This is a genomic window from Gammaproteobacteria bacterium (assembly GCA_030680605.1).
Lineage (GTDB): Bacteria > Pseudomonadota > Gammaproteobacteria > SURF-13 > SURF-13 > JAQBXX01.
In genome coordinates, this window is sequence record JAUXUQ010000022.1 from 1 (window position 1) to 53,578 (window position 53,578).

At 60.2% G+C, this 53,578-nt stretch carries 65 protein-coding genes and 1 pseudogene; 25 read left to right on the forward strand and 41 right to left on the reverse strand.

What is annotated here, in order from left to right:
• The first annotated feature begins 137 nt into the window (after positions 1-137).
• Positions 138-500, forward strand: coding sequence for a VOC family protein (locus Q8L89_08615; GenBank protein ID MDP1709106.1), 363 nt, complete (start codon positions 138-140; stop codon positions 498-500).
• Positions 501-538: 38 nt separating this feature from the next.
• On the opposite strand, the gene Q8L89_08620 is transcribed toward Q8L89_08615, so the two are convergent.
• Together Q8L89_08620 and Q8L89_08625 are read right to left on the reverse strand one after the other, a co-directional pair.
• A complete protein-coding gene (locus Q8L89_08620; protein MDP1709107.1) occupies positions 539-1,600 on the reverse strand; it encodes a sensor domain-containing diguanylate cyclase in 1,062 nt (353 codons plus the stop codon).
• Between the two features lie 56 nt (positions 1,601-1,656).
• Entirely contained in the window at positions 1,657-1,818 is a 162-nt protein-coding gene (locus Q8L89_08625) for a hypothetical protein (GenBank protein ID MDP1709108.1), read from the reverse strand.
• Between the two features lie 130 nt (positions 1,819-1,948).
• Here Q8L89_08625 and Q8L89_08630 point away from each other — a divergent pair, with 130 nt between their 5' ends.
• The 3 genes from Q8L89_08630 (at position 1,949) to Q8L89_08640 (ending at position 3,964) form a co-directional block, all read left to right on the forward strand.
• Positions 1,949-2,503 carry a chorismate lyase gene (locus tag Q8L89_08630; protein ID MDP1709109.1) on the forward strand — a complete coding sequence of 185 codons (555 nt, stop codon included), beginning with the start codon at positions 1,949-1,951 and terminating at the stop codon, positions 2,501-2,503.
• Positions 2,500-3,360 (forward strand): 4-hydroxybenzoate octaprenyltransferase, encoded by an 861-nt coding sequence (gene ubiA, locus Q8L89_08635; protein ID MDP1709110.1) that lies wholly within the window; start codon positions 2,500-2,502, stop codon positions 3,358-3,360. Before Q8L89_08630 ends, ubiA begins: the two co-directional genes overlap by 4 nt.
• Positions 3,361-3,502: 142 nt before the next feature.
• Positions 3,503-3,964: an RT0821/Lpp0805 family surface protein gene (locus Q8L89_08640; GenBank protein MDP1709111.1), complete on the forward strand. Its 462-nt coding sequence runs from the start codon at positions 3,503-3,505 to the stop codon at positions 3,962-3,964.
• Between the two features lie 23 nt (positions 3,965-3,987).
• Here Q8L89_08640 and Q8L89_08645 read toward each other — a convergent pair whose 3' ends face one another.
• A complete protein-coding gene (locus Q8L89_08645) occupies positions 3,988-4,671 on the reverse strand; it encodes an alpha/beta hydrolase-fold protein (protein ID MDP1709112.1) in 684 nt (227 codons plus the stop codon).
• A 12-nt stretch (positions 4,672-4,683) separates the two neighbouring features.
• Between Q8L89_08645 and Q8L89_08650 the strand changes: the two genes are divergently transcribed.
• Positions 4,684-4,947 (forward strand): GIY-YIG nuclease family protein, encoded by a 264-nt coding sequence (locus Q8L89_08650; GenBank protein ID MDP1709113.1) that lies wholly within the window; start codon positions 4,684-4,686, stop codon positions 4,945-4,947.
• On the forward strand, positions 4,944-5,363 hold the full coding sequence (locus Q8L89_08655) for an HIT family protein (protein ID MDP1709114.1): 420 nt from the start codon (positions 4,944-4,946) through the stop codon (positions 5,361-5,363). The genes Q8L89_08650 and Q8L89_08655 overlap by 4 nt, the downstream gene beginning before the upstream one ends.
• Here Q8L89_08655 and purT read toward each other — a convergent pair.
• The 4 genes from purT to rpiA are packed head-to-tail and all read right to left on the reverse strand — an operon-like array spanning position 5,332 to position 7,766.
• On the reverse strand, positions 5,332-6,543 hold the full coding sequence (purT, locus tag Q8L89_08660) for a formate-dependent phosphoribosylglycinamide formyltransferase (GenBank protein MDP1709115.1): 1,212 nt from the start codon (positions 6,541-6,543) through the stop codon (positions 5,332-5,334). The two genes, Q8L89_08655 and purT, sit on opposite strands and share 32 nt — an antisense overlap.
• Positions 6,544-6,549: 6 nt before the next feature.
• A complete protein-coding gene (locus tag Q8L89_08665) occupies positions 6,550-6,897 on the reverse strand; it encodes a pentapeptide repeat-containing protein (protein MDP1709116.1) in 348 nt (115 codons plus the stop codon).
• Positions 6,898-6,905: 8 nt separating this feature from the next.
• Positions 6,906-7,106 (reverse strand): DUF2905 domain-containing protein, encoded by a 201-nt coding sequence (locus tag Q8L89_08670; protein MDP1709117.1) that lies wholly within the window; start codon positions 7,104-7,106, stop codon positions 6,906-6,908.
• Positions 7,107-7,109: 3 nt separating this feature from the next.
• Positions 7,110-7,766, reverse strand: coding sequence for a ribose-5-phosphate isomerase RpiA (gene rpiA, locus Q8L89_08675; protein ID MDP1709118.1), 657 nt, complete (start codon positions 7,764-7,766; stop codon positions 7,110-7,112).
• Positions 7,767-7,868: 102 nt separating this feature from the next.
• Between rpiA and ilvA the strand changes: the two genes are divergently transcribed.
• Positions 7,869-9,386, forward strand: a complete 1,518-nt coding sequence (gene ilvA / locus Q8L89_08680; protein MDP1709119.1) for a threonine ammonia-lyase, biosynthetic — start codon at positions 7,869-7,871, stop codon at positions 9,384-9,386.
• 136 nt (positions 9,387-9,522) lie between these two features.
• On the opposite strand, the gene Q8L89_08685 is transcribed toward ilvA, so the two are convergent.
• On the reverse strand, positions 9,523-9,921 hold the full coding sequence (locus Q8L89_08685) for a hypothetical protein (GenBank protein ID MDP1709120.1): 399 nt from the start codon (positions 9,919-9,921) through the stop codon (positions 9,523-9,525).
• Positions 9,922-9,991: 70 nt separating this feature from the next.
• Between Q8L89_08685 and Q8L89_08690 the strand changes: the two genes are divergently transcribed.
• The 4 genes from Q8L89_08690 (at position 9,992) to Q8L89_08705 (ending at position 14,844) form a co-directional block, all read left to right on the forward strand.
• Positions 9,992-12,067 (forward strand): AsmA family protein, encoded by a 2,076-nt coding sequence (locus Q8L89_08690; GenBank protein MDP1709121.1) that lies wholly within the window; start codon positions 9,992-9,994, stop codon positions 12,065-12,067.
• Entirely contained in the window at positions 12,067-13,251 is a 1,185-nt protein-coding gene (gene mutY, locus Q8L89_08695; GenBank protein ID MDP1709122.1) for an A/G-specific adenine glycosylase, read from the forward strand. Before Q8L89_08690 ends, mutY begins: the two co-directional genes overlap by 1 nt.
• Positions 13,178-13,453, forward strand: a complete 276-nt coding sequence (locus Q8L89_08700) for an oxidative damage protection protein (protein MDP1709123.1) — start codon at positions 13,178-13,180, stop codon at positions 13,451-13,453. The genes mutY and Q8L89_08700 overlap by 74 nt, the downstream gene beginning before the upstream one ends.
• Before the next feature lie 140 nt (positions 13,454-13,593).
• Positions 13,594-14,844, forward strand: a complete 1,251-nt coding sequence (locus Q8L89_08705) for a cyclopropane-fatty-acyl-phospholipid synthase family protein (protein ID MDP1709124.1) — start codon at positions 13,594-13,596, stop codon at positions 14,842-14,844.
• Positions 14,845-14,852: 8 nt separating this feature from the next.
• On the opposite strand, the gene Q8L89_08710 is transcribed toward Q8L89_08705, so the two are convergent.
• The gene (locus tag Q8L89_08710) at positions 14,853-15,788 is read right to left on the reverse strand and encodes a GGDEF domain-containing protein (protein ID MDP1709125.1); all 936 of its coding nucleotides are present in this window, start codon (positions 15,786-15,788) and stop codon (positions 14,853-14,855) included.
• Positions 15,789-15,891: 103 nt separating this feature from the next.
• Here Q8L89_08710 and Q8L89_08715 point away from each other — a divergent pair, with 103 nt between their 5' ends.
• From Q8L89_08715 to thpR, 4 genes are all read left to right on the forward strand, one after another.
• On the forward strand, positions 15,892-16,092 hold the full coding sequence (locus tag Q8L89_08715) for a hypothetical protein (GenBank protein MDP1709126.1): 201 nt from the start codon (positions 15,892-15,894) through the stop codon (positions 16,090-16,092).
• Between the two features lie 97 nt (positions 16,093-16,189).
• Positions 16,190-16,384: a hypothetical protein gene (locus tag Q8L89_08720; GenBank protein ID MDP1709127.1), complete on the forward strand. Its 195-nt coding sequence runs from the start codon at positions 16,190-16,192 to the stop codon at positions 16,382-16,384.
• Positions 16,385-16,509: 125 nt separating this feature from the next.
• Entirely contained in the window at positions 16,510-17,016 is a 507-nt protein-coding gene (locus tag Q8L89_08725; GenBank protein ID MDP1709128.1) for a CinA family protein, read from the forward strand.
• Entirely contained in the window at positions 17,006-17,599 is a 594-nt protein-coding gene (gene thpR, locus Q8L89_08730) for an RNA 2',3'-cyclic phosphodiesterase (protein MDP1709129.1), read from the forward strand. Before Q8L89_08725 ends, thpR begins: the two co-directional genes overlap by 11 nt.
• A 6-nt stretch (positions 17,600-17,605) precedes the next feature.
• On the opposite strand, the gene Q8L89_08735 is transcribed toward thpR, so the two are convergent.
• On the reverse strand, positions 17,606-18,418 hold the full coding sequence (locus tag Q8L89_08735) for a sulfurtransferase (GenBank protein MDP1709130.1): 813 nt from the start codon (positions 18,416-18,418) through the stop codon (positions 17,606-17,608).
• A gap of 133 nt (positions 18,419-18,551) precedes the next feature.
• Here Q8L89_08735 and htpG point away from each other — a divergent pair, with 133 nt between their 5' ends.
• Positions 18,552-20,438, forward strand: a complete 1,887-nt coding sequence (htpG, locus tag Q8L89_08740) for a molecular chaperone HtpG (GenBank protein MDP1709131.1) — start codon at positions 18,552-18,554, stop codon at positions 20,436-20,438.
• 27 nt (positions 20,439-20,465) lie between these two features.
• A complete protein-coding gene (locus Q8L89_08745; GenBank protein MDP1709132.1) occupies positions 20,466-21,326 on the forward strand; it encodes a hypothetical protein in 861 nt (286 codons plus the stop codon).
• Between the two features lie 74 nt (positions 21,327-21,400).
• On the opposite strand, the gene Q8L89_08750 is transcribed toward Q8L89_08745, so the two are convergent.
• Together Q8L89_08750 and Q8L89_08755 are read right to left on the reverse strand one after the other, a co-directional pair.
• Positions 21,401-21,991: a DUF4202 domain-containing protein gene (locus Q8L89_08750; protein MDP1709133.1), complete on the reverse strand. Its 591-nt coding sequence runs from the start codon at positions 21,989-21,991 to the stop codon at positions 21,401-21,403.
• A gap of 21 nt (positions 21,992-22,012) precedes the next feature.
• Positions 22,013-22,396, reverse strand: coding sequence for a DoxX family protein (locus Q8L89_08755; GenBank protein MDP1709134.1), 384 nt, complete (start codon positions 22,394-22,396; stop codon positions 22,013-22,015).
• 191 nt (positions 22,397-22,587) lie between these two features.
• On the opposite strand from Q8L89_08755, the gene Q8L89_08760 reads away from it, so the two are divergent.
• Positions 22,588-23,037 (forward strand): Hsp20/alpha crystallin family protein, encoded by a 450-nt coding sequence (locus Q8L89_08760; protein ID MDP1709135.1) that lies wholly within the window; start codon positions 22,588-22,590, stop codon positions 23,035-23,037.
• Between the two features lie 110 nt (positions 23,038-23,147).
• Positions 23,148-24,539, forward strand: a complete 1,392-nt coding sequence (locus Q8L89_08765; GenBank protein MDP1709136.1) for a DegQ family serine endoprotease — start codon at positions 23,148-23,150, stop codon at positions 24,537-24,539.
• A gap of 77 nt (positions 24,540-24,616) precedes the next feature.
• On the opposite strand, the gene Q8L89_08770 is transcribed toward Q8L89_08765, so the two are convergent.
• The 3 genes from Q8L89_08770 to Q8L89_08780 all read right to left on the reverse strand — a co-directional run bounded on the left by Q8L89_08770 (position 24,617) and on the right by Q8L89_08780 (position 27,836).
• Positions 24,617-25,009 (reverse strand): hypothetical protein, encoded by a 393-nt coding sequence (locus Q8L89_08770; GenBank protein ID MDP1709137.1) that lies wholly within the window; start codon positions 25,007-25,009, stop codon positions 24,617-24,619.
• Positions 25,010-25,149: 140 nt separating this feature from the next.
• Positions 25,150-25,605 (reverse strand): ferritin-like domain-containing protein, encoded by a 456-nt coding sequence (locus Q8L89_08775; GenBank protein MDP1709138.1) that lies wholly within the window; start codon positions 25,603-25,605, stop codon positions 25,150-25,152.
• Between the two features lie 95 nt (positions 25,606-25,700).
• Positions 25,701-27,836, reverse strand: coding sequence for a TonB-dependent receptor (locus Q8L89_08780; GenBank protein ID MDP1709139.1), 2,136 nt, complete (start codon positions 27,834-27,836; stop codon positions 25,701-25,703).
• Between the two features lie 199 nt (positions 27,837-28,035).
• On the opposite strand from Q8L89_08780, the gene Q8L89_08785 reads away from it, so the two are divergent.
• Entirely contained in the window at positions 28,036-28,341 is a 306-nt protein-coding gene (locus tag Q8L89_08785; GenBank protein MDP1709140.1) for a hypothetical protein, read from the forward strand.
• A 38-nt stretch (positions 28,342-28,379) separates the two neighbouring features.
• On the opposite strand, the gene Q8L89_08790 is transcribed toward Q8L89_08785, so the two are convergent.
• The 8 genes from Q8L89_08790 to dnaA all read right to left on the reverse strand — a co-directional run bounded on the left by Q8L89_08790 (position 28,380) and on the right by dnaA (position 36,122).
• Entirely contained in the window at positions 28,380-29,105 is a 726-nt protein-coding gene (locus Q8L89_08790) for an energy transducer TonB (protein ID MDP1709141.1), read from the reverse strand.
• On the reverse strand, positions 29,102-29,476 hold the full coding sequence (locus Q8L89_08795) for a biopolymer transporter ExbD (GenBank protein ID MDP1709142.1): 375 nt from the start codon (positions 29,474-29,476) through the stop codon (positions 29,102-29,104). The genes Q8L89_08790 and Q8L89_08795 overlap by 4 nt, the downstream gene beginning before the upstream one ends.
• Complete coding sequence (gene exbB, locus Q8L89_08800) at positions 29,466-29,897, reverse strand: TonB-system energizer ExbB (GenBank protein MDP1709143.1); 432 nt, start codon at positions 29,895-29,897, stop codon at positions 29,466-29,468. Before exbB ends, Q8L89_08795 begins: the two co-directional genes overlap by 11 nt.
• Positions 29,898-30,050: 153 nt before the next feature.
• Positions 30,051-30,473: a protoporphyrinogen oxidase HemJ gene (gene hemJ, locus Q8L89_08805; GenBank protein ID MDP1709144.1), complete on the reverse strand. Its 423-nt coding sequence runs from the start codon at positions 30,471-30,473 to the stop codon at positions 30,051-30,053.
• 28 nt (positions 30,474-30,501) lie between these two features.
• Complete coding sequence (locus Q8L89_08810) at positions 30,502-31,029, reverse strand: TlpA disulfide reductase family protein (GenBank protein MDP1709145.1); 528 nt, start codon at positions 31,027-31,029, stop codon at positions 30,502-30,504.
• Complete coding sequence (gyrB, locus tag Q8L89_08815) at positions 31,026-33,443, reverse strand: DNA topoisomerase (ATP-hydrolyzing) subunit B (protein ID MDP1709146.1); 2,418 nt, start codon at positions 33,441-33,443, stop codon at positions 31,026-31,028. Before gyrB ends, Q8L89_08810 begins: the two co-directional genes overlap by 4 nt.
• A 57-nt stretch (positions 33,444-33,500) precedes the next feature.
• On the reverse strand, positions 33,501-34,604 hold the full coding sequence (gene dnaN, locus Q8L89_08820) for a DNA polymerase III subunit beta (protein MDP1709147.1): 1,104 nt from the start codon (positions 34,602-34,604) through the stop codon (positions 33,501-33,503).
• A 186-nt stretch (positions 34,605-34,790) separates the two neighbouring features.
• Positions 34,791-36,122: a chromosomal replication initiator protein DnaA gene (gene dnaA / locus Q8L89_08825; protein MDP1709148.1), complete on the reverse strand. Its 1,332-nt coding sequence runs from the start codon at positions 36,120-36,122 to the stop codon at positions 34,791-34,793.
• A 175-nt stretch (positions 36,123-36,297) separates the two neighbouring features.
• Here dnaA and rpmH point away from each other — a divergent pair, with 175 nt between their 5' ends.
• From rpmH to mnmE, 5 genes are read left to right on the forward strand one after another with little or no spacing between them, the layout of a single operon-like run.
• A complete protein-coding gene (gene rpmH / locus Q8L89_08830) occupies positions 36,298-36,432 on the forward strand; it encodes a 50S ribosomal protein L34 (protein ID MDP1709149.1) in 135 nt (44 codons plus the stop codon).
• A 9-nt stretch (positions 36,433-36,441) separates the two neighbouring features.
• Positions 36,442-36,807 carry a ribonuclease P protein component gene (gene rnpA, locus Q8L89_08835; GenBank protein MDP1709150.1) on the forward strand — a complete coding sequence of 122 codons (366 nt, stop codon included), beginning with the start codon at positions 36,442-36,444 and terminating at the stop codon, positions 36,805-36,807.
• The gene (gene yidD / locus Q8L89_08840; protein MDP1709151.1) at positions 36,792-37,022 is read left to right on the forward strand and encodes a membrane protein insertion efficiency factor YidD; all 231 of its coding nucleotides are present in this window, start codon (positions 36,792-36,794) and stop codon (positions 37,020-37,022) included. Before rnpA ends, yidD begins: the two co-directional genes overlap by 16 nt.
• On the forward strand, positions 37,019-38,692 hold the full coding sequence (gene yidC / locus Q8L89_08845) for a membrane protein insertase YidC (protein ID MDP1709152.1): 1,674 nt from the start codon (positions 37,019-37,021) through the stop codon (positions 38,690-38,692). The genes yidD and yidC overlap by 4 nt, the downstream gene beginning before the upstream one ends.
• A 23-nt stretch (positions 38,693-38,715) precedes the next feature.
• Positions 38,716-40,101, forward strand: a complete 1,386-nt coding sequence (mnmE, locus tag Q8L89_08850; GenBank protein ID MDP1709153.1) for a tRNA uridine-5-carboxymethylaminomethyl(34) synthesis GTPase MnmE — start codon at positions 38,716-38,718, stop codon at positions 40,099-40,101.
• A gap of 2 nt (positions 40,102-40,103) precedes the next feature.
• Here the strand turns inward: mnmE and Q8L89_08855 are convergent, their stop codons facing one another.
• From Q8L89_08855 to Q8L89_08940, 18 genes and pseudogenes are all read right to left on the reverse strand, one after another.
• Complete coding sequence (locus Q8L89_08855) at positions 40,104-40,457, reverse strand: peptide chain release factor-like protein (GenBank protein MDP1709154.1); 354 nt, start codon at positions 40,455-40,457, stop codon at positions 40,104-40,106.
• A 93-nt stretch (positions 40,458-40,550) separates the two neighbouring features.
• Positions 40,551-40,706 (reverse strand): hypothetical protein, encoded by a 156-nt coding sequence (locus tag Q8L89_08860; protein ID MDP1709155.1) that lies wholly within the window; start codon positions 40,704-40,706, stop codon positions 40,551-40,553.
• Positions 40,707-40,760: 54 nt separating this feature from the next.
• Complete coding sequence (locus Q8L89_08865; protein ID MDP1709156.1) at positions 40,761-42,731, reverse strand: DUF3488 and transglutaminase-like domain-containing protein; 1,971 nt, start codon at positions 42,729-42,731, stop codon at positions 40,761-40,763.
• Positions 42,728-43,684 (reverse strand): DUF58 domain-containing protein, encoded by a 957-nt coding sequence (locus Q8L89_08870; GenBank protein MDP1709157.1) that lies wholly within the window; start codon positions 43,682-43,684, stop codon positions 42,728-42,730. The genes Q8L89_08865 and Q8L89_08870 overlap by 4 nt, the downstream gene beginning before the upstream one ends.
• Before the next feature lie 17 nt (positions 43,685-43,701).
• On the reverse strand, positions 43,702-44,616 hold the full coding sequence (locus tag Q8L89_08875) for a MoxR family ATPase (protein ID MDP1709158.1): 915 nt from the start codon (positions 44,614-44,616) through the stop codon (positions 43,702-43,704).
• Positions 44,617-44,701: 85 nt separating this feature from the next.
• On the reverse strand, positions 44,702-45,442 hold the full coding sequence (locus Q8L89_08880) for a copper resistance protein B (protein MDP1709159.1): 741 nt from the start codon (positions 45,440-45,442) through the stop codon (positions 44,702-44,704).
• Complete coding sequence (locus Q8L89_08885; GenBank protein MDP1709160.1) at positions 45,439-47,277, reverse strand: copper resistance system multicopper oxidase; 1,839 nt, start codon at positions 47,275-47,277, stop codon at positions 45,439-45,441. Before Q8L89_08885 ends, Q8L89_08880 begins: the two co-directional genes overlap by 4 nt.
• A gap of 167 nt (positions 47,278-47,444) precedes the next feature.
• The gene (locus Q8L89_08890; protein ID MDP1709161.1) at positions 47,445-47,885 is read right to left on the reverse strand and encodes a hypothetical protein; all 441 of its coding nucleotides are present in this window, start codon (positions 47,883-47,885) and stop codon (positions 47,445-47,447) included.
• Positions 47,845-48,108, reverse strand: coding sequence for a thioredoxin family protein (locus tag Q8L89_08895; GenBank protein ID MDP1709162.1), 264 nt, complete (start codon positions 48,106-48,108; stop codon positions 47,845-47,847). The genes Q8L89_08890 and Q8L89_08895 overlap by 41 nt, the downstream gene beginning before the upstream one ends.
• Positions 48,109-48,118: 10 nt before the next feature.
• Positions 48,119-48,856, reverse strand: coding sequence for a hypothetical protein (locus Q8L89_08900; GenBank protein MDP1709163.1), 738 nt, complete (start codon positions 48,854-48,856; stop codon positions 48,119-48,121).
• Entirely contained in the window at positions 48,853-49,257 is a 405-nt protein-coding gene (locus Q8L89_08905) for a heavy metal-responsive transcriptional regulator (protein ID MDP1709164.1), read from the reverse strand. The genes Q8L89_08900 and Q8L89_08905 overlap by 4 nt, the downstream gene beginning before the upstream one ends.
• 112 nt (positions 49,258-49,369) lie before the next feature.
• The gene (locus Q8L89_08910) at positions 49,370-49,540 is read right to left on the reverse strand and encodes a DUF4197 family protein (protein ID MDP1709165.1); all 171 of its coding nucleotides are present in this window, start codon (positions 49,538-49,540) and stop codon (positions 49,370-49,372) included.
• Positions 49,541-49,568: 28 nt separating this feature from the next.
• Positions 49,569-50,111, reverse strand: a complete 543-nt coding sequence (locus Q8L89_08915; protein ID MDP1709166.1) for a DUF4197 domain-containing protein — start codon at positions 50,109-50,111, stop codon at positions 49,569-49,571.
• Between the two features lie 68 nt (positions 50,112-50,179).
• Positions 50,180-50,407: pseudogene (locus Q8L89_08920) on the reverse strand (VOC family protein).
• A 335-nt stretch (positions 50,408-50,742) separates the two neighbouring features.
• Positions 50,743-51,267 carry a nuclear transport factor 2 family protein gene (locus Q8L89_08925; protein MDP1709167.1) on the reverse strand — a complete coding sequence of 175 codons (525 nt, stop codon included), beginning with the start codon at positions 51,265-51,267 and terminating at the stop codon, positions 50,743-50,745.
• Positions 51,268-51,351: 84 nt separating this feature from the next.
• Positions 51,352-52,158, reverse strand: coding sequence for a methyltransferase domain-containing protein (locus tag Q8L89_08930; protein MDP1709168.1), 807 nt, complete (start codon positions 52,156-52,158; stop codon positions 51,352-51,354).
• Positions 52,159-52,240: 82 nt separating this feature from the next.
• Positions 52,241-52,603, reverse strand: coding sequence for a group 1 truncated hemoglobin (locus Q8L89_08935; GenBank protein ID MDP1709169.1), 363 nt, complete (start codon positions 52,601-52,603; stop codon positions 52,241-52,243).
• Positions 52,604-52,763: 160 nt separating this feature from the next.
• Entirely contained in the window at positions 52,764-53,489 is a 726-nt protein-coding gene (locus tag Q8L89_08940; GenBank protein MDP1709170.1) for an MBL fold metallo-hydrolase, read from the reverse strand.
• Between the last annotated feature and the right edge of the window lie 89 nt (positions 53,490-53,578).

Consider the following 53,578-nt stretch of genomic DNA (forward strand, 5'->3'; position numbering starts at 1 on the left):
CCAGCTGCCCTCATCCCAGCCTTCTCCTGGAGGGAGTAAGGAGCCATCGGGGGGGGGGGGGGGGGGGGGGCGAGTGCTGCTTACTCCCTCCAGGAGAAGGCTGGGATGAGGGCAGCTGGCGGTTTACCATACGCACCATGAATATCTCGAAACTGTTGCACGCCGCGCTGCTGGTAAATGATCTCCCGCGCGCCAGGGAATTTTACGAAGGCGTGCTGGGGCTGAAGGAGAAACCGCGCCAGACGCTAGATTTTGACGGCGTGTGGTATGGCCTCGGCGCGAACGAATTGCATCTGATGGTGGTGCCCGATGCCTTGCCGCCTGCCGAGCAGCGCCCGCGGCGCGATTATCATGTGGCGTTTGCGATTGACGACCATGAGGCCGTCAAGGCCAGACTTGCTGCGCTCGGTATTCCGTTTCGCGAGGGGCGGCGCGGCTTTCCGCAGTTGTTTGTGCGCGACCCGGACGGCAATCTGGTCGAATTACAGCAGCACACGTAATCACCCGGCTTGACGTCCGGTAGCGAGCCGTCATGGGACTAGACGGCGGCTGACTGTGTCTGCTCTTCAGCCTTGCCGGGTTCCCCCTCGGGCTGTAACAGTGACCGGATACCGGTATGCATACCGGCACCGAACACCTCAGCGCCGCCCTTGCCTTGCCCCTTGGCGCGATACATGGCGATGTCGGCATTGCGCAGCAGATCTTCCGCATGGCCGTGCTCCTCGTCGCTCAGTGCGATACCTATACTCGCGCTGATGAAGAGCTCCTGCCCACCCAGCAGTGCAGGTTGCGCCATCTCTTCCCGAATACGGGTCGTGACGTCTGTTGCGTCATCCACGCTGTGTATCTCCTCCAGCAGGATCGCAAACTCATCCCCGCCAAAGCGTGCCACCGTGTCGCCCGGCCGCAGACATGCCGCAAGGCGGTGGCCGATATTGATCAGCAGCTGGTCGCCGATGATATGGCCATATGTGTCATTCACACTCTTGAATCGATCCAGGTCGAGAAACAGCACCGCGAACCTGTAGTCGTTACGCCGCCTGGCGCGATGAACGGCAAGGCCCAGACGATCCATAAACAGCGCGCGGTTGGGGAGGCTGGTCAAGGCATCGTGCAGCGCATTACGTAACAGCAGTTGCTCAGCGGCCTTACGCTCGGTGATATCACGCGCAATCAGGTGAAACCCCTCAACACGGTTACCTTCCATGACCAACGATGCGTTCTGGGCCAGCCAACGCTGCTCACCGGGGTATAGTGCAACCGGGAACTCCGCATAGGAGGTCTCTGCGCGGGCAAGGTAGTGGCGCATGTACATGCGCGAGAGACGGGTGCGATGACTTTCCGGCACCAGATCCAGACAGTTGAGCTCGCGCAGCTGCTTGAGGTCGAGATGGGAGTACTTCAGCGCAGCGGGGTTGGCGTAGGTGAACTTGCCGTGGATATCCGTGGTGTAAATAAATTCAGCGGCATTTTCCACCACCTCGCGATAATGCCGCTCGGCTTCGTGCAACGCCTGCTCGGTATCCGTCACGCACGCTCGTGCAATCTGGCCGAGCCTGCTGATCAGGCGCTGCTTGAGGCTTTTGTGGGACGGCTGCATCGGGCATCACTCGTGGTTCCCGATGCTGTCTCTTGAGGTACCGCAGCCGGGAGGCTTTAACTTGTGCCGATATTCGCTACATACGCTGGCACCATGATAGCATTCCCCTTGGCCACAAACGCAAGCTTCTGCCCGGCATTGCTGCATATTTCAGGACCCACCCCAGTGACCGCATTGCGGGCTGCACCGCAAATCACAGCAAAAATAATCTTATTCAATAACTTGTCATGCCCACGCAATATATATTCCTGCACTCCATGCCGCCCGGCAACCTGCTGCCTCACGCCAGCCCGGCGTATGCACGCAGCCGCTCCTGTTCCTCCTGAGTAACACCCTGCAGCAGCCCGCATGTATACCCTCTGGCGCCTGCCACGCACTGTTCCACGGGCCAGCCGCCCCGCCCGGATACTCTGGCACTGGCTGCTCGACCCGGCCTCGCTCACACTACGGCTGCAAGCCGTATGCGGCGAATTTCGGGTGGAGGTATTGCGAAATGCGTGGGCGCGCCCCACGCTTGACGAGCTCCACACCCTGGGTCTGCGCCCGGGCCAGCGCGCCCTGGTGCGCGAGGTGCACCTGCTGTGTGATGGACGACCCTGGGTGTTCGCACGCACCGTCATCCCACGCGAGACCCTGAGTGGAAAATACCGCCGCCTCGCCCGTCTCGGCAACCGCTCGCTGGGCGCTGTATTGTTTGCCGACAAAACCATGCGCCGCGCCGACGTCCACGTCGCCTGTCTTACCCCCGCGCACAGACTCTATAAACACACCACGCTGGGGTTGAAAGGCAAGCCGCCGGATCAATTCTGGGGGCGGCGCTCGCTGTTTTATCTCTGTGAGCGGCCGCTGTTATTAAGCGAGATATTTCTGCATGATATGCGCCCATGCAAGCTACCGATATAAAACCGCGCCTTTATCAATATTACCTGCTCACGCGCCTGCATCGCCCGATCGGGATTTTTCTGCTGCTGTGGCCCATGCTGTGGGCGCTGTGGATCGCCTCCGCAGGCAAGCCCGACCTGCTGGTGCTGACTGTGTTTGTGCTGGGCGTGGTGTTGATGCGCTCGGCGGGCTGTGTCATCAACGACTACGCCGACCGCCATATCGACCCGCATGTCAGCCGCACCCGCGATCGGCCTATCGCCACCGGGGCCGTTACGCCGCGTGAGGCGCTGTTTTTGTTCGGCGTGCTATGCCTGCTGGCCTTTGGCCTCGTGCTACTCATGAACGAGCTCACGCTCAAGCTGGCGCTTATTGCACTGTTGCTTGCGGTGAGTTATCCCTACGCCAAGCGCTATACCTACCTGCCCCAGGTGCACCTCGGTGCCGCTTTTGGCTGGGCGGTGCCGATGGTGTTTGCCGCGCAGACCGGCAGCGTGCCGCCGCTGGCCTGGCTGCTGTTTGTCGCCACCGTACTGTGGGCCACGGTGTATGACACGATGTACGCCATGGTCGACCGCGCCGACGACCTGCACTTGGGCGTAAAATCCACCGCCATCCTGTTTGGCGAGGCCGATCGCCTGATCATTGGTGCGCTACAGCTGACCCTGCTCGCCGCGCTGGGGGTGGTAGGGCTGCATGCCAAACTGGGCGCGCCTTACTATCTTGGTCTCGCTGCGGCAGCGGGCTTGGCGGTGTATCATCAATATCTGATCAAGGATCGTGCCCCGGCACAGTGTCTCAAGGCCTTTCTCAACAACAATCTGCTGGGTGCAGCGGTATTTATCGGTATTGCGCTCAACTATACTGTTGCACAGTAACAACCCTGTTTTTGAAAAATGGCACAGGAACTTGTCAACGCTTTGCCTGCTCATACGTTAAGCTATACGGGGCACGGCCTCTGCGGGCGTAAAAACGCCCGTGCGGCAGCACTTATTATTGACCTTTAAGGAGATCCACCTCATGAACAAGACTAGCTTGCTTTTGGTGACCGGCCTGTTGGCGCTTGGCCTTGTCGGCTGCCAGACCCCGCCGGACAAGCAGCAGACCGGTACCGTCGTCGGCGGGGTACTGGGCGGGGTGCTCGGCTCCAATGTCGGCGGGGGTAAGGGGCGAACAGCGGCCATCATCGCGGGCACACTGGTGGGCGCTGTAATCGGCGGCGAAGTCGGCAAGTATATGGATAAAACCGACCAGCTGAATGCACAACATGCCCTGGAACATAACCCGACCAATCAGGTGGCCTCGTGGCACAACCCGGATACCGGGCGTGATGTATACGTCACTCCAACACGCACCTACCAAAACACAGCCGGTCAGAACTGTCGTGAATACACCACCGCTGTCACCGTCGACGGCCAGAAACAGACCGCCTACGGCACCGCCTGCCGTCAGTCCGACGGTAGCTGGAAAATCGTTAACTAAACGCCGTAACCTTGCCGCGCCCTTCAACACGGAGGGCGCGGCAATTCCAGCGCCAGCACCCCGCACAACCAGACTGCAACATCCTCAATTTCCGCCGCGCACAGTGTGTGCGGCATGGAATAGCTGCGCCATATCACAGGATGCCCGAGGCTGGCTAACAGGCGCTGTGAGTTTTCACCGGTAGCGTAGGGCACCACATCGTCCTCCGTACCGTGCCCCATCATGATGGGTGTCGCCGCATTGGCGGGCGCTGCTTCCTTCTGGAGGCTGGCCGCCAGCGGCAAATACGTGGACAGCGCGAGTATCCCCGCCAACTGTTGTGGATAACGCAGACCCGTATGCAGCGCAATGGCACCGCCCTGCGAAAACCCGGCCAGCACAATACGGTTTGCGGGCACGCCTTGCCCCATCTCATGCCTGATCAGTGCACACACCTGCTGCTCCGACTCCCGTATACCGGCATCGTCCTCGCCCTGTAAAATATCGCGACTCACAATGTCGTACCATGCACGCATGCGATAACCGCCATTGATCGTCACCGGCCTTACCGGTGCATGCGGAAACACAAAACGCACCCCCGCCAGATCCAGCTCCGCCGCCAGCGGCGCCAGATCATCGCCGTCGGCGCCGAGGCCGTGCAGAAAAATCACACTGGCCGTGACCGGTGCGGATGGATTAACCTCTACCGATGACAGCAGTTCTGACATGGGATAACCGGGGTGAGTGACAACATATGGTTTTGTTATATTCTCAAGTGTGCCGATGGCAGCCTTTATACCGGCATCACCACTGACCCGTCGCGTCGCGAGCGCCAACATAATACCGGCACGGGCGCCAAGTATACCCGTGGCCGCAGGCCGGTAAAAATGGTGTATTGCGAACCCGCCGATAATCGCGCACAGGCGCTGCGGCGTGAACACACCCTCAGAACGCTGCCCCGCAGCCGCAAACTTGCCCTGCTTGGCACGGGCGCTGCGCCATGACCACCTGCCCGCTCTGCGCCGCATACGACGAGACCGTATTGTGGCAGGATCCGCGCTGCCGCGTGATATTGGTCAATGATCCGGATTACCCAGGCTACTGCCGCGTGATTTGGCAAACGCATATAAAGGAGATGACCGACCTCACCGCATCAGACCGCAGTCATTTCATGGGCGTGGTGTTCGCCACCGAAGCCGTGCTCTGCGAACTGCTGCGACCGGACAAGATCAATCTCGCCTCGCTCGGCAACCAGACGCCCCACCTGCACTGGCACGTGATTCCACGCTACATGGACGATGCCCACTTTCCCAATCCGGTCTGGTCTGCGCGCCTGCATGATGCCGCTCCGCATGCGGTGCCAGAGCTTGCGTTGCTGCGCCAGCGGCTCAGCGCACGTCTTGGTCCGCCACCGGCCTGACCTTGCCGGCTGCGAGCTTCGCGCGCTGTCGCGCTTCGTCAACATCCTTGCCGCCGGCCAGCGCCACGCCCATGCGGCGCCTGACAAATGACTCCGGCTTGCCGAACAGGCGCAGATCAGCGCTTGGCACGCGCAGCGCCTCGTCCACACCTTCAAATGCGATGCCTTTGGCCTCCAGACCGCCATAGATCACTGCACTGGCCCCGGGGCCGCGCATGTCAACGCTCACCGGCAGTCCCAGAATCGCGCGCGCATGGATTTCAAATTCGCTTTGTACCTGCGACACCATCGTCACCATGCCGGTATCGTGCGGGCGCGGACTGACCTCGGAAAACCAGACCTCGCCGCCCCTCACAAACAGCTCGACACCGAAAATGCCACGCCCGCCCAGATTGTCGGTGACCTTCTTCGCGATAGCGCGAGCCTGGGTCAGGGCTATCGCGCTCATCGGCTGCGGCTGCCAGCTTTCGACGTAATCGCCCTGCACTTGCAGGTGCCCGATGGGCTCGCAGAAGAATGTTTCAATCTCGCCTGTGTCGCCGACTGCGCGCACGGTGAGTTGCGTGATTTCATAATCAAAATGGATTACGCCCTCGACGATCACCTTGCCCAGCCCCACACGGCCGCCGGATTGCGCATAGTGCCATGCCGTTTCTACGTCCTGCGCCGCCTTGATCAGCGACTGCCCCTTGCCGGACGATGACATCACCGGCTTGACGATGCACGGATAGCCGATTTTTTCATCGATCGCCGCCCACAGCGCGTCCAGGCTGTCGGCAAAGGCATAGGGTGATGTGGGCAGGCCCAGCTCTTCCGCAGCCAGCCGGCGGATGCCCTCCCGGTTCATGGTAAGCTGCGCGGCACGTGCGGTAGGTATCACTTCGGCAAGACCGGCGCACTCGATTTCGACCAGTGCATCGGTCGCTATCGCCTCGATCTCCGGCACGATGAGGTGTGGGTTTTCTTTCTTTACCAGCTCGCGTAACGCTACGCCGTCGGCCATGTTGATGACATGTGTGTGGTGCGCCAGCTGATGCCCGGGCGCGTTGGCGTAACGGTCTACCGCGATCACCTCCACGCCCAGACGCTGCAAGGCGATGATAACCTCCTTGCCCAGCTCGCCCGCACCGAGCAACATCACGCGCGTGGCAGTAGCGCTCAGCGGTGTACCGATCTTCACAGCTGCTTATTTCGTCGAATAGCGCAGGCGCGTGCCGTGCAGCAGTGAGAGTGTTATCTCGTCGGCGCCCAGCTCCTTGGGGAAATAGGCGCCGGAGGTGCGCGCGCCGTTGATGCTGGCGCCTTCCAGTTTGCAGGTAGACATGTCCACGCCGCGCAGATCGGTCTGGCGGAAGTAGCTGTGGCTGAAATCAATGCCAGTGGCGTCGAGGCCGCGCAAATCCAGCCCCCGGAAGTCGCAATACGTGAGGTCACATTTTTCGCCATACGTCTTGCGTGAATTGAAGTCCGCAATCTTGCCTTCGCGCAACAACATGTACATGGGGTCTTTTTTGACTTCGGGTTTCTTGCTCATGTGTCCTCCTACCTGCGTAATATCAACCACACAATGGAGATAATGATGCTGACCACGATCGAACTGGTAATGGGAAAGTAAAAGTGCATGCCGAAGCGCTCGACCATGATGTCGCCCGGCAGCCTGCCAAAGCCCAGCCTGCTGAGCCAGGGCCAGAGCAGGCCCATCACGATCAACATTGCCCCCAGGGCAATCAGCCAGCGCAGCATGGCTCAGGTGAGTTTGCGCGCGCCAGCCGGGGTGCCGAGCAACAACACATCGGCCGGGCGCAACGCGAACAGCCCGTTCGTCACCACACCGGGGATGTTGTTGAGCTCGGCTTCGAGCCTGGCCGGCTCCATTATTTTCAACCCATGCACGTCGAGAATCACATTACCGTTGTCGGTTTTGAAGGCATCACGCAGCACCGGCTCGCCACCAAGCTTGACCATGGCGCGCGCCACGAAGCTGCGCGCCATGGGAATAACTTCGATCGGCAAGGGGAATGTGCCCAGCACATCAACCAGCTTGGACTCGTCTGCAATACAGACAAAGGTGCGGCTGGCGCCCGCCACTATCTTCTCGCGCGTGAGCGCACCGCCGCCACCCTTGATCAGGTGCAGGTGCCGGGTTGCTTCATCAGCGCCATCGACGTAAACCGACAGGTCGCCCGTTTCATTGAGGTCCAGCACCTGAATACCGTGCTTCTTCAGCCGCTCGGCTGTCGCCACAGAACTGGCTACCGCGCCTTTAATCTTGTGCTTGATGGCAGCAAGGGCGTCAATAAAGGCATTGGCCGTAGAGCCGGTGCCGACACCGATTATCTCGCCCGCCTGCACATATTCCAGGGCAGCCTTGGCCACTGCCTGCTTCATCTCATCCTGGGTCATGCCGAAAGTCCTTGTTTTCCTGTTCGCTAAGAATACCTGCTTATTGTCTCTAAAATAAAGGTTATGTTTTACGCCACCACCCGGTTTCTGCTAAGTTAGGCCATGCCTGAACGTTACGTCGAGAAAATCCTCAAGGCGCGTGTGTACGATGTGGCGAACGAAACGCCGCTTGACCTCGCGCCCACCTTGTCGCGTCGCCTCGGTAATCGCGTGCTTATCAAGCGCGAGGATCTGCAACCTGTGTTTTCCTTCAAGTTGCGCGGCGCCTATAACAAAATCGCACATCTGTCCCCGGAGGCACTACAGCACGGCGTCATCACCGCCTCGGCGGGTAATCACGCGCAGGGTGTAGCGCTCGCCGCCCAGAAGCTGGGCGTTCGCGCCCTGATCGTGATGCCCAAGACCACCCCGGAAATCAAGATCGGCTCGGTACGCGCCCTCGGGGCCGAAATCGTGCTGCACGGCAACAGCTACGACGACGCCTGCGAACACGCACTCAGCCTCGCCACGCAACACGGAATGACATTTGTGCACCCCTATGACGACCCCGAGGTCATCGCCGGGCAGGGTACTGTGGCGATGGAAATACTGCGCCAGCATAACGATGCCTTGCACGCGATCTTCGTACCAGTGGGAGGCGGTGGGTTGATTGCCGGCGTGGCGGCGTATGTAAAGCATCTGCGCCCGGAGATCAGGATCATCGGCGTCGAGCCGGATGATGCTGCCTGTTTATATGAGGCCCTGCATGCCCGCCAGCGTGTAGTGTTGAATCATGTCGGAATTTTTGTCGACGGTGCTGCGGTACGCCAGGTCGGCGCCGAGCCGTTCCGTATTGCGCAACAGTGCGTCGATGAGGTCATGTTGGTCAGCACCGATGAAGTCTGCGCTGCAATCAAGGATATCTTCGACGACACCCGCTCCATCGCCGAACCTGCCGGAGCATTGGCGGTTGCAGGCCTGAAAAAATATGTCGCGCGCGAAGGCTGCAAGGGTGAAACCCTGATCGCCATCGACAGTGGCGCCAACATGAACTTTGACCGCCTGCGGCATGTCGCCGAACGCGCAGAGCTCGGCGAGCAGCGCGAGGCGCTGCTCGCTGTCACCATTCCCGAAAGGCCCGGCAGCTTCCGCGAATTTTGTGACGCACTCGGACATCGCTCGATCACCGAATTCAACTACCGTTATCACGATCCGGCGGAGGCGCATGTGTTTGCCGGCGTACAGATGCATGACGGACCGGCAGAAAAACTCGCACTTCTCGAGCGTCTTCGCGCACGCAACTACCCAGTACTCGACCTCAGCGACAACGAGATGGCCAAGATTCATATCCGCTACATGGTTGGTGGTCACACCCATCTGCGGGTGGAGCATGAGGTCCTTTACCGCTTCGAGTTTCCGGAGCGCCCGGGTGCGCTGCTACACTTCCTCAACCGCATCGGGCAACGCTGGAACATCAGCCTGTTTCACTACCGCAACCACGGCGCCGCCTTCGGGCGCGTGCTGGTCGGCGTGCAGGTGCCGCCCATAGAGAGCGCGCCGTTCCAGGCCTTTCTGGATGAGGTGGGTTACCCCTGCAGCGAAGAAAGCGGCAATCCTGCGTATAAATTATTTTTGGGCTAGCGCAGGCAACACCTGCCTCTGGCTCGTACGGGCTAGTTCAGCCACATCACAATCAGGTTGTGGCCCAGGATATACAGCGCAGCAGCACCACAGCCGATGATCACCAGCAACAGAATCGCCGCATAAATTCCACGTATCATGCTTGCACCGCAGGCGATGTGGACGTCTCGAACGACAGCGGCTCCTGGCACACCGGGCAATACTTCCACAGCACGGGTTTTTCGGCAGGTCCGAGCTTGAGCTTGATGGCGTTGCGGCACACCGGGCAATGCCCCTCTACACGCTCGCTCACTTCTACCGCACGGTAGCGCTTGTAGGCCATGGCCGGGCCGGTGAGCAGAAACAGCGGTACCAGAATAAAGTGCGCCAGCGGTATCAGCACGCTCAGCAGGGCCAGCGCCCACCACAGCGCGAGCATCTGCGCCGCGCGCATTGCACGCTCCCGCGCACCGTATATACTGGCATGCAGTGTACCCGCGCACGTCTCGTCACCCTTGCCCCTGATCAGCAGTGGTTGTTGTTCAGTTTGCGGCATACGGGCTAGTGTATCATGAGTGTTCTGCGGTCACGACCTACCGACAATATTGCGAGGGAGGGGATCTGCCATGCTCAAGAGTTTGAAAATCCTGGCCTGGCTGACGGGTACCACGCTGCTGGTAATCGTTGTTGCCGCCATCGCCGTGCCATTGTTTGTGGATCCGGATGATTTCAAGCCGCAGATTACACAGCTGGTGCAGGAAAAAACCGGGCGCACACTGGATATTCAGGGCACCATCAAGCTCTCTGTGTTTCCCTGGCTTGGCGTAAAATTGGGTGCAACTGCGCTCAGCAATGCACCGGGCTTTGGCGCCGAGCCTTTTGTGCGCGCCGAGTCGGCGGAGTTGCGCGTGAAGCTGCTGCCACTGCTGAGCAGGGAAGTGCGCATGGGCACCGTCGTCCTGCATGGGTTCACGCTCAACCTGGCCAGGGACAAATCCGGCCGCCCCAACTGGGGCGACCTTGCCGCCGGCAGTGATACGTCTGACGACAAAAACCCCCTTGCCAGTCTCGCCGCGCTTGCCATTGGCGGCATGAATATCACCAATGCGACCATCTCGTATGATGACGCGCACGCTGGCACGCATTATCTGCTCAAAGACATTCAGTTGCGCACCGGTGAGCTGGCCGACAAGACACCCTTCGATCTGGCACTTGATTTTGTCCTCGCCAGCAAGCAGCCTGCCATGCGTCTGCGGTTTTCCGCCCAGGGCCAGGGCCGGTTCGATGCGACGCAGCGGCACTATGAGTTGCGGGATATCGTGCTTAAATCACTGCTATACAGCGCGGACGATGAGGCAACGCCCGCATTCACCCTGTCAGCGCGACTTAACGCGCAACTGCCCCAACAAACGCTCGCCTTGTCGGATATCAAGCTGGGCGGGCAGGGCATGAACGGCAGCGGCAACCTCAAGGGCTCGCGCATTCTCGACGCACCTGAGTTCAGCGGTAATCTCAAGCTCGCCGAGTTCAGCCCGCGGGCCATACTCAAACCCCTCGGTGTTGAACTGCCTGAAACTGCCGATGCCAACGTGCTCACCCGGGCGGCGCTTGAGTCCCGCGTGGACGCCACGGCAAAACGGTTGCGGCTCAGCAACCTGAAGCTGCAACTGGACGACAGCACCGCCACCGGCAGCCTGAGCATCAGCGATCTTTCCCGGCCGCGCCCGGTGATAGCGCTCTCGGTCAATCGCCTGGATCTTGACCGCTATCTACCCCCCGTACGCGAAGGCGCCGCCACGCCAGCCGCCTCGCCTGCGACGGCGGTGGCCGCAAGTGCCGGCGCACTGCCGATGGCGACTCTGCGCAAACTGGATCTCGACGCCAGCTTGCGCATCGCCAGCCTCAAGGTCAAAAACCTGCGTACCAGCGATGTCTTGATCAGCCTGGCGGCACACGCCGGGGATATCCGCCTCAACCCCCTGCGCGCAGTACTGTACCAGGGTAAATACGAGGGCAGTACGCGCCTTGACGTGCGGGGAAACATCCCCCTGCTCACCCTGAACGACTCATTGAGCAACATACAGGCCGGGCCGCTGCTCAAAGACCTGTCTGGCAAAGACCGTGTTACTGGTCTCGCCACGCTCAGCGCCAAACTCACCGCACAGGGGACGACCCCTGATGCACTGAAGCGCTCGCTCTCCGGCCAGGCAGCGTTTTCATTCACCGACGGCGCGGTGAAAGGCATCAACATTGCCCGGATGCTGCGCGAGGCACAAGCAACGCTCAAGGGCGGCAGCACACCTCAAGCCACAACCCCAGACCAGACAGAGTTCAGCGAGTTACGCGGCACAGTCACACTGGTCAACGGCATTGCCCATAACAACGACCTGTCGGCCAAGTCGCCGCTGCTGCGCGTAGGCGGCGAGGGCATGGCCGACCTGGTGAAAGAGTACATGGACTACCGCGTGAGCGTCACCGTGGTCGGCACCCTTCAAGGACAGGGTGGCCGGGAGCTGACTGACCTCAAGGGCGTCACCATCCCAATACAGGTGAAGGGCCCCTTTGCCAACCTGAGCTATCGCCCTGATCTGGGCGCAGCACTCAGCGGTCGCGCCAAGGCCAAGGTCGATGAAAAACTGGACGAACAGAAACAGAAGCTCGGTGACCAGTTGCAGGACAAGCTCAAAAATCTGTTTCGCTGATGTCGCAATCCACGACCTCCTCACCAGCCGGGGCACTACCAGCCGGGGCACTGGGCACGCACCTGCTGGCGTGGTTTGACCGCGCCGGGCGCAAGCATCTGCCCTGGCAGGCTCACCCCAGCCCCTATCGGGTCTGGGTGTCGGAAATCATGCTGCAACAGACGCAGGTCGGCATTGTCATCCCCTATTACCTGCGCTTCATGGAGCGGTTTCCGGATGTGCATGGGCTCGCCACCGCTGCGCTCGACGAAGTTTTGCACCTGTGGACAGGTCTCGGCTATTACGCCCGGGCACGCAACCTGCACCGGGCTGCATGCCTGATATGCGAACGCCATCGCGGCGAGCTGCCGCATGGCATCGATCTGCTGATGCAGTTGCCCGGTATCGGGCGCTCAACCGCAGGGGCGATCCTCGCACTTGCGCACAACGCACGCCATGCAATATTAGATGGTAATGTGCGTCGCGTACTGGCGCGCGTACATGCCATCGAAGGCTGGCCAGGCGCGCCCGCCGTTGAAAAAAAGCTGTGGGCGCTGGCGCAGGCACACCTGCCCACAGCGCGCCTGCGCGACTATACGCAGGCACTCATGGATCTCGGGGCTACGGTGTGTACGCGCTCGCGCCCCGCATGCTCCTGCTGCCCACTACGCCCGCATTGCATCGCGCACGCACAACTGCGCACGAGCGACTATCCGGCACCAAAGCCACGCGCCGCGCTGCCGGTGCGCAATACCACCCTGCTAATGCTGCGCAACCACACGGGGGCGGTATTGCTCGTGCAACGCCCGCCTGCGGGGGTATGGGGTGGCTTGTGGAGCCTGCCCGAGTGCACGCTGCGCGGCGGGCCTGGCATTCAACGTTGGTGCAGGCACACGCTTGGCCTGGTAGCCGGACGGGTCGAATGTTGGCCTGCACTGCGCCATACTTTCAGTCATTTTCACCTTGATATACTGCCGGCACTGGCTGAAATAGCAACGCACAGCCCCACTGTCACGGAACAGGTGCCCAGTGTTTGGTATAACATTAATCAACCCGATGCGCGCGGACTTGCCGCACCCGTAAAGCGCCTGCTACTGAAGCTGGCACAACAATCTCCTGCAAGGAATGCTCATGACACGAATGATCAGCTGCGTAAAACTGGGTCGCGAAGCCGAAGGCCTGAAGCTGCCACCGTACCCGGGTGAACTCGGCAAACGGATTTTCGAAAATGTTTCGGCGGAGGCATGGAAGATGTGGATCGGCCATCAGACCATGCTGATCAACGAAAACCGGCTGAGCATGGTAGACCCGAAGGCGCGTGAGTTTCTCGCCCAGGAAATGGAAAAATTCTTTTTTGGTGAGGGTTCGGCCAAACCGTCCGGCTACGTACCGCCGGCAACCACCTAGCTTCACAGGATAGCTCGCTCCGCACCGCCGCAACCAGTCATTGCCTGTACGAGGCCGTGCTGGTAAAATTCATTTGGGGTGAGGGCAATTCAAGGTTGTTGAGCCCTTGCGATTTGCTTACCGCTTGAGGTTACTCAATCATGCGCCAAGCCTGTCTGAACCTGCTGCAAAAACACATCCGGCGCGGTTGCCTTGAATTGGTGCTTGCCAATGGCCAGCACCACCACTTCGGCGTCGGCCAGCCGCACGCCAAGCTGCTGCTGTACCATGACAGCGCGCTTGAGCGCATCCTGCGCGACCCGGAACTGATGCTGGGTGAAACTTACATGCGCGGCGAATGGGATGCCGCAGACCACGACCTGATCGGCCTGCTTGAACTGCTGATGTTGAACTTCCCCGAGCAGCGGCCCGAGCAGCGCAGCCGCCTGTCCCATCGTTTTAAAAAACTCGTCGCGCGCGGCAATCGCATCGCACGCAGTTACCGTAATGTTGCGCACCACTATGACCTCGATGAGTGGCTGTTCCGCCGCTTTCTGGATGAAGACATGCAGTATTCCTGCGCCTACTTCTATGAACCCAACCTCTCACTCGAAGAGGCGCAGCGTGCCAAGTGTCGGCACATCATGAACAAGCTGCGCCTCCAGCCCGGCCAGCGTGTCCTTGATATCGGCTGCGGCTGGGGCGGCCTGGCGCTTTATCTTGCCGAACATGCGGGCGTAGAGGTCACCGGGCTTACCCTCGCGCGCGAGCAATTGCGCGTGGCAGAAGCGCGCGCCCGGGAGCGCGGCATGGAGAAGCAGGTCAGCTTCTGCCTGCAGGATTACCGCGAACATCATGGAAACTACGACCGTATCGTCAGCGTAGGCATGTTTGAGCATGTAGGCGTACGTCACTACCACGACTATTTCGATCAGGTGCGCCGCCTGCTCGCTGACGACGGCATCGCGCTGGTGCACACTATCGGGCGCCACGGCCCGCCGGGGGCAACCAACCCCTGGATCGAGAAATATATTTTCCCCGGCGGCTACAACCCAGCCCTGTCAGAGATGGTGGGTGCAATTGAACAGTCCGGGCTGGTGAGTTGTGATATCGAAGTACTGCAGCTGCATTATGCGATGACGCTGGCCGCGTGGAGCCAGCGCTTCCATGCGCACCGGGATCCGATCAAGCAACGCATGGGCGAACGCTTTTGCCGCATGTGGGGATTTTATCTGGCTTCGTGCGAAGCCGCGTTTCGTTGGCGGGATCTGGTTGTGTTCCAGGTGCAGCTAACGCATCGTCTGGGCGTGACACCGATTACACGTAATTATCTTTACCGTAACGGTAACCCTGTAACTGCGCTCGATACCTGTCCGGCACAGGAAGCCGGGAGAATACAGGAAGCAAATTAAAGCCCCGCTCAGGCGGCAAGCCGTACCCGGTTGCGGCCTTCTGCCTTGGCTTGATACAAAGCCTCGTCAGCCTTCTTGAAAAGCCGCTCATCGTCGTCGGTGTCTTCCAGGAATGCCACCCCTATACTCGCAGTAAAGCGGATGACAGCATTATTGTGCACACACTCCGTCCCTTCCAGCGCCACACGTATGCGCTCGGCCAGCAGTACTGCGCCACCCGGGCCGGTGTTGTTCAGGATGACGGCGAACTCCTCTCCGCCATAACGGAACAGGATGTCGCTGCCGCGGATACACGCAGTCAACTCATCCGCCACCGCACGGATCGCTCTGTCGCCAGCCGCGTGACCGTAATGGTCATTGATGCTCTTGAACCGGTCGATATCCAGCATGATCACCGACAGCGGTAAATCATGGCGTCGCGCAAGCTCTACTTCACGCTTGAGTGTCGCGCTCATCGTGCTGCGGTTGTTTATACCGGTAAGAGGGTCACAGAAGGCAGCCCTCAGCGCCTGGCTGTATAGCAGGGCGTTGCGTAGCGGGTAAACCAGGCCACACAGCAAGTCCTCGAGTACCTGGCTCTCGTTCTGGCTGAATTTCCGCTTGCGTGTAAACGTCACTTCACCCAGAAACTGATTATTGACCACCAGCTGATAGCTGCACGTATGACGCGCCACCTCACCCCGCGTGATATTAAAGCCCTGCTCCGGGTGCTGGTAGGAAATACTGTGGTAACTGATGCTGCTTTTTATTTCCCGGGCATAGATATCAACCAGCTCGTCTACTTCGAGCGTGGTTTGTAAGCGTGCGGATATCTGTAGCGCACGATCCAGTCCTTGCCGTCCGTCGTCGGCCTGTATCATGCCCGGCGTGGAGCGGGCACGTTGATGCCTGTCCGCCTGGCTGACATTCACCGAAGGGAAGTGTGACGCTTGTGACGTTGCCATGCTCGAAGCCTCAAAATAGTCTGTTCGCGATTATCTCTAGCTAGAACCATGCCAACTGTTTAAATAAACAAATCCATGATGATTCAAACAGCTATAGCTTGCCATGGCTGATGCCTGGCAATTCGCCATTAATCTGACGCCGGCATTGCCGGGCATTTGCCGCCCGGCAATCTCCCGGTGCCGGCATGCCTGCGCGACCTCGCGCCGCGCCTTAACCCTTTTTCAGATGTGGCTTAAGTCTCTGCGCCGAAAATCACCACTCACCCGTTCCGGTTTTTCTCAGAAAAAAATTGCTGGCCAGTGAGCGCATAAAATATTTCTCTTGGGCTCCCTTGATCACCGTTGATCAATCATGTTAGCTTGGACGCTCGTATACTTAATTTCCCGAGGGGTTGACACAAATGATAAAGAAAATTCTTATAATGGCAGGTGCCGCACTGTTTGTGCTCGGCCTTACCGCTTGCGGCAAAACCGAGCAGGCTGCCGAAGAGACCATGAACGAAGCCCCGGCGATGGAAGCCCCGGCGGAAGCGGCACCTGCCGAAGAAGCAGCACCCATGGAAGAAGCAGCACCTGCCGAAGAAGCGGCACCCTAAACACGGGTTCTTGACCATGGCTGGCAGCGGTGTTGCTGCCAGCCATTTACTGTTTCACATAGTCCTTACCAACCCTGTCCGTGCCTGTCCACCCCGCCTTGAAGCACTGCACCTACGCTTAAGCCGTGCCCGCTTCACGCCTGCACCCACCAAACACCCTCGCCGCACAGGTCGGTCGCACACTCAAGCGGCAGGGCCTCATGCTGGCCACGGCGGAATCATGCACCGGGGGATGGGTGGCACAAGCCATCACCGCCGTACCCGGCAGCTCGGTCTGGTTTGAGCGCGGCTTTATCACCTATACCAACATAGCCAAACACGAGATGCTGGATGTGCCCGCCGCCGTACTACGTGCGCACGGCGCGGTAAGTGAAGCTACGGTATGCCGTATGGCGGAAGGGGCCTTGCGCCACAGTCACGCCCAGATCAGTCTCGCCGTCAGCGGTATTGCCGGGCCGGGTGGCGCCACCCGTAGCAAGCCCGTCGGCACGGTATGTCTGGCCTGGGCTGGCGACGGGCGCGTTACGCGCTCGTGCAGCATGCGATTCAAAGGCGGCCGGGAGGCCGTGCGGCGACAAGCCGTATTCGCCGCATTGCAGGGTGTGCTCGATTTTCTGCGTGATGGAAAGTGAGTCCGCCGACACCCGTCGGTTGTTTTTCGCGCTCTGGCCAGATGCTGACACGCGCGCCACCCTGGTTGAGATACTGCATGGATCAGTACCGCATGAAGTGCGCGCCACCCGCAGCGAAAATATGCATATCACGCTGGCCTTCCTCGGTCATCTGGATGCAGCCGCTCAACACTGTGCCGAACAGGCAGCGGCGCGGTTACGCACGGCGCCATTCAATATCACCCTGAATCACCTCGGCTATTGGCCGCATCCGCGCATTTTGTGGCTGGGTACATCACATTGCCCCAACGCCCTGCTTGACCTGGTTGCTGGGCTGCATCAAACCTTGGCGCCATGCCGGCTGGCACTCGAAACCCGTCCGTATCAGCCACACCTCACCGTCGCGCGCAAAGTGCAAAAAATGGAAACATTGCCCACGCTACGAGGCTCTGTGAGCTGGCGCGTGCGAGATTTCGTGCTGGCCGAGTCGTTCTCTGATGATGCAGGCGCACACTACCGCGTGCTCGCGCGCTGGCCACTACAGCTTGCCACCCAGGGGGGCGGGGCGGCGCCGAAACTGGGTGGCACGATGGGTTATTTTTGAGCGCTGCTACTCAATCGGCACATCGAGGCTGTTGCCCCAGTCAGACCACGCCCCCGGGTAACCCTTGAGGTGCGTATATCCCAGCGACTTCAGCACAATATAGGTGTGCGACGAGCGGTGATGGGTCTGGCAATACACGATGACTTCCTTGTCCGCCTTGACCCCAAGCGCATCCAGCCTCAGCTGTAGCGCCTCGGCGGGTTTCAGCCGCCCGTTATTTTGCATGTCGAGCACCTCGGTCCAGTCCAGATTGACTGCGCCCGGGATGTGGCCGCTGCGCTGGGCACGCTTGTCTGTGCCGCGGTATTCACCCGCTGTGCGCGTGTCCAGCAGCTTGATGTGCGGGTCTTGCAGGTGCTCCAGAATATAGGCCCGGTCGGCCAGCGCCTGCTTGGTGGCAGCCACCTGATAGCTGCTTGTGGCCGGGCGCAGCGGCACACTGCTTACCGGATGCCGCCCGGCAATCCAGGCCCGCAGACCGCCATTCAGCAGGGAAAAGTGCGGGTGACCGATGACATCCAGCGTCCACAACAGGCGGCAGGCCTTGGCCCCGCCCTCATCGTCATAGGCCACCACATGCATATCGGGTGTCAGCCCGAGCGCAGAGAACACCCGGCTCAACTGGTCATCCTCCGGCAGCAGCCCCATCACCGGCGGCTGGGCCGCGACCAGTTGCGCATATTCCATGTGTACGGCGCCCGGAACGTGCTGATTGGCGTAAATCTCAGGCTTGCACAGGTCGACAATCAGAAGATTTTGCGCCCCGAGCTGCTCTGCCAGTTGTGCGGGCTCGACGACCAGGGGGAACTGCGGCTGCATTGTTAAGACTCCGTTAGTTCGTGGCGAAAGCTTACCCTAAGTCGCGAGGCAATAGCCACCTCCCTTGAGAACACGGCCCGCGATCCCCACGTATAATGCTTGGCTCACAGATTCAGCATGAAGGAAGCGCACCATGACGATAGCAGCACACAAGGAAACCCTGGGTTTTCAGGCCGAGGTAAAGCAACTGCTCGGCCTCATGATCCATTCGCTCTACAGCAATAAAGAAATATTTTTACGCGAGCTGATCTCCAATGGCTCCGACGCCATCGACAAGCTGCGCTTTGAGGCCCTCACCGACGACGCCCTGTACGAAGGCGACAGCGACCTCAACCTCCGCGTCCATTTTGACAAGGAACAGCGCACCGTCACCATCACCGACAACGGCATCGGCATGACCCGCGCCGAGGTGATAGACAGCATCGGCACCATCGCCAAATCCGGCACCCGTGCCTTCTTTGAGAAACTCACCGGCGACCAGGCCAGGGACGCCCACCTCATCGGTCAGTTTGGTGTCGGCTTTTATTCCGCCTTCATCGTTGCCGACAAGGTCACCCTCACCACCCGGCGCGCAGGCCTCACCGCCGAGCACGGCGTGCGTTGGGAATCGGGAGGGGAGGGTGACTACAGCATCGAGACCGTGGAAAAGGAAACCCGTGGCACCGAAGTTACGCTGCACCTCCGCGAAAATGAGGACGAATTTCTCGAAGGCTACCGCCTGCGCAGCATCATCCGCACCTATTCCGACCACATCAGCGTGCCCATCCTGCTGCCGTCCGAAGACAAGGAGAAAAACGAGGCCTACGAAACCGTCAATCGCGCCTCGGCGTTGTGGGCGCGCCCCAAGGCCGACATCAGCGACGACGAGTACACCGAGTTTTACAAACATGTGGCGCACGACTTCGAGCCACCGCTGGCGCACATCCACAGCCGCGTTGAGGGCAAGCAGGAATACACCCTGCTGCTTTACGTGCCGGCGCGGGCGCCGTTTGACCTCTGGGACCGCGACAGCCGTCACGGCGTAAAATTGTATGTGCGACGCGTGTTCATCATGGAAGACGCCAAGCAGCTCATGCCGAACTATCTGCGCTTCGTGCGCGGCGTCATCGACTCCAACGATCTGCCGCTCAACGTCTCGCGCGAAATCCTGCAAGGCAACAAGGTGGTTGAAACCATGCGCGCGGCAGCGGCCAAGAAAGTGCTCGGCCTGCTGGAAGACGTGGCCGAAAAAGACGCCGAGAAGTATGCTGGCTTCTGGAAAGAATTTGGGCGCGCACTGAAAGAAGGTGCGATAGAAGATCACGCTAACCGCGAGCGTATTGCGCGGCTGCTGCGCTTCGCCTCCACCCACAAAGACACCGACGTGCAGGACGTCACCCTCACAGACTATATCCTGCGCATGAAGCCGGGGCAGGAGAAAATCTACTACATCACCGCCGAGACCTTTGCCTCCGCCCAACACAGCCCGCACATCGAGCTGCTGCGCAAGGCGGGTGTCGAAGTGCTGCTGCTGCACGACCGGGTGGACGAGTGGCTGGTATCACACCTCACCGAGTTTGACGGCAAGCAATTGCATTCCGCCGCCAAGGGCGAGCTTGATCTGGGCAAGGTGGAGGGCGCGACCGACACTGAGCAGCAGAAAAAATCCGCCGACGAAAATCAGGGCCTGATTGAGCGCATCAAGACCGCGCTCGGCGACCGGGTGAAGGATGTGCGCGTGAGTGCGCGCCTCACCACTTCACCGGTCTGCCTCATAAGTGAGACTCACGACATGGGCGGGCACCTTGAGCGCATCCTCAAAGCCGCAGGGCAGGCCGTGCCGGACAGCAAGCCGATACTGGAGGTCAACATGGAGCACCCGCTCGTCACCCGCATTGGCACCGAGACCGACGACGAACGCTTCGGCGACTGGGCACACATTCTGTACGATCAGGCCCAACTCTCCGAAGGCGCCCAGCTGGAAGACCCGGTGGCTTTTGTACGACGCTTGAATCAGCGTCTGGTGGAGATGGGTGCATAAGCTTAGTTAGGCACTTTAGAGCGCGCGATGAAATTCTCCACTAGATATACAGCAAGCAAAGAGAAGCAAGAGCAGATTATTGAAGATGCTCCCCGCTCAATGCGCATTGGATATATAAAGGGAATATTGGGGAAGTTTGTCAGTGAAAGCAGCAGGTACTCCTCCGCGTCCACACCCCTAGATGCGTATGACGTTCACCTTGCGTTTACTGCGTTGATTAGAGATGAGGCGGATCCCTGGGATTACAGCCATGAAAGTGCTTGGGAAGGATTAACTACACACCTGAAAGACTGCAAGTGGTATGAGTTCTACGATTTCGTGGAAATGCTCGGGAAGCAGTTACTTGAAAAAGATGACTTAACTCCGTTCTCGGAATCCGATTATTTCAAGCAGCATCAGCATGCTCTAAATGCTCTGTTTCAGGAGGACTCTATTGGTTGGAGTCTTAACGAAAACTCGGAGCTTTATAGGAGTACACCTAAGGCGCTGGCTGATCGATCCAAGCGGGCGGAAGAACTTCTAACGGATCGGTTCGCCACGGCGCGCATACACTTTCAAAAGGCGACCTCCTACCTGTATAGGCATCCCGTTGACGAGGCAAATAGCATTAAGGAGATTGTGAGCGCTATCGAAAGCGTTGCGCGAGTCTTGCACCCGAACTGCTCTACACTGGGTGATGCTATTAAGGTGATGAGAAACGATCAGCGATACTCACGCCATCTGATTGAGGCGATAGAGAAGTTGTATGTTTTTTCAAATGCAACGCCGCTAGTCAGGCATGGCCATTCCGAAGGGGAACGGCCAAAATTGTCCGAGGCCGAACTTTCACTCCATGTGGGCATCGCGTTTATTAGGTATCTAATAGAAGCGGGCGGGAAAAGTGCCTAGCAATTCGTTTGCGCAAGCGTAGGGAATAATATCTCCTGGATTCCGCTGCGCTGAATCCAGGCTACTTGTTACAATCAGCCCGCAGACAGCGCGTTCTCTATCACGGCCCGGTCTGCATCCGCAAACTCCAGCGTCAGTGCCGCCTGCTGTGCCTGTGACGACATTTTCTTCCAGGTCTTTTGCACGATTTCTATGAGCTTTTGCTGGTCGTGTTTTTGCGCGAAGGCGGAAAAATAATGTTCGAGAAATACCAGGCAGGCAGTATCTTCCAGTAGCTGTGCTTCGGGGTCGGTTTTCAGGTTGGCTTTTTTCAGCAGGCTTTCGACGCGCGTGATGGTCACCTCGTCGTAACCCACCTCCAGCAGGATGTCGCGCGCGGTTCGGGCGTGAAAGCGGGCGAGCTCGGTGCGCCACTGGTGATAGCCGCGCCGGTCCATCGGGTAATTGCTGCGCGGCAGCGTCCAACGGCCGATGTGCTGGCTGCGCACCGCCAGTTGCAGGGCCTCCGAGGCCACAGGCGCAAGCCGCGCCAGTTGTGCGGTCATGCGCTCGGCGTAGAGCAGTTCCTTGGGGTAGTTCTCGCCCGCGACGGCTTCGCGGTTGGGGTCCGCACGGTTGAACGCGTCCATGCGTTCAATGGCCGTGCGGAAGCGCGCATCCTGCATCCTGCTACGCGCGCGTACTGACTAACACTTTTCTTGCTGGACGCTGTAAGGCCCGCTGCCGTAGGTCATGACGTACAGCATGCCGCCCATGATGGCGAGATTTTTCATGAAGGCATTGTACTCACCAGCGACCGCCCAGAACGGATGAAAAATCAGTGTTACCGGGATTAAAAACAGGAAGAGGGCGAGCGCCGCCCAGCGCGCCTGAAAGCCCACCAACAGCAGCAGGCCACCGCCCAGCTCGATGAGGATGGTCAGCCCGAGCAGTACCTCGGGCATAGGCAGGCCCTTGCTGGCCATAAAGCCCAGCGTGCCATCCCAGCCGTTGATCTTGCCATAGCCTGCGAGGATGAAAATCAGCGCCAGAAGAATGCGTCCGGCCAATGGGCCGTATTGTTTCAACATGTTGCATGTCATGGTGCGAGCTCCTTGTCTGGTATTGTTGGAACCTGTGCACGCATCGCGTGCGTTTGACAGCCCCGCCATAGTAGCAAATCCCCCATCTATTGCCATCCCTCGCCCTTGAAAATTGCCCCCCCCAGACCTACATCCCGGATGTACGGGCTTTTTTCACAACCCATCAAAGGAGGTAGCTTATGACCCTGGTACGCTATGAGCCGTGGAACATGTTGACCCGGCTGCAAAATGAAATGAACCGGCTGTTTGACGACCGCCTGCCGAGCAGCGAAGACAACGGCAACGTGGTTACCAGCGACTGGATACCGCGCGTGGACATCAAGGAAGAGGACAAACGTTTTGTCATTCTGGCCGACATCCCCGGCGTCGACCCCAAGGACATTGAAGTCACGATGGAAAACGGGCTGCTCTCCATCAAGGGTGAGCGGGCGAGCGAAAAGACCGATGAGGGCCAGGACTACAAGCGCGTCGAGCGCACCCGTGGCAGCTTTTACCGGCGCTTCAGCATGCCCGACACCGCAGACGCCGACAAGATCAGTGCCCACGGCAAGCACGGTGTGCTGGAGATCGTCATTCCAAAGCACGAGCGGGTACAGGCACGCAAGATCAGCGTAAAGGTGAATGACTGACCGCACAGGCAAGGGGTGGCGGTTCCCGCCCCCCTTGCCTTTGTGCCTGGAACTCATGTCGCCCCACGCACTCTAAACCTACAGAACCTCCCCCGCCCACAGGAACCCCCATGACCCGTCTGCACCGGCTCCCTCTGTTTGCCTTTTTTCTGAGCGCCTTGCTGCTCGCGGCTGGTACCGCCGCCGCTGCATTACCTCCTGCCGACTCGCAGAATCAGCCGCTCCCCACACTGGCACCCATGCTGGAGCAGGTGACACCTGCCGTGGTCAATATTGCCACGCGCGGCAAGGTGGCGATACAGAACAACCCGCTGCTCAACGATCCTTTTTTTCGGCGCTTTTTTGGCATTCCCGACCAGCCGCGCGAGCGTGACTCGCAAAGCCTGGGCTCCGGCGTGATCGTAGACGCCAAGCGTGGTTACATCCTCACCAACCATCACGTGATCGCCAACGCCGACGAGATCACTGTCACGCTGCGCGACCGGCGCAGCCTGCAGGCCAAGGTGATCGGCACGGATCCCGAGGCCGACGTGGCGGTAATCCAGATTCAGGCCGACCGGCTGACGGCGCTGCCGCTGGCCGATTCCAGCAAGTTGCGTGTGGGTGATTTTGTAGTAGCGATAGGCAACCCCTTCGGTCTCGGCCAGACGGTTACCTCCGGCATCGTGAGCGCGCTGGGCCGCACCGGGCTCGGCATCGAGGGCTATGAGGACTTCATTCAAACCGACGCCTCGATCAACCCCGGCAACTCCGGCGGCGCGCTGGTGAATCTGCGCGGCGAGCTGGTCGGGCTCAATACTGCGATCCTGGCCCCCGGCGGGGGCAATATCGGCATCGGCTTCGCCATTCCCACCAATATGTCGAGCAACATCATGGCGCAGCTGATTGAGTTCGGCAAAGTGCGCCGCGGCCGCCTCGGGATACAGGTGCAAGACCTTACCCCGGAACTGGCACAGGCGTTTAATCTCGCGCCGGGCGCCGCATTGCAAGGCGCCGTGGTGTCGCAAGTGACGCCGGGCTCGGCGGCAGACAAGGCGGGCGTCAAGGCGGGCGATATCATCACCACCGTCAATGGCCAGCCGGCGCGCGATGGCGGCATGTTGCGCAATGCCATCGGTCTGCTGCGCGTCGGTGAAAAGGTTCAGCTGGATGTTCTGCGTGAAGGAAAAACACGCCGTATCGAGGTGGTGGTGAAGGAAGACTCGCAGCAAGCGCGTGTCGGCGCCCCGCACGAAGACGCGCGGCTGGCTGGTGTCGTGTTCGGGGCCGTGGATGAAAACTCGCCGATGTTTGGCAAGCTCGACGGCATTCCTGTAGTGGATGTAGACCCCAGTAGCCGCGCAGCACAAGCCGGGCTACGCCCGGGCGACATGGTGCTTTCGATTAACCGCAAGCCTGTGCGCACACCTGACGATCTGGTCAGCGTCACGCAAAAAAATCCCGGTCCGCTGCTATTCAACGTGCGCCGCGACGGCGCGGCGCTGTTTATCGTAATCCGCTAGGTCAGGCTGCAAATCTGCCTGACAATCCCTGTGTCACGAAGGACTTAGAACACCGTGACTTACTGATTCGTTGGACGCTATTTCTTGGCGCTGCGCGCCTCCAGCATGTGCGGCATGCGCGCGGCGTACTGAGCGGCGGCCTCAGCACTGTGGTAGTACACGCGCGCCTTGCGCATGTCCCCCGTCTTTTTCGCCGCCGCGCCCTTGGCTTGCAGTTCCTCGGCAAAGGCGATCATGTCCTGGATGAGCTGCTCATCCCGGGGCCGGTATTTAAATAACCCCTCGCCCTGGTGTTCCTCCATCTCACCCTTTGCCCACTCGATTAAACCACTCACCGACGCCGCCATTTCCTGTTCCGGGTTTTGCGCCTGGTAGCTGAGCGCCGGGCCTTCTTCCCCGGCGTTGACCGCACCTGTAAATGCCAAACCGATAACGCCCATAATAATGAGTGCGAGTGTGTTTCGCTTCACATTTGCTCCTTTTGTCATAGGCGTCCCCATTCTTTCAAAAAACACGGGGCGCGCAAAGCGCCCCGTATAAGCCAGCGAGAGTAATCGCCAAAACTCGTAACCTGTGTCCCGAAGCTGAATCCGCCGTTGTCTCTGCCGCCCTAGCGCCCGGCAAAGGCGTCAATATCGCCCGGCTTGCGCAGCATCTTGTCCACATCGCCCTGGTGCTGTTCCTCTTTGTAAATCATGTCGCGGGCATATTCCTCCAGCCACACCGAACGGTCCTTCACCAGGTTCAATAGCTCGTGGTATGCCTTGAGAGCCTCGCGTTCATGCTCCAGCGATTCGCGCAGGATGTCGCCGATGTCGTGTTTGTGGGTTTCCAGCAGCGGGCCAAGGGCCAGCGAGGGATGCGCCCCGAGCTGGGTGATCATCTCGCCCGCCTGCTGGGCATGAGACAAACTTTCGTTCGCCTGCTCGCGCAGCCAACTGACGATGGGAATACGGTTGTAGCCATACACCATCAGCGCATAGTGCGTGTAGCGCACCACGCCGGCCAGCTCCAGTTCGAGGATGCGATTCAAAACTTCCGCCGCCGCCTTCTTGTCGAGTTCCATAATGTGCTCCTTCTCTTGCGTGTTAGTCGTATGCAGCCGCCGGGGATGTTGAAACGGCCATCCCCGGCGGCGCTGTTCAGACTTATCTTACATCCTCAAAACGCGTACTGGATGCCGGCCTGAATCAGGCGCGGGCTGCCGGGCAGGATGCCGCGCGTGCGGTCCACGATGTAGGTTTTGTCGGCCAGGTTTTTCACCGTCAGGAACAGCGTGGTGCGCTCGGGCTTGAAGTGGTAGTTCAGCGTGGCGTTCCAGATGGTGTAATCGTTAATCAGCCCCTTCTGCCCGTCGGTGGTCGGCGCAACCGTGCTGGCGAAGTCGCTGAACTGCTCGCCCACGTATACCCCCTCGATCTGCATGTCCAATCCGCCCATGGCATAGCCGAGCGCCGCCGTCAGCAGGTGCTTGGGCGCGTACGGCAGACGGTTGCCGGCCGCGCTGCCGGAGACGAGTGCGCCGCTGACCACTTGCGTGAAGGGGGTGGTCTGCTCCGCCGTGGGCAGCCAGGTGTAGGCTCCGCGCAGATACATACCGGCGGGCAGGCCCGTTCTGCCGGAGAGTTCGAGCCCCTGATACAGAGTCTCGCCCTGGGCGAGCGGCGTGCTGCCGCCGGCGATGGAGCCGACCGCGATCTGACGCGAGAAGTCGTTGCGGAACAGCGTCGCCTGCAGGTTCGTCCCGGCCATCGGTTCGGCGCGCAGCCCGAGCTCCCAGTTGACGGACAGTTCGGGCCCGACGTCGGTGCTGGTACCGGTCCCGCCGATGATGTCCTCGGTGCGCGGCGGGGCGAAGCCGCGGTGCACGCCGGCGAACACGGTCAGCGCCTTGCCGGGGCTGTAAGTGCCGCCGAGGCTGGGAATCCATTGGCCGAGCGTGTCGCTGCCGGTGCCGCTGGTGAGATTATTGGTGCGCGAGCTGTCGATATATTCAAAGCGCAGTCCGGGCGTCAGCGTCCAGTCGCCGAGCAGGAAGCGGTTCTGCGCGAACACCGCGTAGGCATCGGTCTCGCGCAGGTTATTCTCCGCTATGGTTCCGCTACGGGCGGTGGGCGATGTGCCGTTCATCTGGATGCGTTCCTGCGTCTCATAGTGGGCGCGCACACCCAGGTCCGCCTCGCTGCTCACGCCGAACAGGTTGTGGCTGACGCGCAGGCGCGGTTCGATGCCCCAGGTGTAGTACTCGCGCAGCCGGCCCTGAATTGAGTTGCAGGTGTCGGGATCAACCGCCGTGCCGGCGAGCCGGGCAGCGTTAAAGCCGCACTGATTGTCCGTGGTGGTGCTGGCCTGCCGCCACCAGTCGCGTAGAAAAATGGAGCCATAGAGATTGGTGGTCAGCACCACATTGTCATTGAAGACCAGCTCATGGGTGGCCGATGCGCCGTAGCGGTCGGTGTACATGAAGTCATTCTTGAACGGGTTGTAGCGAGCGCCGAAGTTGTTGAACTCCGCTTGCGTAAGGCCCGAGTAGGTGACGTTGGAGTCTTCGCTGTAGTAGTTGGCGCGCAGCGTCAACGCCTGTTGCGCGCCCAGGCCCAGCACGGCCTTGAAATTGGCGTCATTGAGTTCGGAATGGATGTTGTCGCGCGCGCCGTCGCCCTGTTTGCGGATGTAATCGAACAACAGGCCGTTGCCGCCCCAGGTGCCGCCATAGTTAAGGTGGCCATTGAGATAATCGCGATTGCCGCCGCTCAAGGTGATGGAACCACCCGGCGTGGCGGGAGGCAGGGGGGTGATGTAGTTGATGACGCCGCCGATGGTCTGCGGCCCGTAGAGAATCTGGCCCGCGCCCTTCAGCACCTCGATGCGCTCGTAGCGGTCAATGGGCGGATGGTAGTAGCTGGCGTTGTCACCATAGGGAGCGTAGGAGAGCGGGACGCCATCCTCCAGCAGCGTGATTTTGGTCGAGCGCGTCGGATTGAGTCCGCGGATACCGATGTTGGGGCGCAGGCCGAAACCCTCCTCGTCGCGCACGTTGATGCCCGGCAGCTTGCGCAGCGCTTCGCTGGTGGTGAACACGCGGCTTGTTTCCAGCGTCTGCTTGTCCAGGATCTCGCCGGAACCGGGAATGCCCTCCAGCGCCTCCGGCGTGCCGATGACCTGCACCGTGGGCGCCTTGACGGAACCGTCCTCCTCCTCTTGTTGTGCGAACGCTGCCGCCCCGGGCCAGGCCAGGGCCATCAAAACCGCGATATTGATTTGTTTTCTTGAAAACACATTTTTTCTCCTCTTCATCCGGTTACACTTTTACGTTTAACAATGGCCGCCAGAGGCCACGCCCAAGCTTCGGGTATGGATATTAAACTTAATGAGAATGATTTGCAATAGCATTTATGCTTTATGTCTGACTTATGGAAAAGCGGGCGAAACGGAGGCACACAGGGCTTGCAATTTAAATATCAATGATTATCATTTGCATTAAGATAGGTTTGTTTTGCACACGAGGGAACCATCCGTGCGTTACAGCGTTGATGCCTGGCTGGAAAACGGCGCGCCTCGCCTGCGGCTGGTGGACGAACGGGGGGCGGTGCGCCTGGATTGGGTTTGCCGGAAGGATGCCGGGCGTGACTGCGCGGCGCGCACCGAGCTCCAGCGCCTGTTCAAGGACTTGTTTCTCCTTGCCGGCACGGCGCGGATGTGCGGGATCGGTACCGTTGGGCAGGCGCTGGCCGATGCCTGCCTGACGTGCGGCGAATGCGCGCCGGAGCCCACGCGCGGCGCGGGCGCACAATCCCGCTAAGGCATCTCTCTGATCAAGTCCGCTCGAAGGAATCGAGCTTAACGCTGAAGCCGGTAAGCGACGGGAATGGTAAGCATTGCCTGTTGCCAGGAGGGATTCTGTTCCAGTTCCAGCGGCGTGGAGGCGCGCAGCACTTTCAGGGCATCCTGATCGAGCGCCTCATGCCCGGAGCTTTGCTGGATTTCCGCATGCAGCAGGCGGCCGTCTGCGCCGATGATGGCCTTGATTAGCACCTGCCCTTCCCAGCCGTTGCGCCGGGCAAGGTAGGGGTAGCGTTTCAACGCCTCCATCCGGCGCCACAACAGATCAGCCAGCCAGCCGGTGTCAACAACGGCGGACGGGGGGGACGCCTCCGGTTCACTCGGCTGTGCCTGTGCTATGACGGGGACGGGGGCGGCGGACACCGCTGCCTGTTGCTGAACCGGGGCAACGGCCTCGGTCACGGCGGGTGCCTCAGGGACGGCCTGCCGGGCCACAACCGGATCGGGCGTAACAACACGGCTTGGGCGCGGAACGGGAGGCGGCGCAGGCGGTTGCGCCTGCGCCACGAGCGGCTCGGCTGGCTTTACCTGCGCTACGGGTGTCTGCGCGGGAGCGGCTGACAGGAACGCCACATCCCAGCGAAACGACTCCGGCAGCGAGGGTTTTTCAGCCCCCATGATGGCGAACAGGATCAGGCCGCCGAGCGCGCCATGCAGCACCAGTGACGTACTCCAGCCATCCAGGCGCCCGGGGCGATAGCCCTCGAACACGACCGCGCTCATGAGCGCTCCACTTCCAGGCTGACCTGCGTAAAGCCGGCGTCTTTAACGGTATCCACCAGCGTCACAAAACGCTCCAGCAGGGTGGCACGATCCGCGCGCACGATAATCGGCGTTTCCCTGGCATAGCTTCCCAGCGCGACGTCCAAGGCATCCATCGCCACCGCCTGCTGATTCACGTACACGCCGCCGTCGGACTGGAGCGTGATCACCACCGGCTTTTCCAGCGCTGCCGTAGCGTGTCTGGCCTTGGCCAGTTCCACGGGAATCTGGCCCGTGGAAATAAAGGTGGCGGTGGTAAGCACGATGACCAGCAGCACCAGCATCACGTCCACCAGCGGGATGACGTTGATCTGATCCAGGTCATGATCCATGCAGCACCCCGGCCTGGTAGCGGGTGACCAGCTCCTTCACGCGCCGCCGCAGCATGTTATTCATCGCCACGCAGGGAATGGCGACCAGCAGGCCCACGGCCGTGGCCTTGAGCGCCAGGCTCAAACCCACCATGATGGAGCGCACGTCCATGTTGCCCTCCGTGCCCATGGTGTGAAAAGTGAGCATGATGCCGAACACCGTGCCGAGCAGGCCGATGTAGGGGGCGTTGGCCGCCACGGTGCCGATCACGGTCAGCCGCCGGGTCAACTCGGTTTCGAGCGCCTGGGCGCTGGGAAACGCCGCCACATCAATGCGCCGGTACAGGGACAGCCGCTCCACGGTAATGGCGACCGCCCACATGCTGAGCAGCACCAGCGTACCGATGACGCCGTAGTCAATCAAACTGGCAAGCAGGGTCATCATTCAGCACTCATGAAATTCTGTGGTTCTAAATGATAATTGTAATCATTATCAATCTTGGGGTCAATACGGCTGTCAAGGCGCCCCCTATGAGGCAGGTGGCTCATTTTAAGGGCCGGAGCAACCAGTCCGGTGGTCAGTGGCGAGGGGCCGCTAGAGCGGCTTAACAACGGCGAGGATGACGATAGCAAGCAGCAGCAGCACCGGGGCTTCGTTGACCCAGCGATAAAACATGTGGCTTTTGCGCTTGCGCTCAAATTGAAGGTCGCGCATCAGCTTGTAGCAGTAAATGTGATAAGCAATGAGCAGCAGCACCAAAAATAATTTGGCGTGCAGCCAACCTTGGTTGGAATAAAGCGCCCAGGCATAATCCCACAGCATCCATAGTCCGAACAGGGTGGTCAGGATGGCCCACGGCGTGATGAAGAAAAACAGCTTGTGCTCCATGACCTTGAAGCGCTCGTTGCCGGCGGCGTCCTCGCACTGCGCGTGATAGACAAACAGGCGCGGGAGATAGAACAGGCCTGCAAACCAGCTCACCATGAAGATGACGTGAAAGGCCTTGACCCAGAGCATGATAGACGCGCTTGCGCGAACACCCCGATCAGGTGCGTGCGCCCCCAGGAAGCAGCCCCAGCAATGTGGTGCGCAACTGCGTGATGTCGGCCTCGCCTACGCGCTGGTAAACAATGCGTCCGTCGGCCGCCACCAGAAACGTGGTCGGGGTGAGAATGACGTTGCCGAAGGCGCGCCCCACGCTGCCGTCGGCGTCATGGCCGATAATATAGGGTAGCTGGCGCAAGCGCACCAGGGTGCGGATATCCTCGGGGACGTCGTAGTACATGGCCACACCCACCATCTGCAGACCCCGTGGCGCCAGCTCGTGGTACAACTCCACCAGATGCGGCATCTCTTTTACGCAACTCGGGCAAGTGGTAGCCCAGAAGGTCACCAGCATAGGCTGGCCGCGCATGGCCGCAAACCGCAGAGTCTGCCCATCGAGCGAGGTCAGCGCCACATCTGGCACCTGTGCCAGACCGACCGGACGCGACCAGATCCAGGCACCGGTGAGCAACAGCGCCACCACTACCAGCAGGGTCACTCCGTCGCGCAGCTTCAGGGGGCGAATCATATGTCGAGGTTAGAGGCTGCGAGCGCGTTCTTCTCGATAAAATCGCGGCGGGGTTCTACCTGGTCGCCCATCAGCAGGGTGAATACCTCATCGGCGGCTACGGCGTCTTCGATCTGTACCCGTAGCAGGCGGCGGGTCGTTGGATCCATGGTGGTATCCCACAGCTGCTCGGGATTCATCTCACCCAAACCCTTGTAGCGCTGGATATGCAGCCCACGGCGCGACTCCTCCAGCAACCAGTCTATGGCTTGCTTGAAGCTGCGCACGTCGCAACGTTGCTCGCCACGCTGTACATAGGCCCCGTCTGCCAACAGGCCATTGAGGCGTTGACCGAGCGCGGCCAGCTGACGGTAGTCCTCGCTGCCGAAGAAGTCGGCGCCCAGCTCGTAGTCGTTGCGCAGGTTGTGCTGGGTGGCGCTGATGCGGCCTCGGCAGGCGCCGGTTTCGACATCGGTATGCAGACTGACCTGGTAGCGCATAGCCGTCTCGTCGCTGTTCAGGCGCCGCTCCAGCTCAGCGAACCAGGCCTGGGTGCGGTCTTCGTCACGCAGAACCGGTACACCGTCCAGCAGTGGCATGTAGATAATTTTTTCCAGTAGCGGCGCGCTGTAGCGGCGTGTCAGGCGACGGATGATGGCCATCACCATCAGATACCCCTGCGCCAGCTCGGTCAGGGGCACATCGCGGATGACGGCCGCGTTGGCCCCGGTGTGCAGCGCGGCATCCTGCAGCGCCGTCTGCGCAAGGTCAGCGCTCAATTCGGCGTCGTCCTTAACGTAGCGCTCCTGCTTGCCGCGCTTGACCTTGTATAGCGGGGGCTGGGCGATATAGATATGGCCGCGCTCGACCAGCTCCGGCATCTGCCGGAAAAAGAATGTCAGCAGCAGGGTCCGGATATGCGAGCCGTCTACATCAGCGTCGGTCATGATGATGATGCGGTGGTAACGCAGCTTGTCCGGCACATACTCTTCGCGCCCAATGCCACAGCCGAGCGCAGTGATCAGGGTACCAATCTCGGCCGATGACAGCATCTTGTCAAAGCGTGCCTTTTCGACGTTGAGTATCTTGCCCTTGAGCGGTAGCACGGCCTGATTTTTACGGTCACGCCCCTGTTTGGCAGAGCCGCCTGCCGAGTCGCCCTCTACCAGAAACAGCTCCGACTGGGCCGGGTCGCGTTCCTGGCAATCCGCCAGCTTGCCGGGCAGCCCGGCGAGGTCGAGGGCGCTCGAGCGACGGGTCATTTCCCGCGCCTTGCGCGCCGCCTCGCGGGCGCGGGCGGCGTCGATGATCTTGGCGGTGATAGCGCGGGCCTCGGCCGGGTTTTCCAGCAGAAAGGCCGCCAGCGCCTCGTTGGCGGCGGACTCCACCACGGCCTTGACCTCAGATGAGACCAGCTTTTCCTTGGTCTGGGAGGAAAACTTCGGATCCGGCACCTTGACCGACAACACGGCGGTCAAGCCCTCGCGGGTGTCATCGCCAGTGGTGGTAATCTTGGCCTGTTTGGCGCTGCCTTCGCGCTCGATGTACTGGTTGAGGGTGCGGGTAAGCGCGCCGCGCAGGCCGGCGAGGTGGGTACCTCCGTCGCGCTGCGGTATGTTGTTGGTGAAGCAGAAGATGTTTTCCTGATAGGAGTCGTTCCACTGCAGCGCGGCCTCCACGCCGATGCCGTCGCGCTGGACGTCGACATAGAACACCTTGCCGTGCAGCGGTGTCTTGTTACGGTTCAGGTGTTCGACAAAGGCCTGGATACCGCCCTGGTACTCAAACACGTCGGACTTGCCGCTGCGCTCGTCTTCCAGCCGAATACACACCCCGGAGTTCAGGAACGACAGCTCCCGCAGCCGCTGGGCCAGCACGTCGTAATGGAACTCAGTCTGGGTAAAAATCGTGGGGCTGGGTTTAAAGTATACCTCGGTGCCGGTCTGGCTCGTCTCACCGATGACCAGCAGCGGGGCTTGGGGTACACCCAGGTGATATTCCTGAAAATGCAGCCTGCCGTCGCGGCGGATGGTGAGGCGCAGCAGCTCCGAAAGCGCATTTACTACGGAAATCCCGACGCCGTGCAGGCCACCGGAAACCTTGTAGGAGTTATCATCAAATTTGCCGCCCGCATGCAGGACGGTCATCACAACCTCGGCGGCTGAGCGCCCTTCCTCGGGGTGGAGATCAACCGGAATACCGCGGCCATTGTCTGTGACCGTGATGCTGTTGTCGCTGTGGATAACTACGCCTATGGTGTCACAGTGGCCGGCCAAGGCCTCATCGATGGCGTTATCGACCACTTCGAAGACCATGTGGTGCAACCCTGTGCCGTCGTCGGTGTCGCCAATGTACATCCCGGGGCGTTTGCGCACCGCATCCAGCCCCTTCAGGACCTTGATGTTGGCAGAATCGTATGTCGGGTTGGCGCTCATGCGGATGCCGTATTATAGCAGGGTTTGGATCCCGCTGTGTTTCACGTGGAACAGCGGTTACAGGCGCATGGGCATGATGACATACTTGCTGTGTTCATCGCCTACGGCCTGAATAAGACAACTGCTGTTCGCGTCGCTGAGGGTCATTTGCACGCGCTCTCCCGGTGTGGCGCCTATGGCATCCAGCAGGTAGGTGATATTGAATCCTATCCGCAGCTCCGGCCCCTCGTACTCAACAGCGACCTCCTCATCTGCCTCTTCCTGTTCCGGGTTGTGCGTATGCATCCTGATCACACCCGCCTCCAGCTGCAACGCCACGCTCCTCAGTTTCTCATTTGAGATAACGGCGGTGCGTACCAGCCCCTGCCGCAAGAGTTCCCGGTCTGCAGTCACGACTTTATCGCCTCCGCGCGGTAGCACCCGCTGGTAATCCGGGAACCGTCCGTCGATTTGCTTGGTTGTTAGTGTGATGCCGTCAGCAGAAAACTGGATGTGGTTCGTGCTCACCGTTACTCCCACCGGCTGCTCCGACCCCTCCAGTATACGGGCGAGCTCAAGCACAGCCTTACGCGGCACGATCACCTGCTGTGGCTCGCTCGCGCTCCCTCCCGGCAACGCCATGCTACACATGGCCAAGCGGTGCCCATCTGTCGCAACCGCGTGGAGTTGCGTGTCGGTGATCTCCAACAACAAGCCATTCAGGTAATAACGCACGTCCTGCTGCGCCATGGCAAACTGGGTACGATCCAGCAGCCGTTTCAGTTCTGCTTGGGTCATCCGCAGGCTGGTCTTCGCGGTTTGTGTGCCTACCTGTGGAAAATCTGCCGCTGGCAGGGTAACCAGGCTAAACCGGCTCTTGCCGGCGCGCAGGGTTGCCTTGCCTTTTTCCTCTGTGAGCTCGATGATTGACTGCTCTGGCAGTGTTCGCACGATATCCAGCAGCTTCCGCGCGGGCAGCGTTATAGCCCCATCCTGCCCACCGTCGTGTCCTGTGGAGACCTTGGCCTCTATCTCAAGATCGGTTCCCGTGAGGGTAATCTTCCCCTGCTCCAAGGACAACAAGACATTTGCCAGGATGGGGAGCGTATGCTTGCGTTCGATGACACCGGTAACCAGCTGTAACGGCTTTAGTAAGGCTTCTCGCTGTATGCTAAGTTTCATTAAAGTCTTCCTTAATTTACTCTTGAGGTTGTTATAGGGCGCCCCGCACACGGGATAACAAAAAAAATTACATTAAATCATAGTATTACGTTATAATCCCACAAGCCATCCCTGTGGATAACTCATGCTGGGACAGGGGTAGAAAATGCCTGCCGTGTCTCCAGGAAATGTACCCACAGGATATCCTCAGGTTGTAAGCGTCCGTACCAATATAGAGTGGTCTTCGCTGAAGCGGGCGTCAGACTCACGCAAAGAGGCGACCTTGCGCGAGGCATGCAGCACTGTTGTGTGGTCGCGGCCACCAAAGGCACGGCCGATTTCCGGCAGGCTGTGGTTGGTAAGCTCTTTAGACAGTGCCATGGCCATCTGCCGGGGCCGCGCCATGGTGCGCGTGCGTTGCGGAGAAAGCAGGTCGGCAACGCGGATTTTGTAATATTCAGCGACCGTCTTCTGGATGTTTTCAATGGTGACCTGTTTGTCCTGGATGGCAAGCAGGTCACGCAAGGCATCTTTGGCAAAGTCCAGCGTAATGGGCTGGCCGGTGAAGTTCGAGTTGGCAACTACGCGTCGCAGCGCACCCTCTAGCTCGCGAATGTTGGAACGGAAGCGTTTGGCGATAAAAAAAGCGACCTCGTGTGGCAAGCTGACCTCGGATAGCGCGGCCTTGCTCATCAGGATGGCAACACGTGTCTCAAGCTCCGCAGGCTCGATTATGACAGACAGGCCCCAGCCCACACGCGAGACCAGCCGCTCCTCGAGCCCGCGTACCTCTTTGGGGTAGCGGTCACAGGTCAGAACAACCTGGCGCTGACCCTCAAGCAGTGCGTTAAAGGTGTGAAAAAACTCTTCCTGTGAACGCTCCTTGCCGGCAAAGAACTGAATGTCATCGATAAGCAGCGCATCCACAGAACGGTAAAAGCGTTTAAAGTCGGCCATGGTGTTGTGTTGCAATGCCTTGACCATGTCCGCGACGAACCGCTCTGAGTGAAGATAAACCACACGCGCCTCAGGCCGGGCCAGCTTGATGTGATTGCCGATGCCGTGGAGCAGGTGGGTCTTGCCCAGCCCCACACCACCGTAAATGAACAGGGGGTTATAGGCGCTGCCGGGGCGCTCTCCGACCTGGCAGGCAGCGGCATGCGCGAGCTGGTTTGATTTGCCGGCGATAAAGTTGCTGAAGGTGTAGTCGGCGTTAAGGGTGTTTTGATACGCCGTGTCCCCGGGGTGGGCCCGGCGGGTGCTGGCGGCCGATGCAGGCGCAGTGGCTGGTGGAGGGCTGTGCCGCTCGCCTACCTCGAGCGTTACCTGGGGAGAGAGGCCGCTTTTGAGGTCGCTAATAATTTCGATGATGCGTGTAAGGTAGCGATCGTAGACCCAATCCAGCACAAAGCGGTTGGGCGCAAGCAGCCGTATGCTGCTGCCATCCTCGATAGCATGCAGCGGGCGTATCCAGTTATTGAATTCTTGCGCGGACAGCCCCGCCTCGAGGTGCCCGAGGCACTTCTCCCAGAGTCCCACGGTTTACAGTCCTGCTTGTATGAATGTCTTCGACGTTATCGCTGGAGTGTATACCTGCCAAGGGGTGTTCGCCATAGTTGGTGTTGGGCGTCGGCCAGAAACAAACACTGATTGACGGGCAGAGACAGACTTGGCATACTTCGCGTTTAATTTTAGCGGCATAACGCGAGCCCTCATGAAACGTACTTATCAGCCAAGCAAACTGAAGCGCGCCCGTGTTCACGGCTTTCGTGCCCGCATGAGCACCAAGGGCGGTCGCAAAATTCTGAACGCGCGCCGCGCCAAGGGCCGTGCGCGGCTGAGCGCCTGACGCGCGGCATTGACCCCGGGCGTATTCCGCTACACCAGAAATCTCAGGCTTGTTTCAGCGGCAGACTTCCGGCGGGTTTTTGATCACCCGCAAAAAAAGGCGGGAGACAGGTATTTCACGCTGCTGGCCCAGCAAAACAACACCGGCAACGCGCGTCTCGGCCTCGCTGTTTCAAGCAAAACCATACGCACTGCTGCGGCGCGCAACCGCATAAAGAGGATCGTGCGAGAGACATTCCGCCTCCGCAGGCAGCACCTGGATGCGCTGGATTTTGTGGTCATTCCGCGCCAGGGCGCTGTCCTGAAGAATAAACGCGAGCTGCACGCTATCCTTGACAAGGCCTGGTCCAGTTTTATCCAATGCAACAAATCCTGATCTTTCTGCTCCGCATCTATCGCTATCTGTTCAGCCCCTGGCTGGGCAGTCACTGTCGCTTTGAGCCGAGCTGCTCATGTTACGCACAGACCGCCATTCAGCGGCATGGTGCGCTGCGTGGAGGTTGGCTTACCGTGCGTCGGCTCGCACGCTGCCACCCGTGGCGGCCGGGGGGTTATGACCCGGTGCCGACGCGCAAGGAGCAGTTGACATGAACAGTGACAACATGCGGCTGATTTTGTTTTTGTCGTTGGGCTTTATCCTGTTTCTGATCTGGCAGGCATGGGTGCAGGATCACGCCCCAGTGCCGGAAACGGCCGCCACCCTGGCGCAACCCGCCCCCAACAATGCCGATATCCCGGCGTTGCAAACCCCTGCCCCAACGCTCGCGGAGGCGCAGGCCGAGACCACGCCCGCCCCCAATGCGAGGAGTGCTGTGACCGCCCTGCCTACGGCCCAGCGGGTGCGCGTGGTGACGGATGTGCTGGATCTGGAAATCGACACCCTGGGCGGCGATCTGCGCCAGCTGGATCTGCTCGCCTATGCCGCCAAGGCGGGTAAGCCTGAGCGCTTTCGCTTGTTGTCCGAAACACCGGCCCGGTTGTTCGTCGTGCAAAGCGGGCTTCTCGCAGGGGTCAACGGCCCGGATCATCATGCCCAATTCACGGCGGAGCAAACCGAGTATCGCCTGGAAGAGGGTCAGGACAGCTTGCCGGTGCGCCTGCGCTGGACCAGCCCGGAAGGCGTAGTGGTAGAAAAGACTTACACCTTCGGCCGCAGCAGTTACGAGATCAAGGTGGCGCATGTGGTGAACAACACCACCGCGCAAGAACTCAAGGCCCATGCCTACGGGCAGATGCAGCGGGTCGAAGACACGACCAATCAGTCGAGCTTTATTTATACCTATATGGGCGGCGTGATTACCAGCCCGGAAAATAAATACGAAAAAATCGACTTCGGCCAGATGAGCAGCCAGAACCTGAACCGCGATATTAAGGGTGGTTGGGCCGCCATGCTGCAACATTATTTTGTCGGCGCCTGGGTGCCGCCGGCGGGCGAAAACAGCCACTACTACAGCAAGGCGCTACGCGAGGGCTTGGACAGCCCGCGCTATATTCTGGGCCTGGTGGGCCCGGAGCGCCTGATCAAGCCGGGTGAAACCGCCACCCTCGGCCTCACGCTTTATATCGGCCCCAAGATTCAAAGCCAGCTGGAGGTGGTCGCGCCGGGGCTCGAGCTCACCGTAGACTACGGCATTCTCACCATGCTGGCACAGCCGCTGTTCTGGTTGCTGGAGCACATACACAGCGTGGTGAAGAACTGGGGCTGGTCGATCGTGTTGCTCACCCTGGTAATCAAGCTGGTGTTTTATCCTCTGTCAGCGGCGAGCTACCGCTCGATGGCCAATATGCGCCGTTTGCAGCCGCGCATCGTAAGCATCCGCGAGCGCTTTGGTGATGACCGCCAGCGCATGAGCCAGGCCATGATGGAGTTGTACAAGACCGAAAAGATCAATCCGCTCGGCGGTTGTCTGCCGGTACTGGTACAGATCCCTGTGTTTATCGCACTCTACTGGGTGCTGCTGGAGAGCGTCGAGCTGCGGCAGGCGACATTTATACTATGGCTCAACGATCTGTCCAGCAAGGATCCGTACTACGTGTTGCCGCTGCTGATGGGCGCCACCATGTTTATACAGATGAAGCTCAGCCCGCCACCACCGGACCCCCTGCAGGCCAAGGTGATGATGGCGCTGCCGGTCATCTTTACCTTTTTCTTCGCCTTCTTTCCGTCCGGGCTGGTGCTGTACTGGGTGGCGAATAATGCCCTCTCGATTCTGCAGCAGTGGCACGTCACGCGCAAAGTAGAGGCCGCGGCGAGAGGCTAGTCGTTGGTGGCGAGCAAAAAGCCATGTCTTTACTAGCCCCGGATTCCTTACCCCCAGCGTCTGGTTTTGCCGATACCATTGTTGCCATTGCCACACCGCCGGGCCGCGGCGGCGTCGGTGTGGTGCGCGTCTCCGGCCCGGCCGTGCCTGCCATTGCCCAGCAGTTTCTGGGCAAACTCCCCTCACCCCGATACGCCGAGTACACGAGCTTCCGCGATCACGAAGGCATGCCGCTGGATCGTGGACTGGCGCTCTACTTTCCTGCGCCGCACTCCTTCACGGGCGAGCACGTGCTGGAGCTGCATGGCCACGGCGGCCCGGTGGTTATGGACTTGCTGTTGCAGCGCGTGATCAATCTGGGCGCGCGCCTGGCGCGGGCGGGCGAATTTTCCGAGCGCGCATTTCTCAATGGCAAGCTGGACCTTGCCCAGGCTGAGGCCATTGCCGACCTGATTGAAAGCAGCACCGAGCAGGCTGCGCGGGCGGCGCAACGTTCGCTGGCAGGAGACTTCTCGGCACGCATTCGCAAGCTTATAGAACAGATAACGGAGTTGCGCGCCCATGTCGAAGCTGCCATCGACTTCGCCGATGACGACGTGGATTTTCTGTCGGCGCCGCACGTGGGCGAGCGCGCGCAGACATTGTTACGTGACCTCGATGCCGTTTTGGCTGGCGCACGTCAGGGCAGTTTGCTGCGCGAGGGTTTGCGGGTAGTGATCACGGGCCGGCCGAATGTGGGCAAATCGAGCTTGTTGAATTGTCTGGCCGGGCGCGAGGCCGCGATAGTTACCGGCATTCCCGGCACCACGCGCGACGTGCTGCGCGAGGCGATCCAGCTCAATGGGTTGCCGTTGCACCTGATGGATACGGCAGGCATGCGGGAAAGCGGCGACATCATAGAACAGGAAGGCATGCGGCGGGCGCAGGCCGAGCTGGCGCAGGCGGATCATGTGCTGCTGGTGGTGGATGATGTGGCAGGTCTCGCCGCAGAAGATCGAGCCACAATCGCGGCCATGTCCGCAGACGTTGCACTCACCGTTGTTTCCAACAAGTGTGATCTCAGCCGCCGCCCGCCGCAGCGCGAGGATGAGACAGCCCACGCCGTTGTCAGGTTGTCGGCGACAACCGGCGCCGGCATGGATTTGCTGCGCGAGCGGTTGCAGGAAAGTGCGGGCTATCTGGGCGCGAGCGCCGGTATCTTCAGTGCGCGCCGCCGCCATCTGGAGGCGCTGATACGTGCACGCGCGGCGCTGGAGAGCGGTTGCCAGCAATTACGCGCGCGGCGGGCGGGTGAGCTGTTGGCGGAAGAATTGCGTCAGGCGCAAAATGCGCTGGCGGAAATTACCGGGGCATTTACAACCGAGGATTTGCTGGGCCGGATTTTTTCCAGCTTTTGTATCGGCAAGTAAGCTCAATCATCGGCGGCCGGTTTCGCACGCAGCCGCTTCTTGTTGCCCTGTCTTGTTTTTGTCACCAGGATTTTTTCCCGCACTCTGCGCGGTACGCGGGTCTTGACGCGCTTGGGTGGCTGGTAATTCAGTCGCGCCACCTTGGCGCGCAGCTTTTGAATGCACAGGCGCTTGTTCAGGTGCTGGCTGCGCTCCTGCTGCGAGCTGACCCGCAGGCCGCTCGGCCGGTGAATAAGACGTACCGCGCTGTCGGTGGTGTTGACGTGCTGGCCACCTTTGCCACGGGCGCGGAAGGTTTGCAGAGCGCACTGCGCGAGCAGTCCGGCATCCGAGGCCGGCAGGGTGATTTTTGTCATGTGGGCGCGGCGGCGCTGAAAACGCAACCGGCGGGAGCAAGACAAATGACTTCGGCAGGCCCGCCAAGTCCGGCCTGCCGAAGCTGTGCTGGACTACATAAAGACGGCAAAAAAGGCAAAAGTGAAAATAAGCAGCAGTGTCGGCACCAAATCATCATCGCCCATGATACAAGCTCCCCTGATAAAGGTTTGTATGAGATGCTGGTTGGAACGCGCTTCCTGCGAGGCTACTCCCTGGCGATTGCTCACCGTTAATGCCCCTATACTTTATAGGTAAATAGTTGCGGTGGGAAGGGGTCGGTGTTAGGCCCGCATGGCACGGACCCGGCGCCGCAACTGCTGCAGGCCCCGCGCGGGTGGCTGGGCACTATAGCGCAGGGCGCAATAGAGGTCGGTGATGCGCGCGCAGTCGGCGGCCAGCGCGGGCCATAACCGTGCCACGCGCGCCGCGAAATGACGCGGGCCTTCATACGGTGCGCGGGTAATACCACGCCGCGCAAGCTTGCGGCAAAAGCTGCGGTAGGCCACCAGTGCGGGTTCCACTCGCCCGGCGCGCCGCCACAGCATGACGAGTGCAATCAGCAGCAACGGTATGCCGAGACCAACCAGCAGCGCGGCGGCCAGGCCGGCCCAACCCAGCGCAGCCAGACCCCACTCGGCGAACAACTGCTGCTGGCGGGTCGGACTATAGCCCAGTACCCATAAATTCCAGCGGTTGTTGAGGGCGTCCCAGACAAAACCGAACTGGTGCAGCGCCGCGATCTGCTGTAACTCAAACAACGGCACGATGGCCGCCACTTGTGCCTCAGGCGCAGACAGGCCCAGCTCAATGCGCGCGGGCGAAACGGCGGCCGTGGGGTCAATGCGCACCCAGCCGCGCTGGTTCAGCCATACCTCAACCCAGGCATGGGCGTCGGACTGGCGCACGATCAGATAATTTCCCAGCGGATTGATCTCGCCACCCTGATAGCCGGTGATCACGCGCGCAGGAATACCGGCGGCGCGCATCAGCAGCGCAAAGGCGGAGGCATAGTGCTCGCAGAAGCCGCGCCGCGTGTCGAACAGAAAGCCGTCCATGGCATCGCGCCGGTCATCCAGCCGCGGCGGATTGAGGGTATAAAAAAACGGCTGCTCGCGGAAATGGCGCAACGCGTGGTCAATGACCTGCTGATCGTCTGTGCTCTGCGCGCGCCACGTAGCCGCGAGCGCCTGCAGACGCGGGTTGGTGTTGGCCGGGTAGTGCAGTGCGTCGCGCAATTGACGCGGGTGTGTGGCCGGCAGGTGGTAGTCGGGGTAGGACGTGACCTCATACCGCACGCGGCGCTTGAGCGGCTCATTTGCTTGTAGCAAAAACTCCGGCGTGGTGTGACCGATGTCCGGCACCGTAACCGGCAGATCCAGCGCAAACAGCCAGTTGTGCGCCTGTGGCTCCAGCGTCACGCTGTAACTTACCGGCTCGCCATAGATTTGCACCTGCAATGCCGCTGTTGCGGCAGGCGCAGCGGCGCCCGCCGTCCAGCGGTTACCGTCGGTGAGCGCAAACACCGGGCCGCGCCAGTAGCGCTGGGCGGGTGCCGGCGGCGGGCCGTTAAACTCCACGCGAAAGGCCACCGCGCGCGACAGGCCGAGACGGCTGATCTGCCCCGGCGCCATCACATCATCCAGCCCGGTCTGCGCCCCCTGCCCGTCGAGGGGCAGCCCCCACAGAGGGCCAGCAATGCGCGGAAACAGCACGAACAGCACCAGCATGATGGGCAAGGCCTGCGCCAGCATCACGGCGGCCAGTCGCAGATTGTTCAAGGGTTGCCAGTGCGGGTTTATTTTGTTGAGATCAACCAGTGTTGCGGTCAGGGCGAGCAGCGCGAGCAGCAAATACAAGCCGGTAAAAATAGTCTGCGAATATAAAAATTGGCCGACGATGACAAAGCAGGCGAGAAAAATCACCAGCGTGATATCGCGTCGCGTGCGCACCTCCAGCAACTTGAGGCTGAGCAACACCAGCAACAAGACGATGCCGGCATCGCGTCCGAACACGGTACCGTAGGTGGTGAAGACGCCCCACACGCCGGCCAGCGCCAGCGTCAGGCGCAGTATCCGCCCCGGTAACAGGCCGGGCCGGGGCACAGCCAAGCCGCGCCACACACCCATGGCCAGACAAAACCCGCTGACCCACAGCGGCAGACGTTCGACATGGGGCGCGGCTGTAAACGCGAGCGTAGCCAGCAGCCAATATAAGGTCTGGGCGCGCGGCGGCGTGTCGTATCTCAGCTTCATGTGCCGTACAGCGCCAGTGCGCGCAGGCAGGCATGGTAGTGCGCGTCATCACAGGCGGGCGCAATCTCACGCTCGGGCAGGCGCAGGCCGTAACGCACACCCGCCGCCTGTGCATCCAGCACCCAGCGGCACAAAATACTGAGACGTGTTTCCACATCCAGCTTCGGCAGGGTGTGCCAGTCCAGCCACACGGTCTGGGTGCCACCGCTGTCGAACTGTTTTACCAGCAGTTCATCGCTGCGTGCCGCCGACTTCCAGTGTACGTGATGCAAGGAGTCGCCCGGCTGATAGGCGCGCAGTCCGGTGTAATCATCGGCGCCGCGCCCGGCCAGCGTGTCACCCAGACCGCTGCTGCTAGCGGCCGGCAGCGGCTGTGCGACGGCGGCGGGCCGGGGATATACCAGGCAGCGCAAATCGAGATCGAGCGGTGACCAGGCGCGGAACAGGCCGAGTGGAAATACCGTGGCGAGGGTAAAGCGTCCGAGCGCGAGGTAGCCGCGTTTTGAAGTTGGAAGCGCGAGCGTTATCTGCGCCTGTTGTTCGACATCGGTCCACACCGGTGCGTGTGTCGCCACCTGCACCGCAAGTGCATGGCGCAGATGGCCGGGGTTGTCGAGGCGGAACTGAAACCGTGCGGGTTCGCCAGCGAATACCGGCGGGCAACGACCGGCGCTGACACAGAGGCCTGCGAGATTGCGCCAGGTATGCAGTATCGACACCGTACCCAGGCCACCGAGCAGAAAGGCGAGCGCGTAGGCGAGGCCGTTGTTGTAGTTGACCGCACCCAGCCACAGCGCAAGCAACACCAGCGCAAACATCCAGCCATAACGGGTAGGCAGAATGAACACCCGCCTGCGATCGAGCACCATCGGCCCGGCCTGTGGCCCCTCGCCCTGGAAAAAACGCACCAGGCGAAAGCGGTCTTTCAGCCGGAGTGGAGCGGTGGCGTGCATCGGCAGCCGGAAGGGTCCTACGGGATGGCGACGCTGTTCATCAGGTGCGCGGCGGCGTCCGTCGTGTGCCCCGGCCGGGCTGTTGCGAAGCGCAGCCGATGACCCGCCACCCCGGGCAATACCGCCTGCACATCTTCCGGCAACACGCTGGAGCGACCGTCCATGAGCGCCCAGGCCCGAGCGCAACGCAATAGCGCCAGCCCGGCGCGGGGCGAAAGGCCGGTAAGGTAATCGGGCGCGGCGCGCGAGGCCTCGAGCAACGCCTGTATATAATCGAGCAGCGCATCGGAGGCGTGCACGGCCTGCGCGGCCTGCTGGATATCCAGCAATTGTGCCGTTGTCAGGCTGGGTGTGAGCGCGGCAAGTTGCTCGCGCCGGTCGCGGCTTTTGAGCAGTGTGCGCTCGGCCTGCATATCGGGATAACCCATCTCAATACGCATGGTGAAGCGGTCAAGTTGCGACTCCGGCAGCGGAAAGGTGCCGAGCAGATGACTCGGGTTCTGGGTGGCGATCACAAAAAAAGGCTCGGGCAGCGCCCGGGTCGTACCTTCGAGCGTCACCTGATGCTCCTCCATGGCCTCCAGCAGCGCGCTTTGGGTTTTGGGTGTGGCGCGATTGACCTCATCGGCGAGTATCACCTGCGCAAAGATCGGGCCGGGGTGAAACTCGAAGGCGTTATTTTCGCGGTGATACACCGACACCCCGAGGATGTCTGCCGGCAGCAGGTCGCTGGTGAACTGGATGCGGTTGAACTTGAGGCCGAGGGTGACTGCCAGGACATGGGCCAGTGTTGTCTTTCCCAGTCCCGGCAGGTCTTCTATCAATAAATGCCCGCGCGCGATGAGACAGGTGAGCGCGAGCCGCAACGTCTGCTCCTTGCCCAGAATAACCTGACCCGCCTGCGCCACGACATTGTCGAGTAATGGCTTCATGTTTCCGCACACTGAAAACCCGGTGTGATCAGCATAGGCGATTTAGCGCGGCTTGACGAGTGCTATCCTGTGCAGCCGCGACGCCTTAAAACCAGAATCGCACGCCAGCCAGCACGGCAAAATCTTCGGTGCGCTCGCCTTCACTACGTGCAATATCCGCAGTATCACCGAACATGCGCGTCCAGGATATCCCGACATAAGGTGCGAACTCACGCCGGATTTCATAGCGCAGCCGCAGATCCAGCCCCACGTCGTTGAGACCGCTGCCGACGCCGAACGCTGCCACCTTCTGTGCGGCGGCATTTATCTCAATACCCGGCTGCAGAATCAGACGCTGGGTAAACAACATCTCATAGCTCGCCGACAGGCGCGCCGAGACATCGCCATCTTCGCTGACGAAGAGCGCGGGCGTGACTTCAAACCAGTACGGCGCCAGGCCTTCGAAGCCAAGCACGGCGAAAGCGCGACCGCGATCCTGGCTGGTACCGTAGATCTGGTCGTGACGCAGGCCGACCTGGAAGTCCCAGAATGGGGCCACCATGCGGCTGTACAGGGCCTGCAGCTCCCATTCGCCACCGCTGCCGCCGGCGCGGATGTCTTCGCCTTCGGTCTTGAGCCAGAGCTTGTTGACGTCGGTGCCGATCCAGGCCTGGGCATCCCAGTTGAGTGCATCGGCGCCATTGTTGTTGCGGAACTCCAGCTGCTCCACCAGCAACATGCTGTAGATCTTGTTGTCCTCCACCGGCTCAGGCCAGCCCGGCTCTGCTGCCAGGACGGTTGCGGGCAGTGCCAGCGTGATCAGACCAATTACTTTGCGCCAACTCATGAGCTTGCCCCCCTGGCGTGTTGAGATACGGACACGACGCGAAACATGCCAGCGTCCATATGAAACAGAAGATGGCAATGAAATGCCCAGTTGCCCAGCGCATCCGCAGTGATCAGCGCCGACACGCTCTCGCCGGGCTTCACGCTGATGGTGTGCTTGCGCGGCAGGTAGTCCGCATCACCATTCTCCAGCTCCATCCACATGCCATGCAAGTGGATGGGGTGATCCATCATGGTGTCATTCACCAGTATCAGACGCAGCCGCTCGCCATAGTCGAAGGCGATAGGGGCCCTGGATTCTGAATATTTCTTGCCGTCAAACGACCAGATATAGCGTTCCATGTTACCGGTCAAATGGATCTCGACCTCGCGCCCGGGCTGTCGTTTGTCGTGCACCGGCGTGACACTGCGCAAGTCGTTGTAGACCAGTACGCGGCTGCCGGTATTTTCCAGCCCGCTGCCAGGTTCATGCATGCGGTTACCCGGCATGGGTACGCCGGCCGCGCGCAACTTCGCGCCGCCCATGGCCATGCCTGACATGTCGTGCGGCATAGCGCTACCCGACATGCTCATATCGCCCATGTCATGGTTCATGCCTGACATGTCGTGTTGCATGCCGCCATCAGCGGACATATCCATATCCATGTTCATATCCGACATGTCGTGCTGCATGGCGCCGTCGCCTGACATATCCATGCCTGCCATGTCATGCCCCATGCCCATGTCGGCCATGGTACGCAACGGCCGCGTCCGCCGCTCGGGGATGGCTGCGGTCAGGCCTTCGCGTGCCGTCAGTGTGCCGCGCGCATAACCGCTACGATCAATGGTCTCGGCAAATACGGTATAGGCGCGCTCTTCCTGCGGCTCGACGATCACGTCATAGGTTTCGGCGACGCCGGTGCGGAACTCGTCCACGGTTACGGGTTTCACATTCTGACCATCCACCTGCACCACGGTCATCTTGAGGCCGGGAATACGGACATCAAAATAGGTCATGGCGGCGGCGTTGATAAAGCGCAGCCGTACCCGCTCGCCGGGCCGGAACAGGCCAGTCCAGTTCGAGCCGGGCGCGAGGCCGTTCATCAGATAGGTGTAGGTGTAACCGGTAACGTCCGAGAAATCGGTCGGCGACATGCGCATGCGGCCCCACTGGGCGCGGTCGGCCAGCGTCGCACTCCAGCCTTTTTCAGCTGCATCGCGGAACAGGTCACCCACAGTGCGCTCCTGGAAGTTGTAGTAGTCACTCTGCTTCTTCAGCTTGGCCATGACGTGGTGGGGATCCTCGAAGGTCCAGTCGGAGAGCATCACCACGTATTCACGATCGTAGGAAAACGGCTCTGGCTCCATCGGGTCAATAATCATCGGCCCGTAGTGGCCCAGCTGTTCCTGCATGCCGCTATGGCTGTGATACCAGTAGGTGCCGCTCTGGGTGACCGGAAATTGATAGGTGAAGGTCTCGCCCGGTTTAATGCCGGCGAAACTCACGCCGGGCACGCCGTCCATTGCCGCCGGCAAAAGGATGCCGTGCCAGTGTATGGACGTGTCCTCCTGCAGCTGATTGGTCACGCGCAGGACGGCGTTTTGCCCTTCGCGTAGCCGTATCAACGGCCCGGGGATGGAACCATTGGTGGTGACCGCCCTGGCTTCCTGATCGCCGATGCGCAGCGTGGTGCGCTGGATGAGCAAATCTATCGCGGCATCGGCTGTGGATTGGGGCAGCCCGCCATACTCTGCGGCATAGGCGGGGGCGAAGCGTTCGAGCCCTGTCAGCAGGCCCATGGCGGCCAAGCCTTTTAAAAAGTGGCGCCGTGAGAGGCGCGTGGTTTTACTGTTCATCTCTGAGCTCCATTAGCAGTGGTGCATACGTGTGGCTTGGCGGAGGTGGCAGGGGTGTGATGCAACGCAGCAGGGCGTTGTAACTAATCACACTCGTGCAGTGGCCGAAGCCTGATTAAGCTGCCCGCTTGGCCGGTAAGTGGGTGCGGACAAACTCGAGGATGGTTTTAAACTGGGCGCGGAGGCTCGTAGGGCGGGGATAAATCGGTATCGATGAACGTCAGCGGCGATGCCACAGGGCTGTCCGGCAAGGCGCTGTAAGCAGAAAACAGCATTGCGGGCGTCAATGCCGAGCAGTGGGTGCCACACATGCCGCAGGCATGACCAGCGCCTTTGCAGTCGTTGCTGCCATGGTGCGACTGTTCGTTGCTGGTGCTGTCGCTGTATGTCGCCGACGTGTGCGATGCCGCAGCCGAGTGGCCGCTGTCAGGGGCTGCCAGCAAGGGCTGCAGCGGTGCAGCCAGCAGCATGAAAACCAGCAACAGATGCAGGGGTGCGTAACTAACCATGTTTACATTCTTGGTCTTTCTGGCGAGCGTGTCAAGCGACACTCCGCCTGGGTGGGCCTCAGGCTTGTCCCAAACCCGCTGCTCGCAGAGTGGTTTCATCGGGCCCTCGCCCGGTGCAGCAGGCAGCGAGTTCGCCATTGATCGCCACGGCTGGCAGGCTGCGGATACCGAGTCGTTGTGCGCGCTGGGCCACGCTGCTCTTTTGCATGTCCAGTACGACTATCTCACAGGAGCCACAGCCAAGACGGGTAACCAGATCAATGGTGTCCTGGCACACGGGGCAGCCCGCGCTGAAGACTTCAACGTTGCGTTGTGTGGTCATAAAACCCTCCTTACGGTTGAGCGGAAGAAGAAACACAGGCCGGACAAGACCCTGCCGCAGACCGGGTACGCGGCCAGGCGTTCCACAGCGATGCGGCGACTAACAGCCCCATGCCGGCGAACATGGCAATATCGGAATCAAATGTGAATTTTCCTATCAACAACACGAGCGAGGCGACCAGCCCGGCGAATAATGGGTAATAACCACGGCGTTGCTGTGCTCGCCAGCCCAGCACCATCAAGGACAACAGCAGAAACACCGCTGTCAGCGGCAGCAAATACGGCGTGTAATTGACAAAACCCACGCCCATCGTACCCAGCAGCCCCGAGTACGCGGGCCAGCACGCCGGACACGTCAGCTTGGGCAGTGCAGCAGCGCCGATGGCGGGCAGGGCGACGGAAGCGTCGCGCCAGCTGGTGCGCGCTGTCGACGCTTCCGTCGCCCTGCCTTCACGCAGTGCGGTGGTGATGACATCCACAGTGGGCGCACCCTCGAAGGTTCCTGCGGTGGCGGCATATACACGGCAGGCGCTGGCGGCATCGCCAGGCGGTGCGCCCGTTACATCGCGGCCGTTCACCAGCACCGTGGGCGAGCCGTAGCCTTGTGTAAAGGCGGGGCTGGCCGGATCATCGCGCGCCCACTCCTGCCAGTGCGGTGTGAGCCCGGCCAGGGTAAACGCCTGCAACAGCCGCGCGCGCGCCAAAGACGCGTTAGGACAGGTGCGGAAATAAATCAGTGTTACGGTCATGAGTCACCTTCCAGGGCATCCAGAATCGAGCAGGTGCTGGTGGGGCCATCGCCATGGCAGGAAGCAGCTAGACCGACCAAGGCCTGCTCCATCTGCCGGAGCATGACGATCTTGGCGCGTATGTCGACGATTTTCACTTCAGCGCGCTGGCGGATGTCAGCGCAGGTTGTGCCCGGCGTGACGCGCAGACTCAATAGCTCCTTGATATCTTTCAGGCTAAAGCCCAACGCCTTGGCATGCCGGATGAAGCGCAGCCGTGCCAGCGCGTCCTCCGGGTATTGACGATAACCGGAAGGCCGTCGCGGCGGCTCGGCAATCAGGCCTTCACGCTCGTAATAGCGGATGGTTTCTACGCCCGCGCCGGAGAGACGCGCCAACTGACCGACGGTATATGCAGCCATGCACGATGTTCCTCTCATGTGTAGTACTGTAATCCCTGTACCCTGCTACAGAGTCAAGCAGGGTCGTAGCGAAGGGGGCGGGGAGTATTTAGAAGGGCTGCTTATCGCAGAGTCAGGCCGGGTCTATTTGGATACCGCCCTGAAGACCTTGTTGCAGCAAACTGCTGCCGGCCTGGAGCGGGTTGGCGAGCAGCGCGCGCTCCTGCTCGCCAATGACCTTATAAAGGGCGTCGAGGGCCTGCCGGGTGACATACTGTTCCACCGTTGCCTGATCTTCCTGCACCAAGCCAAACTTGGCAGCCGAACCTGCGTTAGGTATTGTATTGCTGTGCTAGCCTCGCCTTGCCGGTAACGGCCTTGACCTTGGGGCCGAAGCGTTCGGTGAGTGTGGCCTCGGTTTTGCCACGGAAGAACTCGGTAGCCGCCGTGTCACCACCCGTGAGAATGCCCCGGGCATCTTCCACAGTCATCTGTTTGACAGCATTGACCAACGGGGATTTGGCCTCCGGTACGGTGGCCTCGGCGGCACGGTTCATTGACAAAACCAGTTCGTCTGCCTGATTACCCATGCCCATCATGCGCAGCACCTGCTCGGCTTTTTGCAGGCTGGGCGGGAGTGGAATCTTCAAGGCCGCATTACCAAAGAAGCCATCCTTCTGTCCCAGTTGTGCAACGGCAGCCTCAGCACCACGACTGAGCACTTCCTTCAGGCCCGAGTTCATTTCGGCGGGCTTGAGGCTGTCCACGCCCGTCTTTTGAGCAGCTGGTGCCTGGGTGGCGGTGTCAGGCTTCTCGCCCAGTGCATCTTTGAGCGTGCCCCCGAGGCCGCCAAAATCAAAGGCACTGGCAGACATGCTCAAGCTTAGGCTGATCAGCCCAATCATTAAGTTATGCATGGTGTTCCTCCTTTGATACAAAGCGACTAATCGGGCAGCCGCCAGTGCGGATTCCAGGCGACCTCCCACAGATGCTGATCAGGATCCTGAAAATAGCCGGCATAGCCACCCCAAAACGTGGCCTGGGCAGGCTTAACAATCGTCGCGCCGGCAGCCCGGGCCTGCGCTATGACGGTGTCTACTTCGGTCTGCGACGCGACGTTATGCCCGAGTGCACAGCCGGTGGCGCCGGGTGTACCCAAGGCCAGGCCTGACCTGCGGTTATTCGGACGCTGGCTGTGGGCAAATGAAGGCGCAGCTTGGCCCGCTGCGTCCCACCCAAGAGCCATCCGGGCATTGCATGGCGTCCTGGGTACAGAAAACCTGTTCGTCCGGCGCAGCAGGCGTATTGGAGGTGTTCACCTGCCCGCAGGCTGCGAAAAAGGATGCCGTTACTATAACAAGAAGCGCCGGGTAGTTCATTCAGCGAGCTTACCGTGGAGTTGTCGGCGCTATTCCGCGCCGTCTGTGTAGTATCCAATGATAAGCCCCAACGTTCAAGCACGCGCGTCGCCTGGAGCGCTTTGCCGGATGGCGGGCGGCTGCGAAATTAAATTACGCGTGACGGCAGCTTCGGGTCGAGCACCTTTCGCGCACTCTCTGCACCACTTACAGGCAGGCCTGCAGGATCAAGCAGGCCAAGCTGCACCAGCACGCCAGCCTGGTCCCAGTAAATATGTTCATGGGCAATCTTGCCGCCCTCAAACTTTACAATTACTGCGAATGCCGCTTCAACGCGTCTTCCAGTGGGCAACACGCCAGGCAACATCCAGTCGATGACCGTAGTGTGCGTAAACCTGATTACCAGTTCGTCGACAATTTGGTCTTCTCCGATGGTGCGCGACACGCTAATCATCTCAACGTCAGGCGGAAAGAATTTGCCCACCAGATGATTAGCGTAAAAATCGCGCACCCCCTCCTTCCCTACGCCGCCGGTTATCAGCGGCACATTGGTGAGGTGAGGCTGATCCGACATGGTCGCCATCGTGGTTTCAATGTCGCCCTTGAGTTCGGCATCCACATGCTGCTGAAAAAGCTTCAGCATCGCTTCTTGTGACGGTGTCAATGTGTGCATTATTCTGTCCTTTCTGGAAAGATTACGGCGGTTGCGGATTGACGCGGAGCCTTATCGACCTAAGTCGCAGGGGCCAGCCGCTCCTCACACGCGCACTGCGTGCGTAATGAGATACTCACGGCCCCAGCGCACCTTCCCGTCTGCCGCTGCACGGTAACCGGCGAGGAACGTAAGCAGCTCGTCTCGCAGGGCCTCCAGTGCGCTGCCCTGCAGGCTCGTGGCGGCGCGTAAGGTTGGCCCATACCGCGTCGAGAAGAGTGTCCAAATGTCCTCGGGTGAAGCACCGAACTGGGGGCAATCGCCGTGCGTAAAGGCAAGGTCGCGGAACGCGTTGCCGAGGAGTTCGCGCACCTTGTCGGAGTCGCCCCAGTTGAAAGGGCTCGCTACCCCTGCGGGCGGTGGGAAATGCTTGTTTGTGATGCGAAACCAGCCGCCGAGGCCGCCATCGGGAGCCCATGCGAGAAACACGATGCGACCCCCCGAACGCGTAACACGCGCAAGCTCGGCTGCAACCTTGGGCTGGTCAGGAGCAAACATGTGGCCACAGGTGGAGAGCACGACATCGAAGCTCGCGTCCGCGAAGGGCAGCGCCTCCGCATCGGCTTCGCGAAAATCAATGTCGTCGAAGCCTTGCTGCTGAGCCTTGGTTCGAGCGACCGCCAGGAGTTCCGGGGTCAGGTCTGCGCCGGTCACGTGCGCGCCGCGCTCGCGCGCTGCGATGGCCGTGATGCCCGTGCCAGTGGCAAGGTCCAGCACACGCTCACCGGGCCGGAGCTTGGCGACACGCAGCGTCTGGTCCGTCGAAACCGTGAGGCCGTCAGCGATGCTGTCGTAATCGCCCAGCGCCCACGTAGCACGCTGCTTCTGTTTGAGCTCAGTGAGGTCGGTCATGGGTTCTCTCCTATGTCGTGAGCTGAAGGGCTGCGGTGTCCCCCGATGTTTGGTGTTAGCTGGATTTGCATTGTTAGGCGCTTCATACGCGAATGATGTTGCCCTTCAATGAATAGAGGATGGCGATGACATCATTTTTTGTGGCTTCATCCAATTTATGGTTGTTCATCGCGCCGACAATGTCATCCATCACCGCCAAATACTCCTGTTCACTGATGTTCATGCCCTTGTGTGCGGCAAGCATGTCCTTACCCGTGTAGGGTTCCGGGCCGCCGGAGCCTGCGCAGAAAAATTCGCGTGCCATCCGTTTGGCGTGCTCCATGTCTTTGATGTTCTCGAAGCGGGTTTTGACGATGGGGTTATCCAGATGTGCAGCGATGAGATCGTCGACGAGGCTGGCAATGCCTTCGGCTCCGCCAAGTCGTTGATAAAGTGTAGTAGTCATGATGCAATACCTCTCTATTTCTGATGGGGCCAAATAAGAAAATCAGGTGGTTGCTGTGCTCAAGCGCAACCAACCGCCTAACGTCAAGCTTCAGTCGGCCGAGCGAAGGTAGGCGGGACGCACTTGTTGGGCATTCATTACGTAACTGGATAGTGCATTACTAAGACAGCTCATTGGCGAGAGCTCTTAGTAGTGTCGCCCCATCACCACGCCACGCGCTGCCGTGCATACAGGCAAGCGTTGTTGGCTCAGTGGAGGCCAACCGCTCAAGCATCGCACGCGTGTTCTTCGTATGTGAGAAATAATCCATTCTGTGCCGAAAAGCTTCGCTGGGCCCGAGAATGTCCGATTCTGTGATGGGTGGAAGATCAGCGCCGCCCTGTGTGAACAGATCGCCGCATAACAATGTCCGGGTTCGTTCTTCCATCAAAAAACCACATTCCCATGCGTGCGGTAAATGCGGGGTATCGAACCAGCGCACGCGGTGTTTGCCCAAAGAAAGCACCTCATTGTCCGCAAGGGCGCGAGGACTCCGATCAGCAAGATCTTGGACTGATACCATAGCCGCGACTGTACCACAGAGAGGCATGGATTGCGGGGCTACGGCAAGCCATTCGTTGAGTGAGCCACACTCATCCGCCTCTACATGAGAAAAGGCAATATAACGAAGCCGTCCGACCGGCAGTACGCTCGCGACCGCTTCACGTACAATCGGAAACATCTTTCGAGGTCCGGTGTGGAATAACAATGGTTCGTCATCCATAATAAGGTACTGGTTAAAGGAGAAGCCAGCTCCACCTTCAAACACAACCGGCGTATTAATGCGATAAATACCATCGGTAATTTCATGCACGTTCGTCCCCGTCTGGCTATTTGTAATGGTCATTATTGCCTCTTGGTAAGAAAATTCACTTCAGGCGGTAACTGTTAGTCTGATCTTGCCCAACGGTGCGGTTGAGGCGAGCATGTCAAGTG

What these genes read in the sequence shown, in the direction of transcription:
- rpmH (MDP1709149.1), top strand. Translation starts at nt 36,298, where the DNA reads ATGAAACGTACTTATCAGCCAAGCAAACTGAAGCGCGCCCGTGTTCAC.
- Q8L89_08765 (MDP1709136.1), top strand. Translation starts at nt 23,148, where the DNA reads ATGACCCGTCTGCACCGGCTCCCTCTGTTTGCCTTTTTTCTGAGCGCC.
- Q8L89_08900 (MDP1709163.1), bottom strand. Translation starts at nt 48,856, where the DNA reads ATGACCGTAACACTGATTTATTTCCGCACCTGTCCTAACGCGTCTTTG.
- Q8L89_08690 (MDP1709121.1), top strand. Translation starts at nt 9,992, where the DNA reads ATGCTCAAGAGTTTGAAAATCCTGGCCTGGCTGACGGGTACCACGCTG.
- dnaN (MDP1709147.1), bottom strand. Translation starts at nt 34,604, where the DNA reads ATGAAACTTAGCATACAGCGAGAAGCCTTACTAAAGCCGTTACAGCTG.
- Q8L89_08665 (MDP1709116.1), bottom strand. Translation starts at nt 6,897, where the DNA reads ATGAGCAAGAAACCCGAAGTCAAAAAAGACCCCATGTACATGTTGTTG.
- mnmE (MDP1709153.1), top strand. Translation starts at nt 38,716, where the DNA reads ATGTCTTTACTAGCCCCGGATTCCTTACCCCCAGCGTCTGGTTTTGCC.
- exbB (MDP1709143.1), bottom strand. Translation starts at nt 29,897, where the DNA reads ATGACCCTGCTTGCCAGTTTGATTGACTACGGCGTCATCGGTACGCTG.
- Q8L89_08890 (MDP1709161.1), bottom strand. Translation starts at nt 47,885, where the DNA reads ATGAAACCACTCTGCGAGCAGCGGGTTTGGGACAAGCCTGAGGCCCAC.
- Q8L89_08775 (MDP1709138.1), bottom strand. Translation starts at nt 25,605, where the DNA reads ATGGAACTCGACAAGAAGGCGGCGGCGGAAGTTTTGAATCGCATCCTC.
- Q8L89_08935 (MDP1709169.1), bottom strand. Translation starts at nt 52,603, where the DNA reads ATGACTACTACACTTTATCAACGACTTGGCGGAGCCGAAGGCATTGCC.
- Q8L89_08905 (MDP1709164.1), bottom strand. Translation starts at nt 49,257, where the DNA reads ATGGCTGCATATACCGTCGGTCAGTTGGCGCGTCTCTCCGGCGCGGGC.
- ilvA (MDP1709119.1), top strand. Translation starts at nt 7,869, where the DNA reads ATGCCTGAACGTTACGTCGAGAAAATCCTCAAGGCGCGTGTGTACGAT.
- Q8L89_08795 (MDP1709142.1), bottom strand. Translation starts at nt 29,476, where the DNA reads ATGGATCATGACCTGGATCAGATCAACGTCATCCCGCTGGTGGACGTG.
- Q8L89_08810 (MDP1709145.1), bottom strand. Translation starts at nt 31,029, where the DNA reads ATGATTCGCCCCCTGAAGCTGCGCGACGGAGTGACCCTGCTGGTAGTG.
- Q8L89_08630 (MDP1709109.1), top strand. Translation starts at nt 1,949, where the DNA reads ATGTATACCCTCTGGCGCCTGCCACGCACTGTTCCACGGGCCAGCCGC.
- hemJ (MDP1709144.1), bottom strand. Translation starts at nt 30,473, where the DNA reads ATGCTCTGGGTCAAGGCCTTTCACGTCATCTTCATGGTGAGCTGGTTT.
- Q8L89_08755 (MDP1709134.1), bottom strand. Translation starts at nt 22,396, where the DNA reads ATGTTGAAACAATACGGCCCATTGGCCGGACGCATTCTTCTGGCGCTG.
- Q8L89_08640 (MDP1709111.1), top strand. Translation starts at nt 3,503, where the DNA reads ATGAACAAGACTAGCTTGCTTTTGGTGACCGGCCTGTTGGCGCTTGGC.
- Q8L89_08645 (MDP1709112.1), bottom strand. Translation starts at nt 4,671, where the DNA reads ATGTCAGAACTGCTGTCATCGGTAGAGGTTAATCCATCCGCACCGGTC.
- Q8L89_08670 (MDP1709117.1), bottom strand. Translation starts at nt 7,106, where the DNA reads ATGCTGCGCTGGCTGATTGCCCTGGGGGCAATGTTGATCGTGATGGGC.
- Q8L89_08915 (MDP1709166.1), bottom strand. Translation starts at nt 50,111, where the DNA reads ATGTCTGCCAGTGCCTTTGATTTTGGCGGCCTCGGGGGCACGCTCAAA.
- Q8L89_08790 (MDP1709141.1), bottom strand. Translation starts at nt 29,105, where the DNA reads ATGAGCGCGGTCGTGTTCGAGGGCTATCGCCCCGGGCGCCTGGATGGC.
- yidC (MDP1709152.1), top strand. Translation starts at nt 37,019, where the DNA reads ATGAACAGTGACAACATGCGGCTGATTTTGTTTTTGTCGTTGGGCTTT.
- Q8L89_08940 (MDP1709170.1), bottom strand. Translation starts at nt 53,489, where the DNA reads ATGACCATTACAAATAGCCAGACGGGGACGAACGTGCATGAAATTACC.
- Q8L89_08705 (MDP1709124.1), top strand. Translation starts at nt 13,594, where the DNA reads ATGCGCCAAGCCTGTCTGAACCTGCTGCAAAAACACATCCGGCGCGGT.
- Q8L89_08745 (MDP1709132.1), top strand. Translation starts at nt 20,466, where the DNA reads ATGAAATTCTCCACTAGATATACAGCAAGCAAAGAGAAGCAAGAGCAG.
- Q8L89_08685 (MDP1709120.1), bottom strand. Translation starts at nt 9,921, where the DNA reads ATGCCGCAAACTGAACAACAACCACTGCTGATCAGGGGCAAGGGTGAC.
- gyrB (MDP1709146.1), bottom strand. Translation starts at nt 33,443, where the DNA reads ATGAGCGCCAACCCGACATACGATTCTGCCAACATCAAGGTCCTGAAG.
- Q8L89_08925 (MDP1709167.1), bottom strand. Translation starts at nt 51,267, where the DNA reads ATGCACACATTGACACCGTCACAAGAAGCGATGCTGAAGCTTTTTCAG.
- mutY (MDP1709122.1), top strand. Translation starts at nt 12,067, where the DNA reads ATGTCGCAATCCACGACCTCCTCACCAGCCGGGGCACTACCAGCCGGG.
- Q8L89_08720 (MDP1709127.1), top strand. Translation starts at nt 16,190, where the DNA reads ATGATAAAGAAAATTCTTATAATGGCAGGTGCCGCACTGTTTGTGCTC.
- Q8L89_08885 (MDP1709160.1), bottom strand. Translation starts at nt 47,277, where the DNA reads ATGAACAGTAAAACCACGCGCCTCTCACGGCGCCACTTTTTAAAAGGC.
- Q8L89_08865 (MDP1709156.1), bottom strand. Translation starts at nt 42,731, where the DNA reads ATGAAGCTGAGATACGACACGCCGCCGCGCGCCCAGACCTTATATTGG.
- Q8L89_08855 (MDP1709154.1), bottom strand. Translation starts at nt 40,457, where the DNA reads ATGACAAAAATCACCCTGCCGGCCTCGGATGCCGGACTGCTCGCGCAG.
- Q8L89_08750 (MDP1709133.1), bottom strand. Translation starts at nt 21,991, where the DNA reads ATGCAGGATGCGCGCTTCCGCACGGCCATTGAACGCATGGACGCGTTC.
- Q8L89_08930 (MDP1709168.1), bottom strand. Translation starts at nt 52,158, where the DNA reads ATGACCGACCTCACTGAGCTCAAACAGAAGCAGCGTGCTACGTGGGCG.
- htpG (MDP1709131.1), top strand. Translation starts at nt 18,552, where the DNA reads ATGACGATAGCAGCACACAAGGAAACCCTGGGTTTTCAGGCCGAGGTA.
- Q8L89_08615 (MDP1709106.1), top strand. Translation starts at nt 138, where the DNA reads ATGAATATCTCGAAACTGTTGCACGCCGCGCTGCTGGTAAATGATCTC.
- rpiA (MDP1709118.1), bottom strand. Translation starts at nt 7,766, where the DNA reads ATGACCCAGGATGAGATGAAGCAGGCAGTGGCCAAGGCTGCCCTGGAA.
- Q8L89_08780 (MDP1709139.1), bottom strand. Translation starts at nt 27,836, where the DNA reads ATGAAGAGGAGAAAAAATGTGTTTTCAAGAAAACAAATCAATATCGCG.
- Q8L89_08760 (MDP1709135.1), top strand. Translation starts at nt 22,588, where the DNA reads ATGACCCTGGTACGCTATGAGCCGTGGAACATGTTGACCCGGCTGCAA.
- Q8L89_08715 (MDP1709126.1), top strand. Translation starts at nt 15,892, where the DNA reads ATGGCTGATGCCTGGCAATTCGCCATTAATCTGACGCCGGCATTGCCG.
- Q8L89_08620 (MDP1709107.1), bottom strand. Translation starts at nt 1,600, where the DNA reads ATGCAGCCGTCCCACAAAAGCCTCAAGCAGCGCCTGATCAGCAGGCTC.
- Q8L89_08870 (MDP1709157.1), bottom strand. Translation starts at nt 43,684, where the DNA reads ATGCACGCCACCGCTCCACTCCGGCTGAAAGACCGCTTTCGCCTGGTG.
- Q8L89_08700 (MDP1709123.1), top strand. Translation starts at nt 13,178, where the DNA reads ATGACACGAATGATCAGCTGCGTAAAACTGGGTCGCGAAGCCGAAGGC.
- Q8L89_08875 (MDP1709158.1), bottom strand. Translation starts at nt 44,616, where the DNA reads ATGAAGCCATTACTCGACAATGTCGTGGCGCAGGCGGGTCAGGTTATT.
- Q8L89_08735 (MDP1709130.1), bottom strand. Translation starts at nt 18,418, where the DNA reads ATGCAGCCGCAGTTCCCCCTGGTCGTCGAGCCCGCACAACTGGCAGAG.
- Q8L89_08895 (MDP1709162.1), bottom strand. Translation starts at nt 48,108, where the DNA reads ATGACCACACAACGCAACGTTGAAGTCTTCAGCGCGGGCTGCCCCGTG.
- Q8L89_08710 (MDP1709125.1), bottom strand. Translation starts at nt 15,788, where the DNA reads ATGGCAACGTCACAAGCGTCACACTTCCCTTCGGTGAATGTCAGCCAG.
- thpR (MDP1709129.1), top strand. Translation starts at nt 17,006, where the DNA reads ATGGAAAGTGAGTCCGCCGACACCCGTCGGTTGTTTTTCGCGCTCTGG.
- yidD (MDP1709151.1), top strand. Translation starts at nt 36,792, where the DNA reads ATGCAACAAATCCTGATCTTTCTGCTCCGCATCTATCGCTATCTGTTC.
- Q8L89_08880 (MDP1709159.1), bottom strand. Translation starts at nt 45,442, where the DNA reads ATGAGTTGGCGCAAAGTAATTGGTCTGATCACGCTGGCACTGCCCGCA.
- Q8L89_08655 (MDP1709114.1), top strand. Translation starts at nt 4,944, where the DNA reads ATGACCACCTGCCCGCTCTGCGCCGCATACGACGAGACCGTATTGTGG.